This is a genomic window from Salinimicrobium xinjiangense DSM 19287, from assembly GCF_000423585.1.
Taxonomy (GTDB): domain Bacteria; phylum Bacteroidota; class Bacteroidia; order Flavobacteriales; family Flavobacteriaceae; genus Salinimicrobium; species Salinimicrobium xinjiangense.
In genome coordinates, this window is the sequence record NZ_AUIG01000002.1 from 57,672 (window position 1) to 115,342 (window position 57,671).

Genomic DNA, 57,671 nt, shown 5'->3' on the forward strand with positions numbered 1-57,671 from the left:
CGCTTCAATGGAGAAGGATATTTCTGGGGAATGGTTTCAGGAATTATTCCCGCTATGATCTTTCCTCTGATCACAGATACTCTGGATTTATATTACTTCCCCGTGATCCTCCTTATTTCCATAGCCGGAAGTATCATTGGAACCTACACTGCTCCTCCAACTGATGATCGTATTCTGAAGGATTTTTATCTGAAGACCCGCCCGTGGGGCTTCTGGAAGCCTATTCTGGAAAAAGTAAAGCGGGAAAATCCGGAAGTGAGCAGAAACAGGAATTTTTCAAGAGATATGTTCAATGTATTGATAGGTGTGATTGCACAAACCTTACTGGTGCTAATTCCGCTTTATCTCATTCTACATGAAAATGTCTCAATGATAGTTTCAATTCTCGTGCTTTTGATATGTCTCTTCATCCTGAAGAAAAACTGGTGGGATCATATCAAAAAAGAAGCAGGAGTAAACATAAAATAAGCCTACAAATAAAATTAAACTAACAACCACAAGTAATGAGCAAAATTCCTCAATACGAACGACTCATACAGGAGCATAAAGAATTCCTTCAAACTCCAAACACACCTGTTGCCAAATCAAACGGAATTGTACAGCGGTATCAAAACCCGGTGATCACAGCAGCTCATGCTCCCCTGCACTGGAGGTATGATTTCAACGCTGCTACCAATCCGCTGGGACTTGAAAGAATTGGCGTAAATGCCACTTTTAACCCTGGAGCTATCAAGTGGAACAGAAAGTACGTGCTCGCAGTGAGAGTTGAAGGAAATGACCGCAAGTCATTCTTTGCAATGGCCGAAAGTCCCAATGGACTTGATAATTTCAAATTCTGGGACAAACCTGTTGAACTGCCGCAAACTGAAGAACCGGACACCAACGTCTACGACATGAGACTTACGCAGCATGACGACGGCTGGATCTACGGAGTCTTCTGTACAGAACGCAAAGATAAGACCAATCCCGATACCAGCGCAGCAGTTGCGAATGCCGGAATCGTGAGAACAAAAGACCTCCTGAATTGGGAAAGGCTGCCCGATCTCATCTCCACTTCAGGACAGCAGCGAAATGTGGTGATGCATCCGGAATTTGTAAATGGAAAATACGCTCTTTACACCCGTCCCCAGGATGGATTCATTGAGGTAGGCAAAGGCGGCGGAATCGGTCTTGGGTACATCACAGACATCACAAATCCTGTTTTGGAAGATGAAAAGATCATCAACCACAAGATCTATCACACCGTTTATGAATTGAAAAATGGTCTCGGACCTGCGCCCATAAAAACTGAAGAAGGCTGGCTGCATCTCGCCCATGGCGTAAGAAATACCGCCGGAGGCCTTCGCTATACGCTATATCTTTTTATGACCGCTCTTGACGATATCTCAAAAGTGATCTACCAGCCGGCCGGATATTTTATGGCTCCCAATTACGAGGAGACTGTTGGAGATGTTCCCAATGTTTTATTCGGAAACGGATGGATAAAAGATGAAGACGGAAAAGTATTTATTTATTACGCATCTTCAGACACCCGTTGCCATGTTGCGGTTTCTACCGTGGAAAAATTATTGGACTATGTGAAGAACACTCCTGCAGATGGTTTGACCTCAAGGGCATCGGTAAATGCGATCTTAGATCTTGTAAACAGGAACAAGGAATTGAAGTAATGGCAGATCACACAGCACAATTTAAGTCCGAGCTTTCCGAAGAACTGGAAAACATCCTGAAATACTGGAAGGATTTCAGCGTGGATGAAAGAAACGGCGGATTTGTCGGGCAAAGGGATCATTATAATAAGGAAGTGCCGGGTGCTTCCAAAGGTATCATTCTCAATACCCGCATCCTCTGGACTTTTTCGGCAGTTGCTTATCATAAAAATGAAAGAGAGGGCGAGCTGCGATCTTTAGCCGATCGTGCATACGGGTATCTAAAAAGGGCCTTTAAGGATGACATTTTCGGAGGGGTATTTTGGGAAGTTGATGCCGAAGGGAATCCCGTAAACAGAAGAAAGCAGATCTATGCTCAGGCTTTTGCCATTTATGCACTTTCAGAATATTATCTTCTTTCTGAAGTTGGAGAGGCCCGAGATTTTGCACTGGAATTATTTAATCTCATAGAAAAACATGCCCGGGAAAGGGAATTTAACGGCTATCTGGAAGCTTTTCAGGACGATTGGTCTCCAATTGAAGACATGCGGCTCAGCGAAAAGGACAGGAATTCAGCTAAAACCATGAACACTCATTTGCATGTGCTGGAGGCCTACACTACACTCTACAAAATCACAAAAGCTGAAGCAGTCAAAGAAGCTCTTGATAACCTGATCGAACTTTTCCTTGAGAAATTTTACGATCCCGAACAGCAGCATTTTCAGCTGTTTTTTGATAATCAGTGGAACCCGGAAGGGAAAGTTGTATCCTTTGGACACGATATAGAAGCAATCTGGCTTATGATCGAGGCTGCAAAGGCTTCAGGAGAAGAATCGTTGATCAGAAAAACAGAAGATATTGCCGTGCCCATTGCAAAGACTTTTCTTCAGGAAGCATATGTTCCCGGCAAAGGCGTGATCAATGATAAAGATCTTGATTCCGGAGCAACAGATACAGACCGGCATTGGTGGCCGCAGGCAGAAGCCATGGTCGGACTCGAATATGCATATCAAATTTCCGGAGAGGAAAAATTCAGAGATGCGCTCTATGATATCTGGAAATTCACCAGGGAAAATATTATCGACCACGAGAATGGCGAATGGTTCTTTAGAATAGACGAAAATTACCGACCTTACAAGCAGGAAGATAAACTGGGCATGTGGAAATGTCCTTACCACAACTCCCGTGCATGTATGGTTTTAACTAATAAAGCATAAAGAAGTGTGCAAAAAGAAGAACCACTTCTACTTTATGAAATATCAAAAATGTTTAACCTTCCAATTAAAGCTTTAATAATATGAAGAGAATATTCTTTTTAGCACTGGCTTCAGCAATTTTTCTCGCGTCCTGTGGCAGTGTGAAAGACGTAGAAAACAGACCTGCTCCAATTACTATAAAAGACGGGATCTTTTACAAAGGCAGTGAACCTTATTACTTTGTAGGTGCAAATTATTGGTACGGGCCACTTATAGGCGCCCGAAACATAGGAGACAGGGAAAGGCTTATTAAGGAGCTTGACCTTATGAAGAGCCATGGGATTGATAACCTAAGGATCCTTGTGGGTGCCGAAGGCGGTACTCAGGATTTTCAGGTAAAGCCTGCTTTGCAGCCAAAACAGGGAGAGTATAACGATGACCTGCTTGATGGTCTTGATTTTCTTTTAGCCGAAATGGCGAAAAGAGATATGTATGCTGTGCTCTACCTCAACAACAATTGGATATGGTCTGGCGGAATGTCGGCTTATCTCGAGTGGAACGGCTATGGCGAAGTGGCAAATCCTTTCCTGGAGAAATATTCCTGGGAAGATTATTTCCAGTACACCCAGCAATTCCACACTTGTACTCCTTGTCGGGAAGCTTTTATGGACCACGTGAAATTTATCATTGGCAGGACCAATGAGTACACCGGACTAAAATATACCGATGACACCACCATTATGTCATGGCAGGTGGCTAATGAGCCCCGTATTTTTACCGAAGAAGACAGGGAGCCATTTAGAGACTGGCTTGCGGAAGTAGTTGATCTTCTCGATCAATTAGATCCAAATACTCTTGTCTCTACAGGAGCTGAAGGAAAAGCCAGTTATCTGCAGGATCTAAATGAGTTTGAAAGTTTGCATTCCAGTCCCAAAATAGACTATTTGACCGCTCACATGTGGCCCAAGAACTGGGGATGGTATGATATTGAAGATGAAAAAGGAAGTCTGCAGGTTTCTATAAACAATGCCTACGACTATATAAATGAGCACGTGGAAGTAGCACAAAAGCTCAATAAGCCTATCGTTCTTTCAGAATTTGGTTTTCCGAGGGAAAAGGAAAGTCTGGCTTTAAGTGCATCCGTAGAGAACAGGGATGAATTCTATCAAGCTCTTTTTCAGAAACTGAAGGAGAGTTACGAGAACAAAGGACAATTGGCAGGAGCAAATTTCTGGGGCTTTGGCGGATTTGCCAGAACCGATCAGAAACGCGGAAAATGGGAAATAGGAGACGACTTCAGCGGAGATCCACCACAAGAACCACAGGGCTTGAACACTGTTTTTGCACAGGATGAATCTACGCTTCAACTGATCAAGAAATACAACGAAATAATAAATCCTGAAGCTGTTCAGAAATAATTTAGAAAAGAAATATCCAAAACAATGAAAAAAACCAGTTTATATTTTCTGCTGTTAGGTTCCGTCGTGTTCCTAAGCGGATTTTCCGGAAAACAAGATCGAAATATGAATCCCACACAATCTTTAAACGACAGTATAGAAGCAAAAATCGATTCGCTGTTGAACATCATGACCCTGGAAGAAAAAGCCGGGCAAATGAACCAATACAATGGTTTCTGGGAAGTGACCGGTCCTGCACCAAAAGACGGGGATGCTGCTTTGAAGTATGAACATCTTAGAAATGGCCGCGTAGGTTCTATGCTCACCGTTCGCGGAGTCGATCAGGTAAGGGCGGTTCAGGAAATTGTAGTTAATGAGTCAAGATTGGGAATTCCGCTTATCATTGGTTTTGATGTGATCCACGGATACAAAACACTTAGCCCGATTCCCCTTGCTGAAGCTGCCAGTTGGGACATTGAGGCCATAAGAAGATCGGCTGAAGTTGGTGCCGCAGAAGCTGCTGCCTCGGGGATCAACTGGACCTTTGCGCCCATGGTCGATATTTCAAGGGATGCCCGTTGGGGCCGTGTGATGGAAGGCGGAGGAGAAGATCCATACCTGGGGAGCAAGATCGCCGCTGCCAGAGTTAAAGGTTTCCAGGGAGAAGATCTTTCAGATCCATTAACAGTGGCTGCGACTGCAAAGCATTTTGCGGGTTATGGTTTTGCTGAAGCCGGCCGTGAATACAATAAGGCAGACATGGGAAATTCCACTTTGTACAACATGGTTTTGCCACCGTTTAAAGCTGCCGAAGAAGCCGGAGTAAGAACCTTTATGACCGGTTTTAATACGCTGGATGAGATCCCTGTAACCGGTAATGAGTTTATCCTCAGAGATATTCTAAAAGGAAAGTGGGGCTTCGACGGATTTGTAATTTCAGATTATGCTTCAATTGAAGAAATGGTTGTTCATGGATTCGTGAAAAATGAGAAAATGGCTGCCAAAAAAGCGGTTGAAGCCGGGGTAGACATGGATATGGAAGCCTATTCTTATGTAAACGAGATCGTGGGTCTTGTGAATGAAGGCAAGCTTGAAGAAGCCCTTGTTGATGATGCCGTGAGAAGAATTCTCCGGGTGAAATATGAGCTGGGTCTAATGGATGATCCCTACAGGTATCTTGACGCGCAAAGAGAAAAAGAGGTGATTGGAAATCCTGCACATCAGGAAGCTGTACTGGACATGGCTAAAAAGTCGATCGTCCTTCTGAAAAATGAAAGAAATCTACTTCCGCTGAAGAAAAGCGGACAAAATATAGCCTTGATTGGAGATCTTGCAGATGATAAGAACAGTCCGCTTGGAAGCTGGAGAATAGCTTCAGACGACAATACAGCCGTATCTGTACTTGAAGGGATGCAAAAGTATTCAGGGAATAAACTTAATTTCGTAAAGGGGGCTCAGCTGGTTGTAGGAAATGAGTCTTTTTTAACTGAAGTTCGATTCAACACTACAGACAAAAGCGGATTCCCTGCAGCCGTTAAGGCAGCGAAAAGTGCAGATGTAGTTGTAATTGTACTTGGAGAGCACGGATTCCAGAGTGGGGAAGGAAGAAGTCGTACAAACCTTGACCTTCCCGGCGTACAGCAGGAACTATTGGAGGAAGTTTATAAAGCCAATAAGAATGTAGTGCTGGTTTTGAATAACGGAAGACCTCTTGCTATTGATTGGGCCGCAGAAAATATTCCCGCCATCGTTGAGGCATGGCAGCTGGGTACACAGACAGGTAACGCTGTTGCGCAGGTACTTTATGGAGACTACAACCCCAGCGGAAAACTACCAATGACCTTTCCACGGAACATAGGTCAGACGCCTATTTACTACAACCATCAAAATACCGGCCGTCCCGAAGATCCCCAACCGGGAGCAGAAATGGTATGGTGGTCACATTATATGGATGTGGAAAATACGCCCCTCTATCCCTTTGGCTACGGGTTGAGCTATACTACTTTCAAGTATGACAATCTAAAGCTGAACAAAGACCAGTTCGAAATAGGAGAGGATGTGCAGGTTACTGTAGATATTACCAACACAGGAAATTACGACGGAAAGGAAGTTGTGCAGCTGTACATTCGTGATCTCTACGGAAGCACTGTAAGACCTGTAAGAGAACTTAAAGGTTTTGAATTGGTAGAGCTGAAGAAGGGTGAAAAAAGAACAGTGAATTTCACGCTGACTGAAGATGAGCTTGGTTTCTATAATAATCAGGGAGAATACCTGGTGGAACCGGGAGAATTTGAAGTTTTCGTCGGTGGTAATTCGGTAGAAACTCTGAAGACTTCTTTTACTTTGGGAGAAGAATAATCAAGGCGAATTCCTTACTTCCGGGAAAAATTCAAAATTTAAATACTCTTCAAAAATGTCATTTTTGAAGAGTATTTTTTTTTATTACACTCAAATTGAAAAGCAGAACTATTTCTGAATTTTTTCAAGAAAACTTGAGGCCGGTAAACCTGCTTCGTTAAAAATATTGGAAGTACCGGCGTTTTTCCAGGAGTAGCGGACTTCTACTGGATTTTCTATATTTTTCACATCCAGCTCCACAACGTTTTTCTTTATTTTCATTTCCACAGATTTGAACTCTCCATCCTCTCCGGCCACTTCAAACTGGGATACCGGGTTCTGTTTATCGAGTCTTAATTCTTCAGAATCTTTGAAATAGATCCGGAGTCTATTTCTCTTTTTTTCAACCCTCTCAAAAAGGGGAAAATAGGCAGCTGTTTTCTTTCCGTAGATTTCGTTTAGGGCGAGATTGGCGAAGCGTAAACCGACATCTTTCTTGTTGCGGGGATGAATATCTTCCAAGTCACCAATATCGCTGGTCATAACCATGCCTGTTTTTGGCATTTTAAGTACCCTTCGCTGGGCATCCCTCACTTTTACCCCGGCAAAGTTATCCCCGTAATCATAAGGAGCTATCTGAGCATAGTAAAAAGGCAATTCAGAATTCCATTTTTGGCGCCAGGAGTCTATCAGCGTTGAAAAGATCTGCTCATAGTGATCCGCATTATCGGTATTCGACTCTCCTTGATACCATAATACTCCGGCTATTTTCAAATTGGTGAGAGGGGCGATCATGGCGTTGTAAAGGGCGCCGGGTTTTCTGGGTCCCCATTCCACATCGGGTAACATTGCGGCTGCTTTACTAAGCTCCTCATTTTCCTCAATAACTTCCGCCGGCATCCACACTTCAGCCGGAGTTCCTCCCCAGCTGGAGTCGATCAATCCTATCGGAACATCGAGTTCGATGTTGAGCTTATTTCCGAAGAAATAGGCAACGGCGCTAAAGTGCTTCATGGTTTCAGGAGTACTTGCTACCCACTCCCCGCCCAGATCCTGCTGCGGAGTAGGAGCTGTTCTGTCGTGTACTGTGAAAAAGCGGATGTTGGGATTTTCTGCGCCGGCTATTGCTTCTTCTGCATTGTCTATTCCGGCAGCGGCAGTCCATTCCATGTTCGATTGCCCGCTTACCAGCCAAACCTCTCCCAAAAGCACATTTTTGAGCACAATGGTATTATAGCCGGTAATGGTCACCTCCTGTGGTTCCCGAAGGTTGGGCGTAGGCAGGAAAATTTCCCAGCTTCCGTTGTTGCCCGCTTTGGTCTGAATTGTGTCGGTACTCCAGCTGGTGGATATTTTCACAACCTCTCCGGGTTTTGCCCAGCCCCAGATCCTGGCTTCAGTATTTCGCTGAAGGACCATATCATTAGAAAAGATTGCAGGAAGGCTGACGTTGGAGAAGGCTTCTACAGTAGACATCAGGATGAGCAGGATTAGGTAGGTGAAAGGTTTCATTTTATTCAGGTTTAATAGGCAGGCTATTCCCGGTAGCTTATTTCGTTTTCAATAGGCTCTTGTAGTAATTTTTTCAAGCAGGTTAGGGTAAAATGTTTGGCCATTATTTTATACTGACCATCACCATCTGGCGGAATTTCCAGCCGGTCTCATCTCCGGTATTTCCCTGGGTTTGTTTCAGTAAAATTCCAATTACATCTTCTTTGGGATCTGCAAAATACTGGGTGTTGAAATAGCCGCCCCAGTCGAAAGTGTCTTCACTTCCCAAACCTCCGGTACGCACTCCTTCTTCGGTAAGAACAGAAAATGCCAACCCGTGATCTTTACTAGGATCCCCAATAAGCTCTTTTGCATGGTTCTTTAGGATGAGATCAACCGTCGTCCTGCTTAATATCATTTTTCCATTCAGTTCACCTCCATTCAGGTACATTTGAAGGAATCGGGCGTAATCTTCCGCGGTACTCGTGAGTCCTGCACCGCCGGAAAAGAACTTCTTTGCTCCTTTTACAGGATAATCTGGATCATAAAAAGTTACCGGAAAATTCTGCCATTCTCCGTTTTCCTTGTGCTGCACGGCAACAAGACGATCCTGCTTTTCATCTGACAGATAAAATTGTGTGTCCTCCATCCCCAGCGGCTCAAAGATCCTTTCCTGTAAAAACCCGTCAAATGGCTGACCTGAAATTACCTCAACAAAATAACCCAGCACATCAAGTCCTTCACTGTAATGCCATTCTTCACCCGGCACTGCGTATAAGGGTAATCCTGCTAACTTTTTTACGTTTTCTTCAATACTCACATTTTCTGTCGTGAACAGATCTACAATTCCCGCTTTAATATATATTTTTCTTATCCTGTCATCCGAATCTATCCTGCCATAGCCCAACCCGGAAGTATGGGTAAGCAACTGCCGAATGGTGATTTCCTTTCCTACCGTTTTTTTGGTATAGGTAGAATCTTTCTCATTGAAGGTTGCGATGAGCTGAGGATCCTTGAACTCAGGAATATATTTGGAGATGGGATCGTCCAGCCGGAATCTTCCTTCTTCCCACAGCATCATCACAGCAGTAGAGGTAATTGCCTTTGTTTGAGAGGCAATTCTAAAGATATCGTCCTTCTTCAACTCCCTGCCTTGGGCATTGGCAGTACCAAAGCTTTTGTGGTAAACGATTTGCCCATCTTTTGCTATCAAAGCTACAGCCCCCGGAATTTCTTTTTGTGCAATAGCCTCTTTGAGCATCTCATCAATCTTCTCCAGGCGCGCCTCACTCATTCCCACTTCCTCTGCGGAAGTTGCGGGAACAAGACCTGAACTGCCAGGATTTTGGGCAGATAACAAACTGGTCACCAGCAGGAGCAATAGAAAGAATTTAGTCTGGAACTTTATTCGTCGTAGCATTTGGTTGTTTTTATAAAATTAAATTACTGAAAAAACCATCTCCTAAACTCAGGAGAATTGGCGTATCAACTAAATAGAAATCTTCACCACAAATGCCTTCTCATTTACTGCTGTCGAAGGTGTAGTCATGTGCAGGCCCTCATCGAGAAGTTTATATTTTATGTCTCCCTGATAACCTAAAACTGAAACCGATCTTACGTTGGGAACATTTCCCCCCAGTACTTCTTTTGAAAAAGAATGCATGGTTACTTCCTTATTATTTCCCGGCCATCCCAGGAAAATTGCATAGATAGCATCACCTTTCTTTGTGTAGCGCACATCTTCTGCTGTGTAGGTCAGCTTGTCGAGGAACATCCCCGATCGTTCCTGTTTAGTAGGACCTTCACCATAAACTTCCCAGGTGCGCGTACCGTAAATTGCTTCGCCGTTGGTCTCCAGCCATTGTCCAATTTCCAGCAGAATATCCTGCTGGTCCTGCGGAATGATACCATTGGCTTTTGGAGAAACGTTCAGCATCAAAGCTCCGTTCTTGCTCACAATATCTGCCAGCAGATCGATGATCTCATCGGAAGTTTTTAAGCCAAGATCATTCGTGTAGCTCCAGCTACCCACAGAAACGGTTTCATCGGTAAGCCAGAATTCTTCAGTCTTGTCTTTCATCCGTCCTTTTTCAAGGTCTTCAAGACTTACAGATTTTGGAAGTTCTCCTTCCTTGTGAGTGATGACTACCTGCTTATTTTTTGCTTCAGCATGATTAAAATAATAAGCCACAAATTGCTTTTTTAAAGAGTCTGGTAATTTGTCCAATTTGCTGTCAAAATAGATGAGATCGGGGCTGTAGTTATCGATGACCTCTTTTAACTCTCCAAGCCAGTTCCTGTAAAACTGTTCCTGCGGAATGTTCCCGTACATGATTGAAAGCAAAGGATCTTCGGAAGCTGTTGGCAGATCAGGATTGTATGGGAAATAGGAGGTGTCATCCAACCATTTTGTAGAATCCTGTTGCGCGATCTGGAGATTCCTCGCCTTATGAAAAGTGGCAACAAACTTCATGTCCCGCTCCTTCAATGCTTTTTCAAGAGCTCCTAAAATGTCCTTTTTGGGACCCATGTCTACAGAGTTCCAGTGATTGATCTCGCTGTCCCAGTTGGACCAGCCGTCGTGATGAATGGCTACAATTCCGCCGAACTTAGCACCGGCTTTTTTCCAAAGTTCAGCCCATGCATCGGCATCAAATTCGTCCGCTTTAAACATCGGCACATAATCGTGATAACCGAATTCGGAATGTGGCCCGTAAGTTTCCACATGATGCCTGTACTCATCTGTACCTTCAATGTGCATGTTCCGCGGATACCAGTCGTTGGCATAAGCCGGAACCGATAGTATTCCCCAATGCGCATAGATCCCGAACTTGGCATCTTTGAACCATTCCGCAGTCTCGTCATATTTTGCCAGCGAATCCCAGTCGGCCACGTATTTCTCCTGCTGCGGCTCCACATTGCTTTCCTGCTGATTATTCTGGCCGCAAGCCAGAACGAGTGACAGGGAGAGGATCATTATGAATCTTAAATATTGCATATGATGTTTTTTCCGAAAGAATTGGTTTAAATCTCCTGAAAGAAGGGGTCTCAAAAATGTCATTTTTTGGACCCCTTGTTGAAACTCTTTTATTTTACCTGTACCGTTACTTCCTGAAGAATATTTCTGGAGGAATTACCTAATTTGAGAGTGTAAGTCCCCGGTTCTACAGTCCAATTATTATTTTCCATATTGTAATAAGCCAGCTCTTTCACAGGAACATCAATGGTCACAGTCTTTGTGGCACCTTTAGCTACGGTTGCTTTTTTAAATCCTTTAAGCTCCTGCGCAGCACGCTCTACTTTGGAATCTAATTTCGAAACATAAAGCTGCACCACTTCTTTTCCGTCGAAGTCTCCTGTATTCTTTACATCTACTGAAACCTGAATCGTTTCATCTCCTGCATAAGCTTCTTTTTTATCAAGCCTTGCATTGGAAAATTCAAAATCTGTATAGGAAAGTCCGTAGCCAAAAGGATACAAAGGTTCTACGTTTTTGGTATCAAACCATCTGTAGCCTACCAATATACCTTCATCGTAGGTTGCTGTTTCTCCTCCCGGGAAGCTATTGGTGGCATGTGCAGGAGAATCCTCCAGCTTTTTAGGCATCGTCCATGGCAGTTTTCCGGAAGGATTTACTGTACCAAGAAGAACATCTGCGAGGGCATTACCGCCTTCAGAACCATTGAACCAGCTCCACACAAGCGTTGAAGATTTCTGGCTGATGTCTTCAATATCAAAAGGAGCACCGGCGATCAGCACCACAATAGTATTAGGATTTGCCTGCATTACTTTCTCGATCAATTCCTGCTGTCCAAACGGCAGATCCAGGCTTGCCCTGTCTGAAGCTTCAGTCTCATAATCGCGGTTAGAGCCGGCAAAAATGATGGCAACATCAGAATTTTTTGCAGCATTAACGGCCTCTTCCAGCAGCTTTGGATCCAACTCATCGATGGTTACAGGTCCATCCAGTGTAATGTCTCCGAATTTAGCTCTTTCTGTTTTAGAGTAGCGCTCCAGGTAACCCTGAGCATGATTGATCTTTACTGATTCCGGTAGCCTGTTTTGAAGTCCTTCTAATGGGGTGACCTCACGTTTGGTTTTTACACCGGCTCCAAATCCTCCCAGTGCATTTTTCTTAGTGGCGTTGTCACCAATTACAGCAATGCTTTTTACCCCTTCCAGATTTAAAGGCAGCACATTTTTGTCGTTTTTGAGCAGCACGACAGATTCTGAAGCAATATTATAGGCTTCCTGAAAATGCTCTTCCGTATTTCTGGCACCTTTAGCGCGACCGGTAGAATCAATACTTTTGATGTTGTACATCAATCTCAACACCCGTCTTACATGCTTGTCCACTTCTTCTTCAGCAAGCTCACCAGATTTTACAGCAGCAATAAGAGGATCGGCAAAGTAGAATTCATTAAAAGGTCCGGGAGTTCCCATCTCCACATCGGCTCCGGCTTTTAAAGCTTTCACGGTGCTGTGAATAGCAGCCCAGTCTGAGATCACGATACCTTTAAAACCCCATTCATCGCGCAGCACGTTCTGCAGCATATATTCATTTTCATTGAGATAATCTCCGCGGAACCTATTGTAGGCGCCCATAACACTGTAAGCATGCGCATCTGTGATTGCCGCTTCAAAGGCAGGTAAGTAGATCTCTCTAAGCGTGCGTTCATCCATTTGCACATCTACGGTACCACGGTTGGTTTCCTGGTTATTTACAGCATAATGCTTGATACATGCCGCCACATCATGTTCCTGAACCCCCACAATGTAAGGCACGGTGATCTGTGTGTTTAGAAATGGATCTTCAGAGAAATATTCATAGGTACGGCCTCCCAGCGGAGTCCTGATGATATTAAAAGCAGGAGCCAGCAACACGTCTTTATTTCGCTCACGGGCCTCGGCACCTATAACACTTCCAAAAGTATGCGCCAGCTCAGGATTCCAGGTAGCTGATAGTCCGGCACCGGCAGGTAAATAAGTCGCAAAGTCGTTATCCCAACCTGCAGGAGCCCAGGAGTCACGCGAAATTTCTTCACGAATTCCCAAGGGTCCATCGGCCATTGTCAACTCAGGAATTCCCAGCCGCGGAACGCCAGATGTCGCAAACATACTGGTGCCATGTAGCATTCCTGCTTTTTCTTCAAGGGTCATTTGAGAGATCAATTTGGTGATCTCCTCCTCGTATTCCATACTCATGGGTTTCCCCACAAAAATGTCCTTTTCCTGCGTTTCTGTTTTTGTACCGGTCGTCGCCGATCCATCCTGACAACCTGTTAAAGCCATAAAGCTAACACCTAATGACAGCGCTAATAATTTGTTTCTCATAATATTTATTATTTCTGAATGCTTATTGTTTTGGTAAGCACGATTTTATCTGAAGCCCCGCCTACCTGAATTTCAATTTGTCCGTTTTCTAATTCGAATTCCTGTTTTTGAATATTCCAGTATTTCAGATCTTCGGCTTTAAGCGGAAGATCAACTGTTACCGATTTCCCGGCTGGTATTGAAATTCGCCGGAATCCCTTTAATTCTTTAATGGGTCTTTCTACTGAAGAATTTAAATGCTTTACATAAAGCTGAACTACTTCCTCGCCATCTATTTTTCCGGTGTTTCTAATTTTTACTTTTACTGTGGCAGTTTCACCATCCTGAAGCCTGTTTTTATTTACATGAAGATTTTCATAGCTGAAGTTCGTAAAGCTCAATCCGTGGCCAAAGGCATATAATGGATCTCCTTCAAAATACATGTAAGTCCTTCCATTCCTGATGTTGTAGTCCATTAACGGCGGCAGATCTGTAATACTTTTCACCCAGGTCTGCGTCAGTCTCCCCGCCGGATTATAGTCTCCAAAAAGCACGTCTGCCAGGCCATTACCTAATTCCTGACTGTTCTGCGTCATGTGCACAATAGCAGGAACATTTTCCTGTGTCCAGTTAATCGCGTAGGGAAAAGTGCTGATGAGCACCGCTATAGTTTTCGGATTCGCCTGGTGCACCACTTTGATGAGATCTTCCTGTTCCAGTTCCATGCTTTGACGATCAACAGATTCCTTTCCTTCGCTGGGCACGGGGCAATTTGCCCAGCCTGCGTCACAAACAGGGTGATTCCCCACAAGAACAATGGCTACGTCTGCTTTTGCTGCTATTTCTGCCGCTTTTCCGTCAGCATTGTTTTTTGCTATTAATATTTCCACATTTTCTCCCACTTTATTTCGGATTCCTTCCAGCGGAGTCACCCTGTACGGCGGGGTACCACTGTACCAGTCCAGCAAAACTTCATCTGCTCTTTTTCCTATAATTGCAATAGATTTTATTTTGTTTTTATTGAGTGGCAAAAGCCCCTCTTCTGTATCATTTTTCAGCAGTACAATAGATTTGCGGGTGGCTTCGAGTGCCAGCGTTTTATGAGCTTCAGTGGTCCAGGGATCTATAGTGTCTTTTCCGGAGCCAATTTTTGTATACGGATTCTCTTCCGAAGGATCCAGCATGCCCAGCTTTAGCATAACACGGTAATTTCCGCGCAGCACTTCATCAATGTCGGCTTCGGTTAGATAGCCATTGGAGATTGCGCCGTAAACGGCTTCGGTGTATTCATCAAGAAACTGATTTATTCCCGCTTTGATCACTGCAGCAGCTCCCAGGTATTTGTCTTCGTAATACTTGTGATCTGAAAGCAACAGCTTGAAAGCTCCTCCGTCGGTGCAAATGATCCCATTCTGTCCCCATTCATTTACTGTGATTTCTTTGAGCATGGGATGTACGGTGGCGGGGATCCCGTTCACTTTATTGTAAGCGGCCATGTACGCCCGGGAACCACCTTCCAAAATGCCCTTTTTGAAGGGTAAGGCGTAATATTCTCTCCACAATCGCTCATCAAAATCTGATGAGGTGTAGGTACGACCGTCTTCGTTGGAATTCGCAAGGAAGTGCTTCATCAAAGAAGCCGTTTGCCAGTAATTAGGATCATCACCCTGCAGGCCTTTGACAAAAGCCACTGTTAACTCACCTGCCAAAAATGCGTCTTCTCCGTAACTTTCTTCGGTGCGGCCCCAGCGTGGATCCCGTGCAAGATCTGCATTTGGCGCCCTTACTACGAGTCCGCCGTGGTTGTATTTCTGAAATGCGTATCGTGTCTCCAGACCTTCAGCTGCGGCTACTTTTTGGATCAATTCTCTGTCCCAGGTTTCCCCGAGTCCGTAGGCCTGCGGAAATGTTGTAGTTACCTGTACCTCTCTGTTCCGGCCTTCCCATCCTGCAGGTCCGCCAAGGGCAAGTCCGTGCAGTCCTTCAACGTGTCCTGTTCCTTTGACACCCAGCCGGGGAACAGAAGGATTCGTACTTAAGGCACTTATCTTTTCATCGAGCGTCATTACAGACAGCAGGTTGTCGATACGTGCTTCAGTGTCCAGAGAAGGATCCTGAAAAGGATATTCAAAAGTTTGCTGTGCCCAAAGCGGCAGTGCCGAAAAGAATGTAACAATGTAAAACAGATATTTTTTCATGTTTTAATATTTTCAGAAGCAGCGATTACAGCTTTTTAAATCTTATCGCTGTGCCTCCACTTTCACCCAAGCTCAGCGTGAGCTTATCGGCCGCAGTTACTTCTTTTTTGCTTATTGCAACTTCCATTGGATTATTCTGATATCCGGTTCCTTTCGCATCGGCATAGATCTGGGCTTCATAAGTTGCCTCTTCATCTAAAAATGAGAGGTCGATCTCCAGATCCCGACTTTCTTCATTCGTAATGCTTCCCAAATACCAGTCATCGCTATCGAGATCTTTTCTCACAGTAGTGATATATTCTCCAATCTCTCCATTCAGGATTTTTGTGTCCTCCCAGTTCACAGGCACATCAAGCAGGAACTGAAAAGCCGGTTTATCAACATAATTTTCGGGCAGGTCGGCAAACATCTGGACAGGAGAAAAGACCGTTACCAAAAGCGCGAGTTGCTTGGCTGTGGTGGAATGTACATTCCTGCCGGGATACCCCTGACTGATCTCCACATCGAAAATTCCGGCGGTAAAATCCATCGGCCCTGCCAAAAAGCGGGTAAATGGAAGAATGGTCACATGGTCCGGAGGATTTCCTTCACTCCAGGCGTTGTATTCAATTCCGCGGGCGCCTTCACGGGCCATCATGTGCGGATATGTTCTGCGCTCACCGGTATCCTTTATAGGTTCATGGAAGAAAACGGTAAGTTTATGTTCGGCCGCTTTTTCGAGGATATACCTGAAGTACCTTACACCAAACTGCCCGTGATGCCACTCTTTCATATTGAGTTTCGAACCTACATGGCCAATTTTTACATCATTAACCCCCATTTCATTATAAAGAGCAAACGCGCTGTCTACCTGTTTCAGGTAGTTGTCTATATTGGAACCGGTTTCGTGGTACCCCACAATTCGCACCCCATTTTCGGCAGCATAGTCGGTTACTTCTTTGAGATCAAAATCATCTGTTGATTGTGTAAAATTAAACTGGTGCATTGCATTTTTGTACCAGTCCGGGGTCCAGCCTTTATTCCAGCCTTCAATCAGCAGATGGTCAACTCCCAGTTGTTTTGCATAATCGATGTGTTCTTTAGCATTTTCGGTAGATGCCCCGTGATTAGGGCCTTCCCAAAAAGTGTATTTTCCAATGTGCATTCCCCACCAGATTCCAATGTATTTATAGGGTTCTATCCAGCTGGTATCTTCAATTTTATTTGGTTCGTTAAGGTTGAGGATGAGGTAGGAAGTTATGAGATCCTTTGGCTCCTCTCCGATCTGCAGAGTTCTCCACGGCGTAGTAAAGGAATCTGTGGTGCGGACTTTCACTCCGTCGGCCCACGGCACAAGATCAATTTTAAGTTCAGTTCCTTCTTGCGGAAATAAGGTATAGCTGGCAAAATCGGTGAGATTTGCCTCATGGAAACTCAGTGCCAGTCCATTTTCACTTTGAATGGTGAGCGGCGTATGTATAGTATCCAGTTCGCTTACCGGAGAAGCTTCATACAAATTTTCATAACGTTGTTCATGATAGGCAGGGATCCACCAGGCTTTCCCATCTTGTTTAAGGTTGAAGGTGGTGAGCTCATCCATTATAAAAATGCTGTCCTTAATTCCCTGCTCCGGAAAAATGTATCTGAAGGCTACGCCATCATCAAAAGCGCGGAACTGCACCTGCAGTTTCCTTTGCTTTCCGGATTTCTCCTGAAGGTTCACCAGCAGCTCATTATAGTGGTTCCTGATCTCTGCCTTTTCTCCCCAAACCTGTTCCCAGGTTTCATCCTTTGAGCTTTCTTCTACTCCGGTTATCTCAAAATTATTTCCAAGGGTGTCGTTGTCTTTAAAAACGAATCCCATTACTGAAGGAGTGATAATTTCTGTCTCCCCCCGGCTAACAGAATATCTCGGACTGTTATTGGCAAGTTCGAATTTTATTTTGTTCTGCCCGTCGGGAGAACTTAGCTCGTGTACCTGCGCAGTTTCCTGGTCACAGGAAAAAATCGAAAGGAACAATGCGGGAAATAATATTAATCTGCTGATCATTTTATATTGCTTAAATTTTTTTAATTGACTGAATAGCTTCTCTTAACTTGTAATTGTTGGCTTAGCTGTCAGTTCTTTATTTTTTTTACATCAAATTTCTGTTTCTATTTTCTGCTATAGTTGTGGCTATTAGTCTTTGGATCGGGTTTATAAAGCTCAGTCATCTCCAATTAACTTATTAACCAATCACTAATAACCATTAACTTTTAACCATTAATTCTTTATTTCTTCCATTCGGTTTTAAAAGAAGTCTTGCCGTTCAGCGGGTTCTCCGAAACTTCAAAGGAATTTCCCTTTTTTGACACCTTTATAATTTCAGCTTTTTCTCCTTCGGGCAGATATACTTTTCCGGTTGCAGAATTGACGTTGTCACTAGCAAAAACCTTCAGCTGAATATTTTTCCAATCCATGTCCTGAGTTGACTGTGCGAGTCTGATATGCGGGATCACTGCTCCGTCTTTTACCAGAGCGACAATGGGTACGTCACCAGCCTTTATTGTATGCCAGCCGCTGTCGTAAACCTTTCCGGATTGATAGTCGATCCATCTTCCGGGAGGAAGATATACATCGCGCTCTGTGGTTGCTTCAAAAAGTGGCGCCACCAGCATGTCCGATCCAAATAAATATTGATCATCAATTAACCAGGAACCGGGATCATTGGGGAACTCAACAAAGAGCGCACGCATCATTGGCAGTCCCTGTTCTGAGCTCTCCTTTGCCTGAGCATAGATGTAAGGCATCAATTCATACCTCATGTTGTCTGCTTTTCTGAAAGCCTCTAAGAAGCTTTCATTGTAAAGCCATGGTTCTGTAGGTGGTTCCCCGTGGCTTCTCACATGAGAAGAAAGCATTCCGAAGGGAGTCCAGCGGCGATAAAGATCTTCGGGGGCGGCAGTTACGAAGCCGCCAACATCATGGCTCCAGAAGGTAAATCCGCTTAGACCTAAAGAAAGTCCGCCGCGCAAAGTTGCCGACATGGCGGTATTGGTCGTAGCAGCATCGCCACCCCAATGTAACGGGTAACGCTGACTACCAGCCCAGGTACTTCTTGCCCAGATTAGGGAGTAGCCTTTTTCTTTTTTAGTCAATTCGGCCACCGCCTTGTTATAACGCAACGGATACAGGTTGTGCTCGTAAAAGCCGGTGCGACCGGAATGATATAATCCGTTTGCGGGGGCTGCTTCTCCAAAATCCACTTTGAAAACCCCAACTCCCTGGTCAAATAAATGTTTCAGTTTTCCCTGATACCAGGTCACTGTTTCGGGATTCGAAAAGTCGAGAACAGCATCTTCAAAAGAAATGTTGCCTTTGCGATCTTTAACCGCAAGACCTTGTTCGACTATCTCGTTAAAAAGGGTGTTTTCCGGAGTAAAATATGGCAGCTGCCATAGCGAAACATGAAAGCCATCTTCTTTCATGTCTTTCATCATATCCACGGGATCTTCAAAACGATCGGCTGCAAATTCGTAGTTATTCCTCCAGTCCACATCAAACCAGCCGGTATCAAAATGTATCACGTCACTCGGGATCTTATACTTCCGCAGATTTGCTGCAATCTCACGACCTTCTTTTTCAGAAAAATAGGTGATACGACTCATCCAGAAACCGAAGGACCATAGTGGCGGCATTTCAGATTTTCCTGTGAGGTCGGTGTATTCATCAAGAATGTCTTTTGGTTCACCGAGGAAGAAGAATAGATCGGCAACATCATTCCCCAGCATCATGTTATTGGCAGCGTTGAAGTATTTTCCGAAGTCAACGGTAATTGGAGAAGAAGTGTGCATGAAAACACCATAACCGCGGCTACTCATATAGAACGGAATGGGCTTATACATAGTTTCATTCTGAACCCCGTTCGCATCATCTACCCAAAGCACCACTTTTTGGCCGCGCTTATTGAACTGGGTAAAAGATTCTCCGAGTCCGAAGATCTTTTCTCCCGGTTCAAGGCTCAAAACGGCAGCCATGCTTCGGGAGTAATCGCTGTTTCTTCGTACATAGGAGAAAGGCAGCACGGGAGTGTAAGTATTTGTGACATCGCTGCTGTGCAGCGTGCTGGTAAGTAATTTCCCTTTCCCGTCATAAAGCTTAACATGCCAGGGTTTAGAAAGAATTTCTACTCTTCCATATTGATTAGAATAGCTATGGCCACCGTCGATCTTTGAATATTTCCAAAGTTCGGGGCGATTTGGCGCAATTCCATCGATAAGCATTAGCGACTCTTCCTGCTTGTGGAACTGTGGGCCCGAAGCCATTTTTATCCGTACAGTCCTGTCAGAAACAAATTGTATCTCAAAAGGTAATTCGGGAGAAACTTCATACTCTGTGGTGGGAAATTCATTGGCTTCAACAGGAACAGGCCGCATAAGCATGTTGTTAAAAGCCTGCCGGGTCTGATAATCGTTCCGTAGATATTTTACAGTTCCTTTTCCGGTTTTGGGATCAAAATTTACCAGTTCATCGGCAAAATAAAAGGTGTTATTGTAATCGACAAAATCTTTACTGATGTCTACCGGAGTGTTAAGGATATCGACTTCCTGAAGCTGCGCATTGGCACCTGTACTTCCTAAAACTGCCAGGGCAAGAGCAAGTCCCAGCTTATGTAACCAGCCGTTTTTCATTTTTGTAGTATTATAATTAGGGGAATCATTTCTATTCTAAATTTATTGTTGTGGTTGCCTGTTGGAGACCATCTGCCGTGGCGGACAATTCCACGGGACCGGCTTCTTTTCCGGCGCGGATGACCACCAGAACTTTCCCATTTAAAGCTGAATGTGAGATTCCTTTAAAGGACTCATGGCTGGTAGGATCGCCGCTCCCAACTGCTTCTATTTTTCCGCCGCCTTTAACTTCAAAATGAACAACATTGTTAGCTCTGGGAGCAAGGGTGCCATTTTCATCTGTAATAGTCACAGTCACGAATGAAAGGTCCTGCCCATCTGCTTTAATTGTAGTCCTGTCTGGTTGCAGGGCCAGTTTTGCAGGTGCTCCGGCGGTTCTGACTTCTTTCTCAAGAACTACCTGTCCGTCCTTTCTGGAAACAGCCCTCAAAATACCCTTTTTGAAGGGGAAGCGCCACATGACGTGCAGGTCATCTCCTTCTTTGCTCTTCACACCCTGTGATTCTCCATTAAGGAAAAGCTCTACTTCATCTGCATTGTTGTAATACGCCCAGACATCCACAATTTGCCCTTCCTCCCAATTCCAGTGTGGCAGGATATGCAGCACATCTTCTGTGGTCCATTCACTTTTGTACATGTAGTAGGAATCCTTCGGAAATCCTGCGAGATCGACAATTCCGAAGTATGAACTTCTGGAGGGCCAGCCGTAGGGCGTGGGTTCTCCGAGGTAATCAAAGCCTGTCCAAATGTAAAATCCTGAAAGGAAATCGTGCTTTTTAATGACTTTCCAGGTCGCTTCATGAGTAGAGCCCCAGGGCGTTCTCACCTGATCAAAAGCTGAAATTGTATTATCCGGATTCCCGCCATCAAAAGGAATATCCCAGCGCACCGGCCAAATCTTGACAGTGTCTGAAGGAAATTCGTAGTAACCTCTCTTGGCCAGAGCCGAAGTAGTTTCAGTGGCTATAAAAGGTGTGTTTGGGAAATTCACCTGATGCTTAGGCCAGGTTTGATGTGCATAATTGTAGCCAATAAGATCCAAAGCTCCGGAACCTGCAAGCGCATTAGGTTGTTGCGGTTCATCAAATTGTAAGGTAACATCATCTTCGCTGGTATGGATCGGCGGATTCATTCCGGCGGTAACAGGGCGTGTGGGATCCACTTCTTTGGTGATTCGGGCCAGTTCCGTGCCAATTTCTGCACCGCGATCACTCCATTGCTCCGGTACCTCATTCCCGATGCTCCAGATAAATATACTGGGATGATTACGGTCGCGCAGGATCATATCCCTCATGTCCCGCTCATGCCATCCCTGCCAGTAATTGCTGTAATCATTTTCAGTTTTGGCTCTTTCCCACATGTCAAAGGACTCAGCCATCACGATGAAGCCCATTTTGTCTGTTAGTTCCAGAAGTTCGGGAGCCGGCGGGTTATGAGCGGTTCTAATTCCGTTGACACCCATTTCCTTCATGATCTCCAGCTGTCGTTCAATGGCTCTTTTGTTTACGGCGGCACCTAAAGGTCCAAGATCATGATGGTTGTTTACACCCTTGATCTTCACCTGTTCGCCATTCAGAAGAAACCCTCTTTCCAGATCAAACCTGAAATCCCTGATCCCAAATTGCGTAATGTATTCGTCGACTATTTCCCCGTCTACCTTTATTCTTGTTACTGCGGAATAGAGCTGCGGATCATCTACCGACCACAATTGAGGCTGATTAACCTGTATCTGCTGAGTAATTCCTGAAGTGTCCTGCGCCTGAATCTCAAATTCTGAAACAGTTGAATTAACCTCCTGATCATTATAAACCAAAGAGGTCTCTAAAATGCCATTTTTGGCACCGCTGTATTTGTTTGCCATTCTCACCTCAACCTGAACCAAAGCACTGTCTTTGCTCACGTTTGGCGTAGTAACAAAAGTTCCCCATAGAGGCACGTGCAATTTATCTGTTTGGGTAAGCCAAACATTTCTGTAAATTCCCGAACCTGAATACCAGCGGGAATTCGGCTGATCTGAATTATCAACCTTTACCAGGATTTCATTCGGTTCATCCCCGTAGTTGAGATAAGGAGTGAGATCATATTGAAAGCCGATGTAGCCGTTAGGCCTGCTGCCGAGGTAATTTCCGTTGATCCAGACTTCACTGTTCTGGTAAACTCCGTCAAAAGTTACGGCAGTTAGTTTTGTACTGTCGCTTTCTTCGACTTTGAAGGTTTTTTTGTACCAGCCTAAACCGCCGGGCAAAGCTCCACCACCAACTCCTGCAGGATGATTGGGACTAAATTCTCCTTCTATGCTCCAGTCATGAGGAAGATTGATGGTTCTCCAATCGGCTTCAGGAGAAGTCATTTTTAAAGAATCTTCCAGAACGAACTGCCAGTTTTCATTGAAGGAAGCTTTTCTTTCAGTTTTAAAACTTTCAGTCTCAATACCTTCAGGAGTAGTAGTTTTACAGGAATACAGAAAATTCAGAAGAAGAAATAAGGCTGGAAAAAGGAATCTCTTTTTATTCATGAGAATTCATATAAGCTAAGGCCTTTTGAAAAATTAGAGGCCAGAAATTTTAATACCCGAAGCGATTAAATCGGATCTTATTTTAGTCACTCAATTAGTACATGAGAATTTCCCTCAAAAGCAGTTACACCCGAAGCTAAACCAATAACATACCTGATAAAAATTAATCCACCCTAAACTGAACTTGAACAAAGAATAGTATCATCTCCATTAATTGATATAACATTACCAACTTTTAAACATCCCGATCGGCATCAGCAAAAAAACTACGCATCGCAGGATACTGTAGCATCTGTCACACTTTAGGAAAAAAATCATTCCACCCTGTAACTGAACTACAAGCTACTTCGGAGCAGATTCAAACCGGATCATTCCTCGTCGGCGCCATCATTGAACAAGTCCAGGAGAAGGTTGCCCAAAAGTTGATTAAATGTAAGGTTTACAATTAATATTAGGAAAAATTTAAGTCAAAAATTTCGTGTTGCTAAAACATTGAATTTTGCACCGCCTGGATTTTCTCGGCTCCTTAAGAAAAACACTAAGCTTTAAAAATTTATATAACTGAAATACAGAAATAGCTTTATTGATTCCAGGATAAAATTTTAAATTGAAGAAATCTGTTTCCCGGATTTTTTATTCCCCAACTTTCTGCCGTTGTTGAACATAAAAAACCCTGCCGATTCTTGATCAACAGGGTTTTCTTGTCTAACATTCAAAAAGTAGCCTCGCCAGGAATCGAACCTGGATCTAAAGTTTAGGAAACTTCTATTCTATCCATTGAACTACGAGGCCGAAGTTGATTTTTTAGAAGTATAATTCCCGTCCTTGTGAAAGGATGACAAAAATAAAAATGTTTAAAGAATTTTTACTCTTAATACTGCAAAACTTTCACTTCACTTTTAAGTGCAACTGTCTTTCTTATAAAATAAACTTAATCCTTGGGAATCATCTGTTCAGGCTTTTATATTTGTAAAAAAAGCAATGAGATTGAAACATTTTCTACCTCTACTATTTACCACATTTTTTATTACCACTACTACAGCACAAATAGATGAAGATCAAACCGGAGCCTGGTATATTTACAACTGGGGGACAGGTTTTGGCGAGAGCCGGTTTGGGGCCCAGGGTGATATTCAATTCCGAAACTGGGATCTTATAGGAGACCTTGAACAATTACTTATTCGCGGGGGAGTTACTTACAGCCCTTCTACCGCCAATGTGAAATTCGTGCTTGGATATGGCCATATCACCACCGGAGCATTTGGGGATAGTGATGCTACTTCTACAGAGAGCAGGATTTATCAGGAAGCCAACCTTCCGCAGAAGCTGGGAACAAGGGTTTATCTCAACCATAGATTCCGCTACGAACAGCGGTGGGTGGTGACACAAGATTTTCGTACCCGCTACAGGTACAATTTGTCACTTACACTTCCGCTTAACCAGACCGACCTCACTCAAAATGCTGTCTACCTGGCACTTTACAATGAACTCTTCATGAATGGTCAACGGGATATAGGAGATAACCGACAGGTGGAGCTTTTCGATAGAAACAGGCTTTATGGAGCATTGGGTTATTCTCTAAAAAACAATCTCCGGCTGCAGGTGGGATATATGGAACAAACTACAGATAATTGGAGCAAAGGACAATTACAGCTGAGTTTACACCATACTTTTTAAGAAGATGTCCTATATTTGAGTAAGAAAAATTTACAGATGAAAAAACTCCTTCTAGCATTCCTCACTGTTCTCCCGCTATCTGAGCTTACTGCGCAAAATCCTGAAATCATGAAAGATGCCTTTGCGCATACTTATTCTATTGTGGCGCGTGATTCCAAAACAGGGGAAATGGCAGTGGGAGTCCAAAGTCACTGGTTTTCTGTGGGTTCGATAGTTTCCTGGGGAAAGGCCGGGGTAGGTGTTGTTGCCACCCAGTCTTTTGTTAATCCCGCTTATGGCCCGAACGGATTAAAATTAATGGAAGAGGGAAAATCTCCTTCTGAAGCTCTTGAACAATTATTGGCTCAGGATGATGGGAAAGCTTACCGGCAGGTGGCTTTTTTAAACGCTAAGGGAGAAACTGCGGCCCATACCGGAGATAAATGTGTGGAAGCTGCAGGTCATTATGCTGCTGAAAATTTCTCTGTTCAGGCTAATATGATGCTGAATAATACGGTAGTTCCCGCTATGGCTAAGGCTTTTCAGGAAAATGAAGGTCTGCCTTTAGCCGAAAGAGTTCTCAAAGCCATGCAGGCTGCAGAAGCTGAAGGAGGTGACATCCGCGGAAAACAATCGGCAGCACTTATTGTAGTAGGCGCCGAAAAAGTTGAAAATCCATGGGAGGAAAAGAAAATTGACCTACGGGTTGATGATCATACTGAACCTCTCGTGGAATTAGAGCGACTGCTTAAAGTTTCCCGGGCCTATGAATTCATGAATCGCGGAGATCTTGCCATGGAAGAAGAGAATGTAGAAAAGGCTCTTGAAGAATATGGAAACGCCATGAAATTATTCCCTGATAATCTGGAAATGCAATACTGGACGGCAGTGGCATTGGCGAACAGTGGAAGAATAGACGAGGCAACACCCATGTTTGAAGCCATTTTTAAAGAAGATGAAAACTGGAAGGAAATGACCCGGAGGTTACCCGCTTCAGGACTGCTAAACATTTCGGAAGAAGAATTAAATAAACTTACTAAATAAATATAGCTATGATACTAAAGAAACTAAACATCATTATTTTGGCCCTCGGACTTGTTTTTATGGTTTCGTGTAAAGACGAAGAAAAACAACCGAAAGCTGCAACTCAACCGGCTACCGAAGCCAGTACCACTACAAATGATACTGCTGTAACTCTTAATCCGGCACATGGGCTTCCAGGTCACAGGTGTGACCTTCCTGTTGGAGCTCCGCTTGACGGATCGAATCCCGGAGAAACTGCAAATCCCACCCCTACCAGTCAGTTGCCTTCGACTTCGGTCTCTCCGGTGAGGGTAAATCAAACGCCGACAGTGAATCCGCCGCATGGAGAGCCGGGTCATGATTGTGCAGTTCCTGTGGGAGCACCGTTAAATAAGTAAGTTCCAAAAATGACATTTTTAAAGCTGCTTTCGGGCAGCTTTTTTTTTGCGCTTTTTTCTACTTCGGAAAAATCCTTATTTTAAAAAGAAAAACAATGGAAGAAGAAGCCCTGGAATTTGCCACCCGGGCTCATGGGGAACAGCAACGAAAATTCACTAGTGAGCCTTACATAGAACATCCAAAACGAGTCGCAGAGATGGTTAGAAGTGTGTCTCATACCACCGAAATGATCTGCGCCGCATATCTACATGATGTGGTGGAAGATACCGCTGTGAAAATTGAAGAAATTGAGCAAAAATTCGGAAAAAAAGTAGCTGATCTGGTGCAGGAACTCACAGATGAATTCATGAAGGAAAATTATCCTCAGCTCAACCGCCGGGCTCGAAAAGATAAGGAAGTGGAGCGGCAGGCGACTATCAGCAAAGAAGCGAAAACCATTAAACTGGCCGATGTAATTGATAACACACCCGATATCGTAAAGAACGATCCGGGTTTTGGCCGGAAATATATAAGGGAAATGGAAAAACTTTCTCGGGTTTTGGTAGGTGGAGATAAAGAACTCTTTGACAGGGCACGGCGTGAAGTTGCAGAAGGCAAAAGAGCTCTGGGTGTAAAGTAAAAGAGCTGCAGAAAATTACAATTTTTAACGACAATGAAACCGTTGAAACGGTTCAGGTCATCCTCAAATTTATAGCACGGGTTTAAACCCGGGGCTGTGGAGTAGAATTTACAGAAAAATGGTTTTTAACCATTTAGTACGACAACAAAAAAACTGCAGAATATACCATTTTTAACACCTTAGGTAAAATGATATTTCTGCAGCTTAATTTACTTATATAAGAGAGTCTGTAATCTTGGCTCTAAGCTCTTGACTCTCTTTTACTCCACACCGCCTTTACGATTAGGTGAACGCGGCTCGGGCCAGGTCATGGGTTCGCCTGTGCGTGGATTATTTGGCAACTTAATTTGTTCCCTTGAGGTTTTCTCATCATCTTCACTGGCCATGTAGGTAAGCACAGCTGTAAGGATCACGTTGTTTCTCACATCATCAAAGACTATTTTGTCATAAGTGTCTCTATTGGTGTGCCAGGTATAATTCCAGTAGGACCAGTTTAGGGCGCTCAGGTTAAAAGCAGGAACTCCCGCAGCAAGGAAAGAAGCATAATCTGAACCGCCACGTCCGGGTCTTCCGGGGAATTCGGTCTCTACATGGTCTGCTACTGTATCAGGAACTTTAGAAAGCCATTCTCCAAGATAGTCATAAGCGTGTAATAAACCGTTTCCGGAAATTCTTACCACTCTTCCTGTTCCATTATCCTGGTTAAAAAGAGCCTGAGTATTTTTGACGATTTCAGAATGATCTTCTACAAAAGCACGGGATCCATTAAGCCCCTGTTCTTCGCTTCCCCAAAGCCCAATTATTATTGTTCTTTTGGGATTTGGATAATGCTTTTTAAGAATCCTTGCAGCCTCCATCATTACAATAGTACCGGTACCATTATCTGTCGCACCGGTTCCTCCATCCCAGGAGTCAAAGTGTGCAGAAAGTATAACGTATTCTTCAGGCAGTTCTGTTCCTTTAATCGTGGCGATAGTATTAAAGGTTGGTACCATCCCCAGTTCTTTTGATTCCGCAGTCACTCTTATTTTTGGCTTACTGCCATTTTTAGCCAGCCTGTAGAGCAATCCATAATCTTCAAGTGCAAGATCGAGGGTAGGAACTTTTTTTGAGTAAGCTCCAAAAACTTTATTCACTCCAAACCCGTTTGACCAGTTGGAAGTGATCACTCCCGCAGCACCGGCTTTTTCAAGGACTGCAGGCAGCGTTCTTGAGTTATAACCCATGTTGCGAAATTTATCCCTCCATGCTTCTGTCTGCTCCCTACGTTCACGTTTCATTTTTTCAAAAGAAGCTTCAGTAGCAAATTCCTCCCAGTTATAATCAGGTCGTCCAGTAGGCTCAGGCATTGAGATCAGCACAAATTTACCTTTTACATTCGGAAGCCATCGCTGGAATGCCGTAGAATCTGAAACCGTTTCAGGCAAGGTAATGACCTCGGCAGTAACGGGCTTCTTTCCGGTAGAGGGACTCCATGCAAGCTGTCTTCCCTCCAGTGTCTGCACTCGTGGTTCAATCATATCAATATGGGTAATTCCACGTTCCCATCCGCGCCATTCACCCCACTGCTGCTTCTCTGCCGGAATACCCCAGTTCTCAAATTTCTTAACCGCCCAATTGTGAGCCGAATTCATTTGTGGTGTTCCCACCAATCTGGGACCAATGCTGTCAAGAAGCTGATGAGCCAGCTGCTCAAGCTTAGAATTTTCTTCAGCTTCTTTTACGATGTTCTGGATTACAGGATGCTCCTGTGCCACAGAGATATTTCCTGCCACAAGGAAACAAAAAAGTAGAATTCCTGAAATTTTTTTCATTTGAAGATAGTTTTAGATCAATTTTTCCAAATATATTAATTTAAGACCATGGTTTGCTACTGAAGGTTTACATGGAACTGACAAATTTTCGGGTTTTTGACTTATTGTCGGGAGAAGGTGAAAATAGATATAATTATATATACCTGAAATTTAGTAACTTAACACGTGTAAAATATTATTTTCTAATAAAAAAATAAAAGAAGGTGTGTAAAGTACAGTCTTTGCACAAACTGATTTAAAATATCATACAATGAAAGTTTTAGTTATCGGAGCAGGTAATATGGGTCTCACCTATGCAGAAGGCATGGCGTCATCAACATTCTTAAACAGGCGAAAGCTCATGGTTTACGATGTATCGCCAGACAAGATCGTCTTGCTGAAGGATATGGGAATTTTTGATGTTCATGAAAAACTTGAAGATGCCCTTCCGGAAGCCGATGTAATTTTTCTGGCTGTAAAACCTTTTCACAGCGAAGAGCTATTTGAAAGAATGAAGCCTATGATGAACGAGGAACAAATAGCTGTTTCTCTTATGGCCGGTGTAACTATTAACAGGATCCAGGAAGGTCTCGGTATTAAAAAGGTTGTAAGGGCAATGCCTAATCTTCCCGCACAGGTTGGAAAAGGAGTTACTTCCTATACAGAAAGCAAGGAAGTTTCAAGGGTTGAGTTGCTTATGGTAAGAAATCTTCTCGACACTACAGGGGAGTCAATTCACGTTAAGAATCAAAACTATATTGATGCCTCTACCGGCATTTCCGGGAGCGGACCTGCATATGTCTTCTACTTCATGAATTCAATGCTGGAAGCAGCCTTAAAAATGGGCTTTTCGGAGCACGATTCCCGGGTATTGGTGAGTCAGACTTTTGAAGGTGCCGTAGAACTGTTTAACCAGAACGACCTCTCTCCAACCTTATGGATGGACCGTGTAGCTTCAAAGGGAGGTACTACACGTGCAGCACTGGATTCCATGGATGACAACAATGTAAAGGAATTGATCAAAGAAGCAGCTTACGCAGCATTTGACAGGGCTGTGGAACTGGGAGAGGAAAGTTAATTCAATAAAAAATATAATTCAGGATTCAGACCTGAAATTACAGATAAGCCTAACAGTTCCTGAGTAGCTGTTAGGCTTTTTTATTCTGTTTTCTAAGGAGAACAGAAATTCAGAAAATATTTGTGGTTCTTCCGGTATCTTTTTATCTTATTTATATAATACTTTTGCACTTCTAAACCGAAACGGGCATGGCATTTCTTCGCCTGATTTTTCGGTAGCAACAGCTTTTATAAAATGAATGCACAGATAAAACATAAAGCAGATCCAAAACGGCTTTTTGACTTCCTTAGCTATCAGCTGGAAAACTTTCCACTTCCCGATATGCTGGCAGCAAAGGAAAATGGTGAATGGAGAAAATACAGCACCCGGGAAGTTGGTGAAAAAGTAGATCAAATAAGTGCTTCCCTTATAAAAATGGGATTTTCGGAAGGCGATGGCAGCATTGAAAGTCGGGACAAAATTGGAATAATTAGCCAGAACTGCCCTGAATGGATGTTGGCTGATATGGCCATTCAGCAGGTGGGAGCAGTCTCTGTGCCTGTATATCCTAATATCACTAACAATGAACTCAAATTCATACTTCAGGATGCCACCGTGAAAATGATCTTTGTTGGTGATACTTCCCTCTTCGGAAAGATCATGGAGATTGAATCTGAACTGCCCCGTTTACAACACATTTATTCCTTCAAAACTGTACCCGGAATACCACAACTGACAGAATTGATGCAGGAGATCACTCCCGAGCAAAAGCTTCAGGTTGAGGAAAGCAGGGAGAAGGTAAAGGAAACCGATCTCGCCACCATTCTGTATACATCGGGCACTACAGGTATTCCAAAAGGAGTTATGCTCTCACACAAGAATATTGTAAGTAATGCTCTTGGCGCTGCAGATGTGATCCAGGAGGTTGGCGTGCAGGGAAAACGTGTCATTAGTTTTCTGCCGCTCAACCATGCCTTTGAACGTATGGCGACTTACTGCCAGTTCTATAGTGGGGCTGCAGTATATTATGCCGAAAGCATGGATACCATAGCAGCAAATCTCAAAGAAGTAAAACCTACACTATTTACCACAGTACCCCGTCTACTCGAGAAGATATATGAAGGCATACTTGCAAAAGGCAACGAATTAACAGGAGTAAAAAGAAAAATATTTTTCTGGGCTCTTGATTTAGCTGAAAAGTTTGAGATCAATAAACCTCAGAGCCTTACCTACAGACTACAGTTGGCGGTGGCCAACAAATTAATCTTTAGCAAGTGGAGAGAAGCATTGGGTGGAGAAGTGAAATCAATTATTACCGGTGCAGCTGCCTGCCAGGTAAGATTACTGCGCATCTTCACCGCAGCAGAGATCGTTATACAGGAAGGCTATGGTCTAACGGAAGCTTCCCCAATCATTAGCGGAAATCGCTATAGTGAAGAAAACAGGATGTTTGGTACTGTGGGTCCACTGCTGAAAGGTGTGGAAGTAAAAATAGCCGAAGACGGAGAGATCCTTTGCAAAGGTCCTAATGTGATGATGGGATATTTTAAACGACCCGATCTGACGGAAGAGGTCATGGAAGGAGATTGGCTGCGAACAGGTGACATTGGAGAGTTCATAGACGGAAAATTCCTTAAGATCACAGACCGAAAAAAGGAGTTGATCAAGACCAGCGGCGGAAAATATGTTGCTCCGCAGCCCATCGAAAATAAAATGGTGGAAAGCCCCTGGATCGAGCAGATCATGGTGGTAGGGGAATTCCAAAAATTCGTAGGGGCTTTGATCGTTCCGGCTTTTCAAAGTTTAAAGACATGGTACCAGGAACAGGAAATCCCCTACCCCGGAAACGACAAGGTGCTGGACACGAAGGAAGTCCGGCAGTTAATTAGTGAATCAATAAAGAAATACAACCTTGATTTTAATCCGGTTGAGCAAATAAAGAAGTTCCGCTTGATCCCGAATGAATGGACGATTGAAGGTGGAGAGTTAACTCCCACCCTTAAGTTGAAAAGAAGAACGATCCTCGAGAAATATGAAGAGTTTATACATTCAATTTATTCTTAAATAATGGTTCCCCTTCTAACGGCTTTCAATTTTTCAAATTCGAATAGGTAGTATAGATCACACTGAGGCAGTACAAAAATTCGTGAAGTAATGTAGCCTATTTTTGCTCCTGTCCTTCATGATAAAAAAGTATAATTTCCACTTTACTTTTTTCAAACATTGTTTAGGGAAATAGAAATTTTAAATTATATTTGCAACCGCAAAAATGGTTGCGACAGTCCTCCTTAGCTCAGTTGGTTAGAGCATCTGACTGTTAATCAGAGGGTCCTTGGTTCGAGCCCAAGAGGAGGAGCTTAATTTTATGTTGAATTTTCTTTTGGGCGAGAAATTTATCCCGAGTACCGACGCTTCGAGATTGAGGGAAGCCTAAGAGGAGGAGCAAAAAGCATCAGTAAGCTTTATAAAAAACTGGACATATTGAAATTCCTCCTTAGCTCAGTTGGTTAGAGCATCTGACTGTTAATCAGAGGGTCCTTGGTTCGAGCCCAAGAGGAGGAGCAAATAAAGCCACCCATTCGGTGGCTTTTTGTTTTCTATGGAGTATTATGTTTATATTCTAAGATCAGCAAGACTGGACAGATTTTATATTGGATCTACTTCTGATTCAGAAACAAGAATAGAGTTTCATGAAACTTCTCCCGGTCATAAGTTTACCGGAAAGACAGCCGATTGGTAGCTATTCTTCAAATCTATTTGTAGAGACAAAAAGCAGCTCACAGTAACGGTTCATCTAAATTATTATCTCTCTTCTATTCATCGGATCAAATTCCGCGGTTGCAGCCATCCAGGTCAATTACCGATTGGTGCTGCATCAGGTAGTCTATGAGGTATTCTGCAGTGGTTTTTTCGAAAGTCGTAACTGGCTGAGTGAAATCCTGTGAATAAACATGGGACAGGTAATCACTCAGGGCAACGGTAACTGTAGTTGAGTTGGAGAGAAGATTACCATTTGCTGTAATGAGCTCAACCCTACCATTCCTACGTTCCATTTTGATTCCGGAGTAAGCTAAAGAAGGCGCATAAGAGACATTCAGAAAATCTTCCACCTCTCCCACTGTCATTGAAAAAGTGTCTAATCCATTTTGAAAAGGATCAATAGTGTAGATGTCAAAAGGGGTTATTTTTCCATAATCCAAAGTAGCACGAATTCCCCCATAGTTTTGAAAAACAATGTCGGCACCAGTGATAGTCTGGAGAGCAGTGGTATAAAAACAGGCAGTTTCTGCCCTGCTATGATCCTGAAGAGAAGTGCCAATCTCCACAAAAAATTCCGGTTGATTATTATAAGCTGCTATGAGTTTCTGTACTTCTGCATCTCTTTGGGGAGCAGCATCAAGATCAATCAACTGACGCGTATAAGAAGTGATCTCTCCTTTCTCTACAGTTAAAGACAATTTTGTAAGGTACTTTAGATCTGCCCCAGATTGCACCATAACGCGCCCAGCTACTTCCTCGCTGTAAACCGCGTGATTGTGTCCGCCTATTACCAGGTCCACAAAATCGTGTTGCTGTAAGATCGCCTGGTCTCCCTGCTTTCCATAATGCGTAAGTGCCACAACTAAATGAGCCTCCTTTACATCGGCGTCATCTTCAAAAATACCTATGGCATCCACTCCTTCAGAAAATTCCAGGCCCTCCAGCTTCTTTGGGTGAGAGAGCGGTTTGTTATCATAAGAGCCGGTCTCCACAACACTTAAAAAGGCGACTTTGAAGCCATCTTTTTCAATGACTACTTTTCCCTGCGGAATTACGAATCCGGAGGTGCTTCTCACCAGATTGGCGCAGAGGAAAGGAAAGCTAGCCTGCAGTATTCTATCCTGAAGAATTTGCTGTCCATAATCAAATTCATGGTTGCCAAGTGCGCTTACATCCATTCCTGCCTTTCCCATGAGATCAACAATAGGAGAACCCTTTTCGGGGTGATAATCCACAATAGGATTTCCGGAAAATATATCCCCGCCAGAGACAAAGAAAACCTGGGATTCGGTTTCCTTTTCTTTGTCGATGATCGCCTTGATCTTGTCAAAGTTATGGATCTTCCCGTGGGGATCATTGATTGAAAAGATCACAATATTCTCGGCCTTAGTCTCAACTTCAGGCGTCACGGGATCTTCGGTAGAGCAGGAAACTAGAAAAACAATACCTGCCAAAAATGTCATTTTCCAAAGGAATTCCGCAGCAGAAATGACTCTTGATATTTTCTTCATACGAGTGAAAAAATAAGGCTGAAAATGAGATTTTTCCAGCCTTAAGATTAGTCTTTAGAATCGACGATTATTCAAACAACCAACGATAAATGTCATTCCCGTTGGCAAACAACACAAGTGCAATCAAAATTACAAATCCTACCAGTTGTGCATATTCCATGAACTTCTCATTGGGTTTGCGCCCCGTCACCATCTCGTACAGCAGGAATACTACATGTCCCCCATCAAGCGCAGGGATTGGCAGAATATTCATAAAGGCCAGAATGATCGATATAAAAGCTGTTGTCATCCAGAAGGCCTGCCAGTTCCAGGCATCGGGGAAAAGACCACCAATGGCTCCAAAACCTCCCACTTGTGTGGCTCCTTTTTTTGTAAATACATATTTAAATTGAGCAACATAATCGTGTAGTGTCCAGTAGGCAAGGTCAAAGCCTTTTGTAATGCTTTCTGAAAACGAATAGTGCTCCCGGCTTACCTTTATGGAAGATTCCGCATCAACATAAACTCCCAGGTTCCCCTCCTCATTCGGAGTAATAGAAACAGATTTTAAATTATTATCAAGTACGGCAGCTTTATCCTGATCCATCTCAACGCTCTCAAATTCACCTTCACGGCTATAAACCAGTCTCAATTCTTTTCCCTTGCTTTCGGCCACTTTCCTGTTTAACTGGTGCCAGTATCCTACTTCGAAATCATTGATAGAAATGATCCTGTCTCCTTTTCTAAGACCTGCACGATCTGCAGGGCTACCCGCAATAACCGAATCAAGAATTGGAATGGTCATAGGCACAAATGGCTGCATCACTCCCTGTTCAAACATTTGAGAACCAATATCTTCAGGAACCTCAAGGGTTTCCCTTTGCCCGTCCTGGTGCTCTACCGTAATACTCTTCACATCTCTCAAAAAGAGATATTTATTGATGTCAATACTGTTTTTAAGTTGCTCTCCATTAACAGCCATCACTTTATCCCCGTCCCGGAATCCATATTCCTTAAAAGTATCGTCAACAGCAAAACCATTTGGCATATCTTCGGGTGCAATATAAGGGCTACCCCAGGTGAAGACTACCATCATATAAATAAAGAATCCTACAATTATATTCACAGTAACTCCTCCAACCATTACAATGAGGCGCTGCCATGCCGGTTTTGTTCTAAATTCCCATGGTTTTGGTGGTTGTGCCATTTGTTCCTTATCCATGCTCTCATCGATCATCCCGGCGATCTTGACATAACCACCTAACGGAAGCCAGCCAATACCATATACCGTATCACCGATCTTCTTCTTGAAAAGGGCAAATTTTACATCAAAAAACAAAAAGAACTTTTCCACCTTTATTCCGAACATCTTCGCAGGAATAAAATGTCCAAGCTCATGAAGTACAATAAGAATAGATAAACTGAGTATTAATTGAAGTGCTTTTATAAAAAAGGGATCCATAGCAATCTTGGGTAAATTAAAATCGCACAAAAGTAAACTTTTAAAGGTTCTCAAAAAAGTCTAAAAGTTCAGCAGGTTAAGAATCAGAGAATTTTAAGTATCAAATGATTTAAAAATGAATTTCGGAATCGTAATTTTGCATCAAATAAAATCCCTATGCTCCGGTTTTTTGCCAAATATAAATTCTTTGGAATTTTTCTTTTTGTGCTTTCTGTGATCATCATCACCATCATATACAATATCCTGACGCCCGAGAAGAGACTTCCTGTATACCAACCAGATATGGTCAATGCCGAACTGGTGGATAGTACTGTGCAGGAGGTAAGAAAATATCACACGATTAAAGACTTTAAGCTCTACAACCAAAATGGAGATACTATTACGCCGGACTTCTACAGAGACCGCATATATGTAGCCGATTTTTTCTTTACCACCTGTCAGACTATCTGCCCTATAATGACAGATCATATGCTGGAGATACAGGAGAAAGTGAAGGATGATGAAGAGGTGTTCTTGCTTTCCCATACCGTCATTCCCAATTATGACAGTGTCCCGGTTTTACGTAAATATGCCGATGAGAAGGGTGTGAAAGATGAGAAGTGGAATCTGGTAACCGGCGACAAAAAAGAAATTTATGATCTCGCAAGGAAATCCTACCTGGCAGCAAAAAGCGATGGGGATGGCGGAGCTTTTGACATGATACATACCGAAAACTTCGTGCTCGTTGACAAGAAAAGAAGAATAAGAGGATTTTATGACGGTACCGACCCCGATGCCATAGCTCAATTAATGGAAGATATTCAGATTCTCAAGAAAGAATATCGTTAAAACTGATCTTTATCAACTATACATCATAAAAGAGGTCTTTTGTGAATTAAGGTTTTCCTAATCGTTGATTTTACCTTATTTTTGCCTTGTTTAAAATCAATCTAAATAACATTGAGCAAGACAATTGCCGATCTTAAAAGGGGCCAGCGCGGTATCATCAAAAGCTTTTCAGCTGAGACTATTCCGCTAAAGCTTCTTGAAATGGGTTGTTTGCCGGGCAATGAAGTGGAGCTCGTACAATCTGCACCATTTCGCGATCCATTGTACGTGAACATTAATGGCAGTCATCTTGCCATTAGAAATGAGACGGCCCGGCAAATAGAAATTGAAATTCTTACCTAATCATGTCTAAACAGTTAAATGTTGCACTAATAGGCAATCCAAATACCGGAAAGACTTCTGTTTTTAACCAGCTAACAGGTTTAAATCAGCAGGTAGGAAATTATCCCGGTATCACTGTTGAGAAAAAGGAAGGAATTTGCAAACTCCCCAAAAATATAAAGGCACATATCCTGGATCTGCCCGGGACCTACAGCTTGAATGCCTCCTCTCTTGATGAGAATGTGGTAATAGAACTGCTGCTGAATAAAAATGATAAGGATTATCCCGATGTCGCGGTAGTTGTGAGCGATGTTGAAAATCTCAAAAGGAATCTACTCCTCTTTACGCAGATAAAAGATCTCGAAATTCCTACTATCCTGGTGGTGAATATGGCCGACCGTATGGAGCGAAAAGGAATTTCCATTGACGTTCCGGCGCTGGAAAAGGAACTGAAAACGAAGGTCGTACTTGTAAGTGCCCGAAAGCGAATAGGAATCGAGGAACTAAAGGAACATATAGTCAATTACAGACATCTTTCCACAGAGCCTTGTCTCAACGCATCCTCTATGGACCCTGAATATTTCAACAGGCTGCGTAATGCTTTCCCCAATCAATCACTCTACAAGCTTTGGCTGGTGATCACCCAGGATGTAAACTTTGGAAATGTAAACCGAAATTCTATAGGCATAAAGGAAGATTTTATCACCAAAGACGACTCTACCCTTAAAAGATTGCAGCAAAAGGAGACCATCCTAAGATATCAGTTTATCAATGGAGCCCTTAAGAAAACAATGAGCGTAGATGTAAATGCAGCTAAAGGGCTCAGGGCAGGATTGGATCGGATACTTACACATAGGATTTGGGGCTATGTGATCTTCTTTTCCATTCTATTACTTATTTTTCAGGCAATTTATGACTGGTCCAGTTATCCTATGGATTTCATAGATGAGTCCTTTGCCAGATTAAGCGAATTAACACGGTCTGTTTTACCGGCGGGACCTTTTACCAATTTGATATCTGAAGGGGTAATCCCCGGACTGGGAGGGGTTGTTATTTTCATACCCCAAATTGCTTTCTTATTTCTCTTTATTTCTATTCTGGAGGAAAGTGGTTATATGAGCAGGGCAGTTTTCCTTATGGACAGAACCATGCGTCGGTTTGGCCTTAGCGGTAAAAGTGTTGTGCCATTGGTATCTGGGACTGCCTGTGCAATTCCGGCTGTGATGGCGGCACGAAATATTGAAGACTGGAAGGAGCGATTAATTACTATTCTGGTGGTTCCTTTTACCACATGTTCTGCGAGGCTTCCGGTTTATCTTATTATCATCGCTCTGGTGATCCCCGAGGAATCTTTCATGGGATTTAATTTGCAAGGTCTTACGCTGATGTTGCTTTATATGCTCGGCTTTGGAATGGCAATATTTTCGGCCTGGGTACTTCACAAGATTTTGAAGATTAAAAGCCGCTCCTACTTTGTGATCGAAATGCCCAATTACAAGCTACCTATGTTCAAAAATGTGGGTATAAATGTGGTGGAGAAAACAAAGGCCTTTGTTCTGGGTGCAGGAAAGATCATTCTTGCGATATCCATTATTCTCTGGGTGCTGGCCAGCTATGGCCCCGGAGAGAATTTTAATAACGCCAGAGAAATTGTGGAAGCCAACTACAGTGAAACCTTTCTTCCGGAAGAAGAGCTGGATGAGTTGGTCGCATCCTATAAACTACAGCATTCTTATATAGGAAATATTGGGAAGGCCATAGAACCCGCCGTTGCACCTTTGGGTTATGACTGGAAAATCGGGATAGCACTTATAAGTTCCTTTGCAGCGAGGGAAGTCTTCGTGGGCACTCTTGCCACCATTTACAGCGTTGGAAGTGACGAAGAAGAAACGATCAAATCCAGGATGGCATCAGAGACTAATCATATTTTAGGAGGACCTCTTTTTACCTTGGCGAGTGGTGTAAGTTTGCTGTTATTTTATGCCTTCGCCATGCAGTGTATGAGTACCCTGGCCATTGTTAAAAAAGAAACCAATACCTGGAAATGGCCGGTGTTACAGTTAATTATTATGACAGCAATTGCGTATTTGGCGGCACTCTTAGCTTTTCAATTTTTAAGATAACTATGGAATTATTTCAGGAAATACTCGTTTTTATCACCTTTGCCTTAGCGGTAGGTTATATGTTTACAAAATTTGTTTATAAACCAAAATTTATCTTCGGAAGTAAGAAGAAAAACGGAAAAGCCTGTAAGACTAGCTGCGGAAGCTGTCATTAAAACATTGAGCCCCCGAATAGTTTACTTTTTCCTGAACTGATATTAATAACTCTATTCGGAAAATCCTCTGCAGAAGATTGTGATATTTTCTTCACACTTATATCATTTCCTTCTCACTACAATCTTTCTTGAGCATGTTCGCCTACTCCTTTCAGGAGAAACCGGAGAGAGGGACATCTTTTAATACACGGTAATTCAGACTAAGATAGTCCAACATCCAGAGTCATCATGACCATAAAACCGCCAATGAAGCCCATGGTGGCAATATCTGTGAACCGGTCCTGCTGAGCTTCGGGAATAACTTCTTCCACAACAACAAAGATCATCGCGCCGGCGGCAAAACAAAGCGCGTAGGGAAGAATGGGTTGAAATGTCAAAACAGCCCAGGCTCCTAAAACTGCAGCAATAGGTTCTACTATTGCAGAAAGTTGCCCGAAATTCCAGCTTTTCCACCTGCTCATCCCCTGACCCCTCAACGGCATAGCTACGGCAAAACCTTCAGGGAAATTCTGTAAACCAATTCCCATGGCAAGGGCAACAGCACCACCGATACTTGCACCTTCCAGCCCCATTGCAGCTCCTCCAAACAGCACTCCAATAGCCAGACCCTCTGGAATATTGTGAAGGGTAATTGCCAGCGTAAGTAAAACAGATTTTTGCCATGGAGTTTTTACCCCTTCCTTGTCAGCCATTTTGAAGTTAACATGCAGGTGTGGAAGGATCTTATCCAGCCCGAATATGAATAGCGCCCCCAAACCAAAACCTACTACGGCCGGAATTACTTTAACGAATCCCTCACCTTCGCTCATTTCTATGCCGGGAGCGAGCAGACTCCAAAAACTGGCCGCCACCATTACCCCTCCGGTAAAGCCGAGCATTCCGTCGAATAAAGCCCTGTTCATCTTCTTAAAAAAGAAGACCAGAGAAGCCCCGAGAGCGGTGAGCCCCCATGTGAAAAGAGTGGCCAGAAAAGCAGCCATCACAGGATCTATTGATTCGAAATAGGCTATAATTTGATTCATTTCTCAAAAATTTTTATAAACAAATTGCTGGAAATGCTTTGAGAGATACTTAATTCCCTTCCTCCTACTTTTATGAACATGGAGTTGTCAAAATTTTCCTTGGTTAATACTTTGATCTCTTTTCCCAAGGCAATTTCATTCTTATCAAGGTATCGCAGAAATTCAGAAGAAGAATCTCTTACCCCTACACAAATACCGGCATCTCCTTTTTCAAGTTCAGAAAGCAGGACCCGGTTAGAGGTCCTGAGATTACCTTCAGAATCGGGAATAGGATCTCCATGAGGATCATGTTTTGGATAACCCAGCAGTCTGTCGAGCTCATCAATGAGCTTTTCTGAACGAATATGCTCCAGCTGTTCGGCTACTTCGTGGACCTCATCCCAGGAAAAATTCAGTTTTTCAACAAGAAAGGCTTCCCAAAGACGATGTTTCCTTATCACCTCTACAGCTGTTTTTCTCCCCGACTGACTAAGCCTTACCCCCTGATATTTCTTATAGTTGACCAGGCCTTTTTCCGAAAGTTTTCGAACCATATCAGTAATTGATGAAGCCTTCGTATCCATTTCTTCGGCCAACGCATTTGTACTAACCCCGCCGGAATATCTTTTTTCCAGATGAAATATTGCCTTAAGATAATTCTCTTCCGAAAAACTGAACATATCTGATTTTGTTATGCGTCAAATTTAAAATTTAAATTTATCAAATCCAATTTTTAGACTTATCTAAATTTTATTTATAGATTTGTAAAAAATTTAGCGTGAGAACTGTCTTATTTTATTTATTAATGCTATTCGGCTTTAATCTCATTGCCCAAACAGCGAGTTTGAAAGGCAAAATAACAGCCGGAGGTAAGGGAGTGCCAGGCGCAAGTATTTATTGTCAGGCTTATGGGATTGGAACCAGTACAGATGATAAAGGCAATTATATTCTGAACAAACTCCCTGCCGGCAAAATTGATCTTACCATTAGCGCTCTGGGATATCAAACCATCACAAAGAAAATTGCTGTTTTTGCCGGTGAGAACAACAGTCTTAATCTCAAATTACAGGAGATTACGAATGAATTGGAGGAAGTCATACTTGTAGATCATCACACCGGTATTACCCGCCAATCCCCGTATAATATTTCCAGTATCAGTTTAAAGGGCATAGAGAAGAAAGGAAGTCCTTTGGGTGTTATGGGTACCCTTAAAGAAGTGCCCGGTGTATATGGGGCAGAGTTTGGCCATGGCATTGTCAAACCTTTTATAAGAGGACTGGGTTTTTCCCGCATTGTCACTATTTATCAGGGTAACAAACTGGAAAACCACCAATGGGGTGCAGACCACGGCCTGGGGATCAATGATCTCGGAATAAAAAGGGCGTAGGTGATCAAAGGACCCGCTTCAGTTTTATATGGATCGGGAGCTTTAGGAGGAGTACTGGTACTAAAGGACGATGACTATTATGTGGATTCAAATCACCTCACAGGAAAATTCGGATCAAGCTATAATCACGTCTCCCGTGGCATACGCACTTTTGCTTCCGCAGGAAAGCAGTTGGAAAATAAGCTATTCCTGGCTGCAGACGCCGCCTACGAAAATCACGCCGATTATGCCGACGGAAATGATCGTGTCATTGGGAATAGCCGGTTCAACACCTCAACCTTGCGCCTTCATACGGGCTTCACTAAAGAGAACTTTCAGAACAAGCTCTCCTTTACCTTTAATACCCAAAACCTAGGAATAATAATCGACGAGGAAATGAAAGATGAACAAAGCCTTGCAACTAAGAGAAATGACCGGGATATGCAGTTGCCATACCAGAAAGTTTCAGATTATCTCCTCTCCTATGACCAGAACAGCTTCCATGGAAAGACGGAAATCTTTCTGCATATTTCCCATCACCTAAATCTAAGAAAGGAAATAGAGGAGCAATACAGACAGACAGACCTTGGGTTAAATCAGAACCATACCTTTTACAATACAGGAATCCGAACCCACTTGGGTACGATAAAGCACAATTTAGGCCTTCAGGGAAGTTTTATAAAAAGCCGAAATATGGAAAATGCGCAGGAATTCCTGATTCCTGATGCTAAGGTTAACGAGCATGCATTATATTATCTGGCAAGCCTCAAAAAGGGGCCTCTGTTTTTTCAGGGGGCACTAAGGTATGATTACAGGAGAGTCACTGCCAATGCAGGTTCAAAGAACCTGCTTGATGCAAATTTCATTTTACCGGGCGATCCCGAAAACAGGAAGTTGTCGCGGGAATTCACCGGTTTTACCGGATCTCTTGGAGTGACCGGAAAAATAAACTCTGAGAGCACTCTAAAAGTGAATATTTCCACCGGGTTCCGGGCTCCTGATATTGCGGAGTTGTTTTCGAACGGCCCTCATCCCGGAACCAGCAGGTTTGAAATGGGAAATGATAATTTTGACCGGGAGCAAAGTTTACAGGCAGATATAAGCTATTCGTATAGAAAAGACCGCTTTACAGGGACGGCTTCTGCTTTTGCCAGCCGGCTTAGAAACTTCATATTCTTTGCTCCCACTGGTGAAAACAGACCAGAAGACAATCTTGAAATATGAAAATTTGACCAGACCAATGCGGGATTTTATGGGGCGGAGTTTGAATTTAGTCATACCTGGTTTGAACCTAACCGGTTAGAAACAAAAATATCCGGAGCAGTAGTCAGAGGAATTGACCTGGAGACAGAGAATCCCCTGAACTTCATTCCACCAGACAATTATTCCGCAGAACTGGGTTATTATGCACTAAAAAATCGGAGTCTCTACCTATATACAGGGACACGTGTGGTCGATTCACAGCAAAGAACCGGCGAAAATGAAGAGCCTACCCCGGGTTATATGCTCTTAAATGCCGGTCTTAGTAAAAAAATTTATTTTACAGATCATACCTTGAGTGCAGGATTGAAAATACAAAACGTCCTTGACAGAACCTATGTAGATCATATGTCCATACTAAGACCTTTTGAAGTTGGTAGTCCGGGAAGAAATGTTAATATAAACCTGCAGTATGATTTTTAAGAGGAATCAGATTCCTCTCTCCTTTTGTATTTGTTCGTAGGCTTCCTGAACCCGGCGAAATTTTTCTTCGGCCCCTTTTCGGTAAGCTTCATCCATGTGGCCTAATTTATCGGGATGATATTTCTTGGCCATTTCGCGGTAGGCTTTTTTAACCTCAGCATCGGTTGCATTTTTGTCAATCTCCAGGATCTTATAGGAATTATCGGTTGTTTTAAAGAACATGGCATGAAGACTCTCGTAATCCTTCACACCAATCCTTAGATGTCCTGCAATGGATCTTATCTTTCTCGCTTCAGCTTCACTTACACGTCCATCTGCATTTGCGATGCTAAACAGGAAGTGCACAATTTGAAGACGGGCAGCGTATTGGGTACGGGCTGCAAGGAATTGTGCGATCCTGGCTTCATCGAGTTCCCTGTCCTTAACTACCTCGTTAAATGTCCGAAAAACAGCATTTGCGCGCTCCTTGCCGTAAGCCTGCACAAAATAATTGCGGACATAGTCCATTTCCTGCTGACTCACTTTACCATCAGCTTTAATAACTATAGCCGAAAGTGTTAACAGGTGAAGCTCAAAATCTCCGGGAGTGACCCGCTCTTCCTCAGAAAAGACCCGAAATCCGCCTCTGCGGGATGAGGTAAGAAAATCTATAAGACTACCTATAATAAATCCGAGGATGGCTCCACGAATTCCATAAAACATAAAACCGACAAAAGCGGCAAACCATTTGATCATTCCGGTACTTTTGGGCTGCAAAGATAGTATTTTACAATGGCTTTTTTTGTAAGAGAGCAACGCGGGGGTTTAACTCTTCAGAATTTATCCTCTTACTTTTATTTGGTATCTTTGCGCTTTTAGTTCTAATAATAAAATTTATAAATATGTATCCACCGGAATTAGTAAAGCCAATGCGCGAAGATCTTACCAGTATTGGGTTTGAAGAATTACATACAGTAGAGCAGGTTGATGAGGCGATTGCCAGAAAAGGAACTACCCTGGTGGTGGTGAATTCGGTATGTGGTTGTGCCGCAGCGAATGCAAGACCGGCCGCAAGAATGAGTCTGCAAAACAGCAAACGTCCAGACCATCTGGTAACAGTTTTTGCAGGTGTTGATAAAGAAGCAACAGAGAAAGCCCGTGATTATATGGTTCCTTTCCCTCCTTCTTCTCCATCTATGGCATTGTTTAGAGATGGCGAACTTGTGCATATGCTGGAAAGACATCACATTGAAGGCCGTCCCGCAGAAATTATAGCCGACAATCTTACAGAAGCTTATAACGAGTTCTGTTAAGAAAGCGAAGCCAGAAAAACCTAAGCTGTCAAAAATGTTATTTTTGACAGCTTTTTTATGAAGTAAAAATTTACGAGCTCTTCAAAAAAATCCGGCTTTTGATTATGTTTTGCACAGCAGGATTAAATTATGGAAATTGCAGCCTTTTACAAGCAAGTAAAAATGAAGACCTTCAAAAAGATCCTTTCCTATCCGCTTTCGGTATTATTTTACATTTTCTTTTTTATAACCCTGCTTATCTTTCATCCAATTCAATGGATATGCCTTAAACTGGGTGGCTATCAGGCCCATAAAAAAAGTGTTGACATATTTAATTTTTTTCTCTTACGCTGTCTAAACATTTTAGGTACCCGCTACTCTTTTGAAAATCCTCACAAGCTCCCGTTGGACAGACCATGTATTTTTGTAGCCAATCACCAGGGGATGTATGACATCCCGCCTATTATTTGGCATATGAGGAAGCACCATCCTAAATTTGTAAGTAAGAAGGAACTGGGAAAAGGTATTCCCAGTATATCATTTAATTTGAGACATGGTGGAAACTTGCTAATCGACCGTAAGAATGGCCGGGAAGCACTTGTTAAAATGAGCAAATTTTCAGAGTACCTTAATAAAAATAGTCGGTCGGCTGTTATTTTTCCAGAAGGCACCCGCAGCCGCACGGGAGCGCCTAAGAAATTTGCTGTCCAGGGTTTGCAGCTGCTTATTAAAAAAATGCCCGGTGCTGTGGTGGTTCCCATAAGCATCAACAACAGCTGGAAGCTTTTTCGCTACGGAAGTTTCCCCATGGGAATTGGAGTTCACCTCAGGTTTAAAGTTCATGAGCCTATCTCTGCAAATGCAGAAGATCCTGAAGCCATGGTTGCAATGATAGAAAGAACCATAATTGCAGATATCTATAACTAACGATCTTTTTGTATGAACAAGAACCACGTCATAGAACAAACCATTTCATTTGTGCAAGGCCGCCTGAAAAATGCTGAAGGAGGCCATGACTGGTTCCATATTGAGCGGGTTCTTAAGAATGCTCGGGAGATTGCTGCCGGAGAGGATGTAGATCTTCTCGTAGTAGAGCTGGGAGCCATGCTGCACGACATCGCAGACTACAAGTTTCATAATGGAGATGAGTCAATTGGCCCGCAACTGGCGAAGAATTTTCTGAAGGAGCAGGAAGTTCCCGATGATATTATTGACCACGTGGTGAATATCATTAACTGGATTTCCTTTAAAGGCGGAAACGAAACTCAGGAATTTAATTCTCCGGAACTGCAGGTTGTTCAGGATGCAGACAGACTTGACGCTCTGGGCGCGATTGGAATTGCCCGTACCTTCAACTACGGAGGCTTTAAAGGCAGACCGATATTTGACCCCGCTATTAAGCCAAACCTCAACATGAGCAAGGAAGAATATAAAAATTCTACAGCTCCAACTATTAATCACTTCTATGAGAAACTTTTCCTTCTGAAAGATCGTATGAATACAGAAACAGGAAAAAAACTGGCAGAAGAGCGGCATGTTTTTATGGAAGAATTCCTGAAGCAATTTTACCGAGAGTGGGGACTACCCTTTCAAAAATGGGATTTTTAGAAGAGTTTCATTTGCCCGTCCTTATACTGCTCGTGAAGATCACAATTAAGCGAAGGCCTTTCTTTATCCTTAAGATATAGCTTTCGAGCGATGGCGAATTGTTGTGCTACCTGATCGGCAATATTTCCCTCTCCTTTCATTCTGGCACCAAAGCGGCTGTCATTCAGACTTCCGTTGTGGCATTCTGCAATCTGATTAAGGACTTTCTCAGCCTTTCCGGGCATTGCCTTTCTTATCCATTGTGAAAAAACTTCTCCAATAGCGCCATTCAGTCTTACTACAGTATAACCTACACCAATGGAACCTCTCTCAGAAATTTCTTTTACCAGGGGAAGGATCTCGTGGCTGTTGATAGAAGGAATAATGGGTGCCATCATTACACTTACCGGAATATTTTTAGAGGATAATAATTCCACTGTTTCAAGACGTTTTTTAATACTTGCAGTTCTTGGTTCCAGGAGCTGTCGCGTGCGTTCATCAAGTGAAGTAATGGAAAGATTTACCCTTACAAGATTGTCTTTAGCCAACTCCTGAAGAATATCAACATCCCGCTGTATAAGAGCATTTTTAGTGATGATGCCCACAGGATGTTTGTATTTAAGGAATACCTGCAGCAATTTCCTGGTGATCTCCAGCTTGCGCTCTACAGGCTGATAACAATCTGTGTTTCCCGAAAGAACTATGGGAACAGCTTTCCAGCTCTTACTCCGCAGCTTTTGCTCCAGCAATTCCACCGCATTACGTTTGACCAGTATCTTTTGCTCAAAATCCAAACCCGCGCCATATCCCCAATACTCATGCGAATTCCGGGCATAGCAGTAAACACATCCATGTTCACAACCCTGATAGGGGTTAAGAGAAAATTCCAGCCCCACGTCGGGGCTGGTTACATTATTCACAATGGTCTTTGGAAAAGTGTCAATAAAGGAAGTCTTTGAAGAGGTAGCTTCCTCTCCTTCTGCCGCACAATAGTTGAGAAAATCATCTCTTAATTCATAGCCCAGGGAATCAAACCTGTTCTTTACCTGATGCTGGGCTCCCCTTCCTCTGATGTAATCGCTCCTCTCCATAAGGAACAAAAATAGGAAAAAATCCTATATATTGGAAAATATCCTATTTATTCTCCAGGAAAGTCTGCTTTACGTTTATTCAAAAAGGCTGAAGTTCCTTCTTTAAAATCGGCGGTGCCAAATGATCTGCCGAATCCTTCAATCTCCACCTTATAACCATTAACTCCGTCTTCATAGTTAGCATTAACTGCTTTTATGGCTGCCGCAATCGCTACAGAGGAATTGTTCATGATCTTACCCGCAATCTTTTCGGCTAAAGGAATAAGTTCTTCGGTGGTGGTAACATGATTTACCAGATGATATTCCAGGGCTTGACGTGCATCTATCATCCCTGCAGTCATGATCATTTCCATAGCCCTGCCTTTCCCTACAAGCTGCGGCAATCTCTGCGTTCCCCCGTAGCCGGGAATAACGCCTAAAGAAACCTCAGGAAGACCCATTCTCGCATTATCACTTGCGATTCTAAAATGAGCAGCCATAGCCAGTTCGAGTCCCCCTCCAAGAGCGAAGCCATTAACTGCGGCAATAACCGGTTTTGACAAATTCGCCACGAGATCAAAAAGTTTCTCCTGACCTTCGGCTGCCAAACGCCTGCCTTCTTCGGCAGAAAAATCTGCGAATTCGCTGATATCAGCACCTGCCACAAAAGCCTTTTCCCCGCTTCCGGTGAGAATAATGACTTTTATATCCCTATCCTCTTCGGCAGAAGCGAAAGCTTCATGCAATTCCTGAATAGTTGCTCTGTTCAAGGCATTCAGTTTTGCTGGCCGGTTAATGGTGATATAAGCGATTTGGTCGTTCTCTTCAAATAAAATATTTTCGAAATTCATATAATGTTATTTTGGAAAATGTACCTTAAAGATAGTGCCTTTATTTAATTTGGAAGTAAAGGTGATGCTACCACCACAACTCTCCACTAAATTTTTCACCATTGCAAGACCAAGACCCATACCACTTGATTTTGTAGTAAACTTGGGCTCAAAAATGAGAGGCTTGTTTTCTTCAGAAATTCCCACTCCGTTGTCGGAAACTGTTAGACAAGCCCGGCCTTGCTCTTCGGTCACAGTGACCAATACCGCCGGATTCTTCTCCAAAGCTACTGCCTGCACCGCATTTTTCACGAGATTGGTAACCACTCTAATTAACTGGGTACGATCAAATTTTGCAATTATCTCCTCTTTTTCAGAAGAAAACAGAATGTAATCTTCATTGAAAATATCGAGTGCCAGTTTTACTATTTTAGGTACATTAAGAGTTTCATTCTGTTGTGCGGGCATCTTTGCAAAGTTCGAAAAAGCCGAGGCAATAGAACTCATGGTATCGATCTGAGTAATTAAAGTATCACTAAATTCATCTACCTTTTGCTGCATTTGAGGATCGTTTGGATCAAATTTCCTCTGAAAGCTCTGAACACTTAACCTCATTGGAGTTAGAGGATTCTTGATCTCATGAGCCACCTGCTTTGCCATTTCACGCCAGGCCTGCTCCCGTTCACTGGTGGCAAGCTTTACAGCACTCTCTTCCAGATCATCGATCATGGAGTTGTAGGCATTTACCAGAGTAAAAATTTCTTCACTTACATTACCGATCTCTATCTTTTGATTTTTCTTGTCTAAACGGGTTTGATGAATCTTTTCGGAAATAGTTTTAAGGCTTCGGGTGATATATTTAGATAAAAAGTAAGCCAGTAAAATTGCCAGTACCAGCATGAACAGGTACACCTCGGTAAGGCGAACAAGAAAATTACGCAGGTCTCTTGTGATGAAAAAATCATCTTCCAGATAAGGAAGATTTAAAATTGCAAGGGGCCGGAATTTGTTATCGGTAATATAAGTATAGGATGACTGAAAACGTTTGTCATTTTTCACTGTTTGTCTCAAAACCCTTTTTTGAGAGGATGAGGCAAGTTGCTCCACTACACTTCGATCCAGCCGAAGATCTGTAGTATCAGGAAAGAAGGATTGATTCGATTTAAGCACCAGGTCTCCCTGCAGGCTGTAAACGTTAATGGGCATATTATGCACCTGTGAGATCTCATGGATCTTGTCCCTTTCTTTAAGGATGAGGTAAACATTATCTTCGTTCACCTCGTATGTAGTGCTTTCCACCACAAATTTGATATGCTCCCTTATTGCTTCCTCCTTTCGCTCAAGCCGCTCCCGGTGATACTCCTGAGCCTCCCGCTTGTACTGTAGGACAGTTATACCCCCAATTAGGACGGAGGCTAACAACACCAGCAGGATCATTGACAGAAAAATTCGTGTTCTTAAGGAGAATTTCAAAGCTTTAATTTAAGTGGCAAATTAGTTACAATTATTAAACCATTCTAAAGTTCGGGATTTTTAGATCTAAGCCTTTTATAAACCCTTATCCCGAGCATGAGCATTCCGGCAAGCAAAAAGATTCCCAGAACCCCATAGATCCAGTTTAAGGCGTCCCGCAGGATCACCAGAAATATAACAGCAAATAAAATAAGAGTTGAACCTTCATTCCACAACCTCATTTGATTTGAGCTCCAGGTTATTTTGTCTCTTTGAAGCTGTCTAAAAATCTGGTGACTCTTGAAATGGTATGCAAAAAGCAGAACGACGAATGCAAGTTTTACGTGCATCCAAGGCATTTGCAGCCATACCGGCGCCAGTAATAATAACCATACCGCAAATAAGGTTGCCAGAATGGCCGAAGGCCACGTAATGATAAACCACAACCTCCTGGTCATGATCTTTAATTGGTCGATTAAAATGCTTTTATCGGGCTCCGGTTTCTCGGCAGCTTCTATGTGGTAAATGAAAAGCCTCGGAATGTAGAACAAACCGGCAAACCATGTGATTACAAAAATGAGGTGAAGGGCTTTTATGTAATTGTAGTATTCCACTAAAGATTTATGGTTTTTTATATGGATTTAGGCTGGAATGGAAGACCGAATGAACTATAATATCATCTCCTGAAAGTGTAAACAGTATGATAAAAGGAAATTTACTGAGTACTGCTTTTCTGAATTTGGTATGAGTTCCGTCGGTTTCTTTAAAAATCAACGGGTTATTAACGATTCGGTTCAATTCATTTTCCAACTCAATTAAAAAATATTCACCTAATCCTTTTTCCCGCCTTTCGTACCAATCAATTGCATCAGAGATCTCATTCTGGGCGCGGGGAAGGAGAACAGGTTTAAAAGCCATGAGTATTCTTAATCTCTTGGCGAAATGTTTTCCACGAAATTCCTTCTATTTCTCCACTTTTATATTTCCTGAATTCCTCCTCTATTTTATGATAGTGACTGGCAGGAACATTTAACTCTTTAATATAATTTTCACCTCTCTCCCTTACTTCAGAAAATTCAGCAAAAATCTCATCCAGCGCTTTAAGAACGGCGGCATCATCACAGTCTCTTATCTTCTGGATAAGCTTCTTTTTTAGGCCTTCATTTTCCATATCCTAACAAAAATAATGAAAAGTACTTTCTGCTAAAGTGCCAAAAAGGGTATTATACGGCAACATTCTGGTGAGCCCATTCATCGATCCAGCGGGCCAGTACCTTCACCCAATCGTCCCGATCATTTAGACAGGGAACTACCGTGAACTTCTCACCTCCTACTTCTTCAAAGATCTCCCTGCCTTCCATGGCGATCTCTTCCAGGGTTTCAAGACAGTCAGATACGAATGCAGGGGTAACTATAGCCAGGTTCTTTACTCCTTCAAGGCCTTTTCTCTCTATGGTCCTGTCAGTATAAGGCTGCAACCATGGATCAAATCCAAGCCTTGACTGGAAAGAGACGGAATATTTTCCTTTTTCGAGCCCCAGGTATTCGGCTACCAGTTTGGTAGTCTCATAACACTGATGCCTGTAACAGAACTGATGTGCCGGAGAGGGGGTCTGGCAACAGCTGCCATCAATCTTACAATGAGATTTAGTGATGTCGCTTTTCCTGATATGCCTTTTAGGAACTCCGTGATAAGAGAAAAGAAGATGGTCAAATTCCACTCCTTTTAAAGATTCTGATATACTCGTTCCAAGCACCCTGATGTAATCTTCGTGATTGTAAAATGCAGGAACTGAAGTGAACTGCATTTTCGGAAAATGCTTTTTCCGAAGCTCTTCAGCCAATACCAGAATAGTTTCCGTAGTTGCCATAGCAAATTGTGGATACATTGGAAAGATCAACACCTCATCCACCCCCTTGTCATGTAATTCCTGTAGCCCGCTTTTGATAGAAGGCTTTCCGTAGCGCATTGCCAGAGTAATAGGCACAGAAGTCAAAGCATCTACTTTTTCCTGAAGCCTTTCTGAAAGGACTATTAAAGGAGATCCTTCTTCCCACCAGATCTTTTCGTAAGCCTCTGCCGATTTCTTTGGACGGGTATTGAGGATGATCCCTCGCACCAGTAAAGTACGGGCCCAGTAAGGGACATCGATCACCCGTTCATCCATTAGAAACTCATCAAGATATTTCTTTACATCTGCAGGATCTGTACTATCCGGCGATCCCAAATTAACGAGTAATACTCCTTTGCTCATCTTAATAATTTGGTTCAAAAATACTATTAAAATAACCGGAAGAAAAATCTCTTACCCGGCTTTAGAAGAATAGCATCATTGAAGGAATTTATGATTGTGCTTCCGAGGACAGCGACATAAGGTATTTCTTGGGTGTGGTCCCAAATTTCTTTTTAAATGCCGCGATAAAGTGACTGGAAGTACTGTACCCCACCTTTAGCCCTGCTTCATTTACATTGTAATCTCCGGAATCCAGTAGCTTTCTGGCATATTCCATCTTGTAATCGAATAAAAAGCTGAAAACAGAATCTCCATAGATCTGCTTAAAACCCTCTTTTAATTTTTTGAGACTCAGACCTATTTCTCTGGACAGCTCCTGTAAAGACGGAGGCTCGGCCATATTGGCTATTACAATATCTTTAGCTTTCCTTATTTTAAGAACATTCTCTTCATCACTTAAAAATGGACATTGTTCGATATCGGGTTCTTCAGACCTGTTAAAATAGAGACTCAGCAGCTCATAAGCCTTTGCTTTGTAATATAGAATCCTGATCGTAGGAACGATGTTATAATTGAAGATCTGGTTAAGAACAATCATCATTCCCGGGGAAAGAGGTGTATCTTTATAATATTGCTTATCCCTGTTTTCCAGATTCAGGAAACTAATGTACCCGGCTTCGTCGGAAAACAGGGCGTGAAACTTCTTGATGGATATAATGATTGACACAACCCAGCTCCCCGGTTGTAATTCAAGGTCTATCGGGAGGTCTCTTTTAGGATTATACAGAAGCAGTACGTTCTCTTCAGGCAATGGTATTTTATAACTGCCATTATTAAAGAAAAATCTGTTCTCTCCCTTACCGGAAAAATGAAATTGTATGAAATCACTATTGATATTCCGCTGAATTTTCACGGGCTGCTGCCGTGTATTCTGAAATTTCAGAAGATAAAATCCTTCTTCGAGTCGGGTCTTTTCAAAGGAACCTTGAGCGATATTTTCTTCCATGGTTTTTCATTAATTATTGACACCTTTATTTAGATTTATTCTAAACTAGAAATCAGGTTTTCCAGATTTGACAGGTAAAATTAGCCCAAATATATGATATTGATCAGTTTTTGAAAGAAAATCACGTGTAGCGACAAAAAATGTACTTTTAGCGTTGTTTTTTAAATTAACCTTATCTTAATTTTGTCCGTTGGAATCCTAATCAGGTACATGGAAGATTATAATATTTCAAGAGGAAAACATTTTTATACAATCGGGCTAAGTTATAAAAAGGCCGACGCAGAGATAAGAGGACATTTTAGTTTAGACGAGACCGGAAAGAAAAATTTGCTTGAGCAGGCAAAAACTGAAGGTATCGACGGAATTATTGTAACCTCCACCTGCAACCGAACTGAGATCTATGGTTTTGCCCAGCATCCTTTTCAGTTGATCAAACTTTTGTGCGAACATACACCCGGAACGGTTGAGGAGTTTGAAAAAGTGGCTTATGTCTATAAGAACAAAGACGCCATTTCTCATATGTTTAGAGTGGGGACCGGTCTTGATAGCCAAATCCTTGGAGACTTTGAAATAATTAGCCAGATAAAATCGGCATTTATTCAGTCAAAGGATATAGGAGTCTCAAATCCCTTTTTGGAGAGGCTGGTAAATTCCGTGATTCAGGCCAGTAAGCGCATCAAAAATGATACAGACATTTCTTCGGGGGCAACTTCAGTAAGTTTTGCCTCGGTACAATATATTTTAAAGAATTACGACAAACCTGCAGATCAGGACATTTTGTTGTTTGGAACAGGAAAAATAGGTCGTAACACCTGTGAGAACCTGGTGAAACACACTAAGAATCATCATATAACTCTTATCAACAGGACTAAAGATAAAGCTGAAAAAATAGCAGGTAAATTTGATCTCACAGTTAAAGATTACGCCGATCTACAGGCAGAGATAAGACAGGCTGATATTTTAATAGTGGCTACAGGCGCTCAAACTCCTACCATTACAAAAGAACTTATCTACAATAAGAAGGATTTGTTGATCCTGGATTTATCGATTCCGAAGAATGTTTCAGACGAGGTAAGGGATCTTCCCGGTGTTACTGTAATTCATCTGGATCATCTTTCTCAAATGACAGATGAAACTTTGGAACGAAGAAAAGCAGCAATTCCCCTGGCACAACAAATAATAGCTGAAGCCGAAGCTGAATTCAACTCCTGGTTGGAAACAAGAAAATTTGCACCAACTATAAAGGCTCTTAAAAAGAAATTGAGAGACATGAAGGATGCCGAAGTGGATTTTCAGCGTAGGAAAATTGAGAATTTTAATGACCGCCAGGCCGAAATTTTAGGAGATCGTATTATTCAGAAGATCATGAACCAATTCGCCAATCACCTTAAGGGAGATTCAAATACTACAGATGAAAGCCTGGAACTTATTCAAAAGGTATTTCAACTGGAAGAGACGGCGAAGCGATGAATAAAATAATCCGCATCGGAACACGAGACAGTGAACTGGCGCTTTGGCAGGCAAACGCTGTTAAGAACGCTCTTGAAAAGCTGGGGCATCAAACTGAATTAATTCCGGTAAAATCTCAGGGAGACCTGGTTCTTGACAAGCCTCTGTATGAATTCGGAATAACGGGAATCTTTACCAAGACTCTTGACGTAGCAATGTTGACCGATGCTATTGATATTGCGGTTCATTCCATGAAAGACGTTCCCACCGCTTTGCCCAAGGGTATAGTAGAGGGAGCGGTATTAAAAAGAGCACATACGCAGGATATTTTGATCCATAAGGGTACAGACTTTTTAAATGAAGAAGGTATAGTGGCCACAGGAAGTCTTCGAAGACAGGCGCAATGGCTACATAAATATCCAAACCACGAAATTGTGGATTTGCGGGGCAATGTGAACACCCGACTTCAGAAACTGGAGGATAGTGACTGGAACGGGGCCATATTCGCGGCTGCCGGGCTGGAGCGCATTAATATAAAACCAGAATCCTATATAGATCTTAAGTGGATGATCCCGGCACCCGCACAGGGAGCAATGCTAGTCGTTGCCAAAGAGGAAGACGATTTTTGCCTTAAAGCTTTAGCGGCTTTGAATCATGAACCTTCCGAAATCTGCGTTCATATGGAAAGAGAATTTTTAAGAGTTCTTGAAGGCGGATGTACCGCTCCCATTGGCGCTTTGGCCACTATTGAAGGCGACAATATTCATTTTAAAGGTGCTTTGTTCAGTCTGGATGGGCAGCAGAGAATAGGAGTAGAAAAGACAATCCCTGTTTCGGAACATAAAGGCTTCGGAAGAACCTGTGCAGAAGAGATCCTGCAGGCCGGTGGCGCCGAACTTATGAAGCAAATAAAGCAGCAGGTCAATAACACCAAAGGATAATCCTCTCTTGCTGAAGCAAAACAATTTTGAAAAATTCAGAAATTGTCAGAAAAAACAGAACCAAACTCTCCTTTTCCACACTCCACAGAGAGCCGGGTCACTGTGCTTTCCACTAAGAAACTGAAGACCAATCAAAGAGAATTGCTGCTCAACCGTGGTATCGGATTAGTGGAGAAAGAATTTATTTCTATAGTCCCTCTTCCATTTAAAATAAATGAAATTCCTGAAAATATTATTTTCACCAGTAAAAATGCTGTAAAAGCTATTTTGGACCACCCTTCAAAAAGGTATTTTCAGCAGAGGAATATTTTTTGCGTTGGCTATAAAACTGCAGAGTTCTTAACTCAAAATGGCTTTCACATTTGTAAAACAGCAAATTATGGAGAAGATCTGGCTTCATTAATAGTTAAAGAACATTCGGGCGAAAGTTTTCTTTTTATCTGCGGAAAAAGTCGACATGACGCTCTTCCGAAAGGTCTAAAGAAAGCAGGAATTCCCCTAAAAGAGGTAGAGGTATACGACACTGAACTGAGTCCAAAAAAAATTGATCGTATCTTTGACGGAGTGCTGTTTTTCAGCCCGAGTGCAGTCAAAAGCTACTGTAGCGAAAATGATCTTAATGAAAGTGTGGTCTTCTGTATAGGTACCACAACTGCCGAAGAAGCCGGGAAATACACAGATAAAATAGTCCTGACTTCGACACCTTCTGTAGAAAATGTGATCGTGCAGGTGGTGAAATATTTTAGTGGGTAAATTGACCTGCAAGGTTTTCAAAACCTTGTAGGTCTTAAACAAATCCGAACAAGACCTACAAGGTCCAAAAAAGACCTTGCAGGTCTGATGAAGTAGAAAAATGAAACTTGAAACGTTAGAGAAGGATTCGGTTTATCACCTTTATAATAGGGGGATAAATAGGTCGAACATTTTTTCTAATGAAGAAAATAAATTTTACTTCCTTAAACAATATAACAAGTACTTATCCGGAAAGGTTTCCACCTTTGCATACTGTCTTCTCCAAAACCATTTTCATCTCGTTGTGAGAATTGAAGGTGAAACTAAAGAAGTCACCCAATGCTTTTCAAATTTCTTTAATTCCTATGCAAAGGCATATAATAAATTGGAAAACAGGAGCGGCAGTTTATTTGAAAAACACTTTAAGAGAATTAAAGTAAATAAGGAATCTTACTTGAAACAACTTATAATCTATGTAAATTTGAATCCCCAAATCCATTTTGGGGAAGATTTTAAAGACTATTCTTTTTCTTCCTATAAAGAAATATTAAAAGAGTCTTCAAAAATTATAAAATCAGACGAAATTTTTGAGCTTTTTGGAGGGAAAAAGAACTTCGAAGAAGTACACGACATTCGCAAAATCTCTTTGTCTGACCAATTAACATTAGAATAGAATTATACTATGATAAAAAACGACCTCTTTCTTAGAGCATTAAAAGGTGAAACCGTAGAACGTCCGCCGGTTTGGATGATGAGGCAGGCAGGAAGATACCTTCCCGATTTTATGAAGCTGAAGGAAAAATATGACTTCTTCACACGTTGCCGCACTCCCGAACTGGCTACAGAAATTACCGTTATGCCAATCCACCAGGTAGGAACAGATGCGGCTATACTTTTTAGTGATATTCTCGTAGTCCCACAAGCCATGAACATCGAAGTGGAAATGAAACCCGGACTGGGACCATGGCTCCCAAATCCCGTTAGAACCTCAGCAGATGTAGAAAAGGTAATTGTCCCCGATGTGCATGAAAGTCTGGGCTATGTAATGGAAGCTGTAAAAATGACCAAAAAGGAACTTAATAATGAAGTGCCTCTTATAGGTTTTGCCGGTTCTCCGTGGACAATACTATGTTATGCTGTACAGGGACAGGGATCCAAGAACTTTGATATTGCAAAGAAATTCTGCTTTACGAATCCGCAGGCAGCTCATACGCTGCTTCAAAAGATCACCGATACGACTATTGCTTATTTAAAGGCAAAAGTTGAAGCGGGAGTCGATGCCGTGCAGGTTTTTGACTCCTGGGGTGGAATGTTGTCACCGCAGGATTACCAGGAATTTTCATGGAAATATATTCAGCAGATCATTGATGCCTTAAAAGGTGAAACTCCGGTAATCGCCTTTGGAAAAGGCTGCTGGTTTGCTCTTGATAAAATGGCAGTTTCTGGTGCTTCGGCACTTGGTGTGGATTGGACCTGCTCTCCTGAAATGGCGAGAAAACTGACAGGAGGAGAAATTACTCTACAGGGTAATTTTGATCCCAGCCGACTTTATTCCCCCCCGGCAAAGATCAAAGAGATGGTGCACAACATGATCAATGAATTTGGTAAGGACAGATACGTGGTAAACCTGGGTCACGGAATTCTTCCCGATATCCCGGTTGAGAACGCTATCGCATTTGTAGAAGCAGTAAAAGAGTATAAAGTAAAATAAAGGTGGCGATAGAGAGAAGAATAGCGTCCCTCAATTTTCGGGAACTCGTTGTTCTTTGTTTAGTCTTTTTAAGACGCCCCCAATACCTTATTCCGACCTATAAAGCTACCAACAGAGCGGTTGAAATTTCTGATCGGCTTTACGGCGATCTACATCATGAAGACAACAGAACAAATGCTTTTCGACATGCGCTTTGGAATTATTTGATCTGTCAGTACTGTTTACCAGTTGCAGGATGTCCGGAAAGAGTCATGAGTTGGAGCAAAAAGATCACTGATCTTCATGAACGGCTCGCCCCAAATGAAGATCTGGCGAAGATGATGGATCTGCATAACAACAAGATAGGGAGAGAATTGTTTCTGAATTTCTCCGGAAAAGAAATGGATATCTTAACTGTGCTGCAACAAATGACCGCGGAAGCAGTCCAGGTGAAAAGTCCAGCAGAAATTGAAGAAGAGCAAAGCATATTAGTCTTTATTGAAAAAATAAAAAGATGAAAGAAAAATTCTACGCTTACATCCAAAACCTGCAGGACAGGATTACGGCCAATCTTGAAGCTATGGATGGAGAAGCTGTTTTCAAAGAAGATCTGTGGCACCGCGAGGAAGGCGGCGGAGGCCGTACCAGGGTGATCGAAAACGGAGCCGTTTTTGAAAAGGGAGGTGTGAATATTTCGAAAGTCTTTGGCCCTCTTGCACCGGCCATGCAGTTACATTTTGGAGTGGGAGATGTAGATTTCTTCGCCTGCGGAATCAGTCTTGTCCTCCATCCTAAGAATCCCATGGTTCCCACAGTACACGCCAACTGGAGGTATTTCGAAATGTACGACAAAGCAGGAAACACTGTGGACAGCTGGTTTGGCGGCGGACAAGATCTTACCCCCTACTACCTTTTTGAAGAGGATGCAGC

48 protein-coding genes, 3 tRNA genes and 1 pseudogene (2 of these 52 cut by a window edge) are annotated in these 57,671 nt (G+C 42.6%); 29 read left to right on the top strand and 23 right to left on the bottom strand.

The window, feature by feature from the left end; genetic code table 11:
- The 5 genes from G564_RS0102430 to bglX all read left to right on the top strand — a co-directional run.
- A protein-coding gene (locus G564_RS0102430) for a sodium:solute symporter family protein (protein ID WP_029036256.1) crosses the window boundary here: on the top strand, nucleotides 1–468 show its end. The gene continues 1,368 nt to the left of window position 1, outside the view; the window shows 468 of its 1,836 coding nt (coding positions 1,369–1,836); the start codon falls outside the window, past its left edge; the stop codon is at nucleotides 466–468.
- Nucleotides 469–503: 35 nt separating this feature from the next.
- Nucleotides 504–1,667 (top strand): glycoside hydrolase family 130 protein, encoded by a 1,164-nt coding sequence (locus tag G564_RS0102435; protein ID WP_029036257.1) that lies wholly within the window; start codon nucleotides 504–506, stop codon nucleotides 1,665–1,667.
- Nucleotides 1,667–2,863 carry an AGE family epimerase/isomerase gene (locus tag G564_RS0102440; protein ID WP_029036258.1) on the top strand — a complete coding sequence of 399 codons (1,197 nt, stop codon included), beginning with the start codon at nucleotides 1,667–1,669 and terminating at the stop codon, nucleotides 2,861–2,863. The genes G564_RS0102435 and G564_RS0102440 overlap by 1 nt, the downstream gene beginning before the upstream one ends.
- An 80-nt stretch (nucleotides 2,864–2,943) precedes the next feature.
- Nucleotides 2,944–4,260, top strand: coding sequence for a glycoside hydrolase 5 family protein (locus G564_RS0102445; RefSeq protein WP_029036259.1), 1,317 nt, complete (start codon nucleotides 2,944–2,946; stop codon nucleotides 4,258–4,260).
- Between the two features lie 24 nt (nucleotides 4,261–4,284).
- The gene (gene bglX / locus G564_RS0102450; RefSeq protein WP_029036260.1) at nucleotides 4,285–6,597 is read left to right on the top strand and encodes a beta-glucosidase BglX; all 2,313 of its coding nucleotides are present in this window, start codon (nucleotides 4,285–4,287) and stop codon (nucleotides 6,595–6,597) included.
- Nucleotides 6,598–6,705: 108 nt separating this feature from the next.
- On the opposite strand, the gene G564_RS0102455 is transcribed toward bglX, so the two are convergent.
- From G564_RS0102455 to G564_RS0102500, 9 genes are all read right to left on the bottom strand, one after another.
- Nucleotides 6,706–8,088 carry a sialate O-acetylesterase gene (locus tag G564_RS0102455; protein WP_029036261.1) on the bottom strand — a complete coding sequence of 461 codons (1,383 nt, stop codon included), beginning with the start codon at nucleotides 8,086–8,088 and terminating at the stop codon, nucleotides 6,706–6,708.
- A 103-nt stretch (nucleotides 8,089–8,191) separates the two neighbouring features.
- Complete coding sequence (locus G564_RS0102460) at nucleotides 8,192–9,487, bottom strand: serine hydrolase domain-containing protein (RefSeq protein ID WP_051205264.1); 1,296 nt, start codon at nucleotides 9,485–9,487, stop codon at nucleotides 8,192–8,194.
- Nucleotides 9,488–9,556: 69 nt separating this feature from the next.
- Nucleotides 9,557–11,065, bottom strand: a complete 1,509-nt coding sequence (locus G564_RS0102465) for an alpha-L-fucosidase (RefSeq protein ID WP_029036263.1) — start codon at nucleotides 11,063–11,065, stop codon at nucleotides 9,557–9,559.
- An 89-nt stretch (nucleotides 11,066–11,154) separates the two neighbouring features.
- Nucleotides 11,155–13,401 carry a glycoside hydrolase family 3 C-terminal domain-containing protein gene (locus tag G564_RS0102470; RefSeq protein WP_029036264.1) on the bottom strand — a complete coding sequence of 749 codons (2,247 nt, stop codon included), beginning with the start codon at nucleotides 13,399–13,401 and terminating at the stop codon, nucleotides 11,155–11,157.
- Nucleotides 13,402–13,409: 8 nt separating this feature from the next.
- A complete protein-coding gene (locus G564_RS0102475; protein ID WP_029036265.1) occupies nucleotides 13,410–15,578 on the bottom strand; it encodes a glycoside hydrolase family 3 C-terminal domain-containing protein in 2,169 nt (722 codons plus the stop codon).
- Between the two features lie 25 nt (nucleotides 15,579–15,603).
- A complete protein-coding gene (locus G564_RS0102480) occupies nucleotides 15,604–17,607 on the bottom strand; it encodes a glycoside hydrolase family 97 protein (protein ID WP_029036266.1) in 2,004 nt (667 codons plus the stop codon).
- A 221-nt stretch (nucleotides 17,608–17,828) separates the two neighbouring features.
- Nucleotides 17,829–20,228, bottom strand: coding sequence for a glycoside hydrolase family 31 protein (locus G564_RS0102485; protein WP_029036267.1), 2,400 nt, complete (start codon nucleotides 20,226–20,228; stop codon nucleotides 17,829–17,831).
- Nucleotides 20,229–20,259: 31 nt separating this feature from the next.
- Nucleotides 20,260–22,743 carry a beta-galactosidase GalB gene (galB, locus tag G564_RS0102490; RefSeq protein WP_029036268.1) on the bottom strand — a complete coding sequence of 828 codons (2,484 nt, stop codon included), beginning with the start codon at nucleotides 22,741–22,743 and terminating at the stop codon, nucleotides 20,260–20,262.
- A 720-nt stretch (nucleotides 22,744–23,463) separates the two neighbouring features.
- Nucleotides 23,464–23,535 (bottom strand) — tRNA-Arg (locus G564_RS0102500).
- 189 nt (nucleotides 23,536–23,724) lie between these two features.
- Here G564_RS0102500 and G564_RS0102505 point away from each other — a divergent pair.
- The 4 genes from G564_RS0102505 to G564_RS18385 all read left to right on the top strand — a co-directional run bounded on the left by G564_RS0102505 (nucleotide 23,725) and on the right by G564_RS18385 (nucleotide 26,440).
- Complete coding sequence (locus G564_RS0102505) at nucleotides 23,725–24,420, top strand: DUF2490 domain-containing protein (protein ID WP_029036269.1); 696 nt, start codon at nucleotides 23,725–23,727, stop codon at nucleotides 24,418–24,420.
- Nucleotides 24,421–24,456: 36 nt separating this feature from the next.
- Nucleotides 24,457–25,443 (top strand): DUF1028 domain-containing protein, encoded by a 987-nt coding sequence (locus G564_RS0102510; protein WP_029036270.1) that lies wholly within the window; start codon nucleotides 24,457–24,459, stop codon nucleotides 25,441–25,443.
- Nucleotides 25,444–25,451: 8 nt separating this feature from the next.
- Nucleotides 25,452–25,820 (top strand): hypothetical protein, encoded by a 369-nt coding sequence (locus G564_RS0102515; RefSeq protein ID WP_029036271.1) that lies wholly within the window; start codon nucleotides 25,452–25,454, stop codon nucleotides 25,818–25,820.
- A 95-nt stretch (nucleotides 25,821–25,915) separates the two neighbouring features.
- On the top strand, nucleotides 25,916–26,440 hold the full coding sequence (locus G564_RS18385; RefSeq protein WP_037373361.1) for an HD domain-containing protein: 525 nt from the start codon (nucleotides 25,916–25,918) through the stop codon (nucleotides 26,438–26,440).
- Nucleotides 26,441–26,700: 260 nt separating this feature from the next.
- On the opposite strand, the gene G564_RS0102525 is transcribed toward G564_RS18385, so the two are convergent.
- A complete protein-coding gene (locus G564_RS0102525) occupies nucleotides 26,701–28,254 on the bottom strand; it encodes a M20/M25/M40 family metallo-hydrolase (protein WP_029036272.1) in 1,554 nt (517 codons plus the stop codon).
- 250 nt (nucleotides 28,255–28,504) lie between these two features.
- Here G564_RS0102525 and proC point away from each other — a divergent pair, with 250 nt between their 5' ends.
- The 5 genes from proC to G564_RS20865 all read left to right on the top strand — a co-directional run bounded on the left by proC (nucleotide 28,505) and on the right by G564_RS20865 (nucleotide 32,030).
- Nucleotides 28,505–29,311, top strand: coding sequence for a pyrroline-5-carboxylate reductase (gene proC / locus G564_RS0102530; protein ID WP_029036273.1), 807 nt, complete (start codon nucleotides 28,505–28,507; stop codon nucleotides 29,309–29,311).
- Between the two features lie 234 nt (nucleotides 29,312–29,545).
- A complete protein-coding gene (locus G564_RS0102535; protein WP_037373362.1) occupies nucleotides 29,546–31,354 on the top strand; it encodes an AMP-dependent synthetase/ligase in 1,809 nt (602 codons plus the stop codon).
- Between the two features lie 218 nt (nucleotides 31,355–31,572).
- A tRNA-Asn gene (locus tag G564_RS0102540) sits at nucleotides 31,573–31,646 on the top strand.
- 132 nt (nucleotides 31,647–31,778) lie between these two features.
- A tRNA-Asn gene (locus G564_RS0102545) sits at nucleotides 31,779–31,852 on the top strand.
- 37 nt (nucleotides 31,853–31,889) lie between these two features.
- A complete protein-coding gene (locus G564_RS20865; RefSeq protein ID WP_084625568.1) occupies nucleotides 31,890–32,030 on the top strand; it encodes a GIY-YIG nuclease family protein in 141 nt (46 codons plus the stop codon).
- 85 nt (nucleotides 32,031–32,115) lie between these two features.
- Here G564_RS20865 and G564_RS0102555 read toward each other — a convergent pair whose 3' ends face one another.
- Both G564_RS0102555 and rseP read right to left on the bottom strand, forming a co-directional pair.
- Nucleotides 32,116–33,561 (bottom strand): bifunctional metallophosphatase/5'-nucleotidase, encoded by a 1,446-nt coding sequence (locus tag G564_RS0102555; RefSeq protein ID WP_029036275.1) that lies wholly within the window; start codon nucleotides 33,559–33,561, stop codon nucleotides 32,116–32,118.
- A gap of 67 nt (nucleotides 33,562–33,628) precedes the next feature.
- The gene (gene rseP / locus G564_RS0102560; RefSeq protein WP_029036276.1) at nucleotides 33,629–35,002 is read right to left on the bottom strand and encodes an RIP metalloprotease RseP; all 1,374 of its coding nucleotides are present in this window, start codon (nucleotides 35,000–35,002) and stop codon (nucleotides 33,629–33,631) included.
- Between the two features lie 156 nt (nucleotides 35,003–35,158).
- Here rseP and G564_RS0102565 point away from each other — a divergent pair, with 156 nt between their 5' ends.
- From G564_RS0102565 to feoB, 3 genes are all read left to right on the top strand, one after another.
- On the top strand, nucleotides 35,159–35,830 hold the full coding sequence (locus tag G564_RS0102565; protein WP_029036277.1) for an SCO family protein: 672 nt from the start codon (nucleotides 35,159–35,161) through the stop codon (nucleotides 35,828–35,830).
- 111 nt (nucleotides 35,831–35,941) lie between these two features.
- Entirely contained in the window at nucleotides 35,942–36,172 is a 231-nt protein-coding gene (locus G564_RS0102570) for a FeoA family protein (protein WP_029036278.1), read from the top strand.
- 2 nt (nucleotides 36,173–36,174) lie between these two features.
- A complete protein-coding gene (gene feoB, locus G564_RS0102575) occupies nucleotides 36,175–38,274 on the top strand; it encodes a ferrous iron transport protein B (RefSeq protein WP_029036279.1) in 2,100 nt (699 codons plus the stop codon).
- Between the two features lie 355 nt (nucleotides 38,275–38,629).
- Here feoB and G564_RS0102585 read toward each other — a convergent pair whose 3' ends face one another.
- Entirely contained in the window at nucleotides 38,630–39,451 is an 822-nt protein-coding gene (locus tag G564_RS0102585) for a ZIP family metal transporter (RefSeq protein WP_029036280.1), read from the bottom strand.
- The gene (locus G564_RS0102590; RefSeq protein ID WP_029036281.1) at nucleotides 39,448–40,110 is read right to left on the bottom strand and encodes a metal-dependent transcriptional regulator; all 663 of its coding nucleotides are present in this window, start codon (nucleotides 40,108–40,110) and stop codon (nucleotides 39,448–39,450) included. Before G564_RS0102590 ends, G564_RS0102585 begins: the two co-directional genes overlap by 4 nt.
- A gap of 98 nt (nucleotides 40,111–40,208) precedes the next feature.
- Here G564_RS0102590 and G564_RS20250 point away from each other — a divergent pair, with 98 nt between their 5' ends.
- Both G564_RS20250 and G564_RS20255 read left to right on the top strand, forming a co-directional pair.
- Nucleotides 40,209–40,817 carry a carboxypeptidase-like regulatory domain-containing protein gene (locus tag G564_RS20250; RefSeq protein WP_156879162.1) on the top strand — a complete coding sequence of 203 codons (609 nt, stop codon included), beginning with the start codon at nucleotides 40,209–40,211 and terminating at the stop codon, nucleotides 40,815–40,817.
- Between the two features lie 81 nt (nucleotides 40,818–40,898).
- Nucleotides 40,899–42,479: pseudogene (locus G564_RS20255) on the top strand (TonB-dependent receptor domain-containing protein).
- Between the two features lie 6 nt (nucleotides 42,480–42,485).
- Here G564_RS20255 and G564_RS0102600 read toward each other — a convergent pair.
- On the bottom strand, nucleotides 42,486–43,214 hold the full coding sequence (locus G564_RS0102600; RefSeq protein WP_029036282.1) for a TerB family tellurite resistance protein: 729 nt from the start codon (nucleotides 43,212–43,214) through the stop codon (nucleotides 42,486–42,488).
- Nucleotides 43,215–43,360: 146 nt separating this feature from the next.
- Here G564_RS0102600 and G564_RS0102605 point away from each other — a divergent pair, with 146 nt between their 5' ends.
- From G564_RS0102605 to G564_RS0102615, 3 genes are all read left to right on the top strand, one after another.
- Nucleotides 43,361–43,771 (top strand): BrxA/BrxB family bacilliredoxin, encoded by a 411-nt coding sequence (locus G564_RS0102605; protein WP_029036283.1) that lies wholly within the window; start codon nucleotides 43,361–43,363, stop codon nucleotides 43,769–43,771.
- Nucleotides 43,772–43,900: 129 nt separating this feature from the next.
- Entirely contained in the window at nucleotides 43,901–44,677 is a 777-nt protein-coding gene (locus G564_RS0102610; protein ID WP_245583650.1) for a lysophospholipid acyltransferase family protein, read from the top strand.
- Between the two features lie 12 nt (nucleotides 44,678–44,689).
- Nucleotides 44,690–45,358 (top strand): HD domain-containing protein, encoded by a 669-nt coding sequence (locus tag G564_RS0102615; protein WP_029036285.1) that lies wholly within the window; start codon nucleotides 44,690–44,692, stop codon nucleotides 45,356–45,358.
- On the opposite strand, the gene G564_RS0102620 is transcribed toward G564_RS0102615, so the two are convergent.
- The 8 genes from G564_RS0102620 to G564_RS0102655 form a co-directional block, all read right to left on the bottom strand.
- Entirely contained in the window at nucleotides 45,355–46,428 is a 1,074-nt protein-coding gene (locus G564_RS0102620) for a PA0069 family radical SAM protein (protein ID WP_029036286.1), read from the bottom strand. The genes G564_RS0102615 and G564_RS0102620 overlap by 4 nt on opposite strands.
- Before the next feature lie 47 nt (nucleotides 46,429–46,475).
- The gene (locus G564_RS0102625; protein WP_029036287.1) at nucleotides 46,476–47,258 is read right to left on the bottom strand and encodes an enoyl-CoA hydratase/isomerase family protein; all 783 of its coding nucleotides are present in this window, start codon (nucleotides 47,256–47,258) and stop codon (nucleotides 46,476–46,478) included.
- A gap of 6 nt (nucleotides 47,259–47,264) precedes the next feature.
- Nucleotides 47,265–48,719 carry a sensor histidine kinase gene (locus G564_RS0102630; RefSeq protein WP_029036288.1) on the bottom strand — a complete coding sequence of 485 codons (1,455 nt, stop codon included), beginning with the start codon at nucleotides 48,717–48,719 and terminating at the stop codon, nucleotides 47,265–47,267.
- Nucleotides 48,720–48,754: 35 nt separating this feature from the next.
- Nucleotides 48,755–49,303 (bottom strand): CopD family protein, encoded by a 549-nt coding sequence (locus G564_RS0102635; RefSeq protein ID WP_029036289.1) that lies wholly within the window; start codon nucleotides 49,301–49,303, stop codon nucleotides 48,755–48,757.
- A gap of 7 nt (nucleotides 49,304–49,310) precedes the next feature.
- Entirely contained in the window at nucleotides 49,311–49,607 is a 297-nt protein-coding gene (locus G564_RS20870; RefSeq protein WP_029036290.1) for a type II toxin-antitoxin system RelE/ParE family toxin, read from the bottom strand.
- Nucleotides 49,597–49,860: a hypothetical protein gene (locus tag G564_RS0102645; RefSeq protein WP_029036291.1), complete on the bottom strand. Its 264-nt coding sequence runs from the start codon at nucleotides 49,858–49,860 to the stop codon at nucleotides 49,597–49,599. Before G564_RS0102645 ends, G564_RS20870 begins: the two co-directional genes overlap by 11 nt.
- A 52-nt stretch (nucleotides 49,861–49,912) precedes the next feature.
- Entirely contained in the window at nucleotides 49,913–50,944 is a 1,032-nt protein-coding gene (gene hemH / locus G564_RS0102650) for a ferrochelatase (protein ID WP_029036292.1), read from the bottom strand.
- Nucleotides 50,945–51,032: 88 nt separating this feature from the next.
- Nucleotides 51,033–51,929 carry a helix-turn-helix domain-containing protein gene (locus G564_RS0102655; RefSeq protein WP_029036293.1) on the bottom strand — a complete coding sequence of 299 codons (897 nt, stop codon included), beginning with the start codon at nucleotides 51,927–51,929 and terminating at the stop codon, nucleotides 51,033–51,035.
- Between the two features lie 210 nt (nucleotides 51,930–52,139).
- Here G564_RS0102655 and hemA point away from each other — a divergent pair, with 210 nt between their 5' ends.
- The 7 genes from hemA to hemF form a co-directional block, all read left to right on the top strand.
- Nucleotides 52,140–53,399 (top strand): glutamyl-tRNA reductase, encoded by a 1,260-nt coding sequence (gene hemA, locus G564_RS0102660; protein WP_029036294.1) that lies wholly within the window; start codon nucleotides 52,140–52,142, stop codon nucleotides 53,397–53,399.
- On the top strand, nucleotides 53,396–54,319 hold the full coding sequence (gene hemC, locus G564_RS0102665; protein ID WP_029036295.1) for a hydroxymethylbilane synthase: 924 nt from the start codon (nucleotides 53,396–53,398) through the stop codon (nucleotides 54,317–54,319). The genes hemA and hemC overlap by 4 nt, the downstream gene beginning before the upstream one ends.
- A 42-nt stretch (nucleotides 54,320–54,361) precedes the next feature.
- Nucleotides 54,362–55,072: a uroporphyrinogen-III synthase gene (locus G564_RS0102670; RefSeq protein WP_084625569.1), complete on the top strand. Its 711-nt coding sequence runs from the start codon at nucleotides 54,362–54,364 to the stop codon at nucleotides 55,070–55,072.
- Between the two features lie 100 nt (nucleotides 55,073–55,172).
- Nucleotides 55,173–55,724: a transposase gene (locus tag G564_RS0102675; RefSeq protein WP_029036297.1), complete on the top strand. Its 552-nt coding sequence runs from the start codon at nucleotides 55,173–55,175 to the stop codon at nucleotides 55,722–55,724.
- 9 nt (nucleotides 55,725–55,733) lie between these two features.
- Nucleotides 55,734–56,762 carry a uroporphyrinogen decarboxylase gene (gene hemE / locus G564_RS0102680; RefSeq protein ID WP_029036298.1) on the top strand — a complete coding sequence of 343 codons (1,029 nt, stop codon included), beginning with the start codon at nucleotides 55,734–55,736 and terminating at the stop codon, nucleotides 56,760–56,762.
- Nucleotides 56,763–56,764: 2 nt separating this feature from the next.
- A complete protein-coding gene (locus G564_RS0102685) occupies nucleotides 56,765–57,259 on the top strand; it encodes a DUF6973 domain-containing protein (RefSeq protein ID WP_029036299.1) in 495 nt (164 codons plus the stop codon).
- Nucleotides 57,256–57,671, top strand: partial view of an oxygen-dependent coproporphyrinogen oxidase gene (gene hemF / locus G564_RS0102690; protein ID WP_029036300.1) — the beginning only. It continues 487 nt past the right edge of the window; only the first 416 of its 903 coding nucleotides appear in the window; its start codon is at nucleotides 57,256–57,258; its stop codon lies off the right edge, out of view. The genes G564_RS0102685 and hemF overlap by 4 nt, the downstream gene beginning before the upstream one ends.

What these genes read in the sequence shown, in the direction of transcription:
- G564_RS0102435 (WP_029036257.1), top strand. Translation starts at nt 504, where the DNA reads ATGAGCAAAATTCCTCAATACGAACGACTCATACAGGAGCATAAAGAA.
- G564_RS0102440 (WP_029036258.1), top strand. Translation starts at nt 1,667, where the DNA reads ATGGCAGATCACACAGCACAATTTAAGTCCGAGCTTTCCGAAGAACTG.
- G564_RS0102445 (WP_029036259.1), top strand. Translation starts at nt 2,944, where the DNA reads ATGAAGAGAATATTCTTTTTAGCACTGGCTTCAGCAATTTTTCTCGCG.
- bglX (WP_029036260.1), top strand. Translation starts at nt 4,285, where the DNA reads ATGAAAAAAACCAGTTTATATTTTCTGCTGTTAGGTTCCGTCGTGTTC.
- G564_RS0102455 (WP_029036261.1), bottom strand. Translation starts at nt 8,088, where the DNA reads ATGAAACCTTTCACCTACCTAATCCTGCTCATCCTGATGTCTACTGTA.
- G564_RS0102460 (WP_051205264.1), bottom strand. Translation starts at nt 9,487, where the DNA reads ATGCTACGACGAATAAAGTTCCAGACTAAATTCTTTCTATTGCTCCTG.
- G564_RS0102465 (WP_029036263.1), bottom strand. Translation starts at nt 11,065, where the DNA reads ATGCAATATTTAAGATTCATAATGATCCTCTCCCTGTCACTCGTTCTG.
- G564_RS0102470 (WP_029036264.1), bottom strand. Translation starts at nt 13,401, where the DNA reads ATGAGAAACAAATTATTAGCGCTGTCATTAGGTGTTAGCTTTATGGCT.
- G564_RS0102475 (WP_029036265.1), bottom strand. Translation starts at nt 15,578, where the DNA reads ATGAAAAAATATCTGTTTTACATTGTTACATTCTTTTCGGCACTGCCG.
- G564_RS0102480 (WP_029036266.1), bottom strand. Translation starts at nt 17,607, where the DNA reads ATGATCAGCAGATTAATATTATTTCCCGCATTGTTCCTTTCGATTTTT.
- G564_RS0102485 (WP_029036267.1), bottom strand. Translation starts at nt 20,228, where the DNA reads ATGAAAAACGGCTGGTTACATAAGCTGGGACTTGCTCTTGCCCTGGCA.
- galB (WP_029036268.1), bottom strand. Translation starts at nt 22,743, where the DNA reads ATGAATAAAAAGAGATTCCTTTTTCCAGCCTTATTTCTTCTTCTGAAT.
- G564_RS0102505 (WP_029036269.1), top strand. Translation starts at nt 23,725, where the DNA reads ATGAGATTGAAACATTTTCTACCTCTACTATTTACCACATTTTTTATT.
- G564_RS0102510 (WP_029036270.1), top strand. Translation starts at nt 24,457, where the DNA reads ATGAAAAAACTCCTTCTAGCATTCCTCACTGTTCTCCCGCTATCTGAG.
- G564_RS0102515 (WP_029036271.1), top strand. Translation starts at nt 25,452, where the DNA reads ATGATACTAAAGAAACTAAACATCATTATTTTGGCCCTCGGACTTGTT.
- G564_RS18385 (WP_037373361.1), top strand. Translation starts at nt 25,916, where the DNA reads ATGGAAGAAGAAGCCCTGGAATTTGCCACCCGGGCTCATGGGGAACAG.
- G564_RS0102525 (WP_029036272.1), bottom strand. Translation starts at nt 28,254, where the DNA reads ATGAAAAAAATTTCAGGAATTCTACTTTTTTGTTTCCTTGTGGCAGGA.
- proC (WP_029036273.1), top strand. Translation starts at nt 28,505, where the DNA reads ATGAAAGTTTTAGTTATCGGAGCAGGTAATATGGGTCTCACCTATGCA.
- G564_RS0102535 (WP_037373362.1), top strand. Translation starts at nt 29,546, where the DNA reads ATGAATGCACAGATAAAACATAAAGCAGATCCAAAACGGCTTTTTGAC.
- G564_RS20865 (WP_084625568.1), top strand. Translation starts at nt 31,890, where the DNA reads ATGGAGTATTATGTTTATATTCTAAGATCAGCAAGACTGGACAGATTT.
- G564_RS0102555 (WP_029036275.1), bottom strand. Translation starts at nt 33,561, where the DNA reads ATGAAGAAAATATCAAGAGTCATTTCTGCTGCGGAATTCCTTTGGAAA.
- rseP (WP_029036276.1), bottom strand. Translation starts at nt 35,002, where the DNA reads ATGGATCCCTTTTTTATAAAAGCACTTCAATTAATACTCAGTTTATCT.
- G564_RS0102565 (WP_029036277.1), top strand. Translation starts at nt 35,159, where the DNA reads ATGCTCCGGTTTTTTGCCAAATATAAATTCTTTGGAATTTTTCTTTTT.
- feoB (WP_029036279.1), top strand. Translation starts at nt 36,175, where the DNA reads ATGTCTAAACAGTTAAATGTTGCACTAATAGGCAATCCAAATACCGGA.
- G564_RS0102585 (WP_029036280.1), bottom strand. Translation starts at nt 39,451, where the DNA reads ATGAATCAAATTATAGCCTATTTCGAATCAATAGATCCTGTGATGGCT.
- G564_RS0102590 (WP_029036281.1), bottom strand. Translation starts at nt 40,110, where the DNA reads ATGTTCAGTTTTTCGGAAGAGAATTATCTTAAGGCAATATTTCATCTG.
- G564_RS0102600 (WP_029036282.1), bottom strand. Translation starts at nt 43,214, where the DNA reads ATGATCAAATGGTTTGCCGCTTTTGTCGGTTTTATGTTTTATGGAATT.
- G564_RS0102605 (WP_029036283.1), top strand. Translation starts at nt 43,361, where the DNA reads ATGTATCCACCGGAATTAGTAAAGCCAATGCGCGAAGATCTTACCAGT.
- G564_RS0102610 (WP_245583650.1), top strand. Translation starts at nt 43,901, where the DNA reads ATGGAAATTGCAGCCTTTTACAAGCAAGTAAAAATGAAGACCTTCAAA.
- G564_RS0102615 (WP_029036285.1), top strand. Translation starts at nt 44,690, where the DNA reads ATGAACAAGAACCACGTCATAGAACAAACCATTTCATTTGTGCAAGGC.
- G564_RS0102620 (WP_029036286.1), bottom strand. Translation starts at nt 46,428, where the DNA reads ATGGAGAGGAGCGATTACATCAGAGGAAGGGGAGCCCAGCATCAGGTA.
- G564_RS0102625 (WP_029036287.1), bottom strand. Translation starts at nt 47,258, where the DNA reads ATGAATTTCGAAAATATTTTATTTGAAGAGAACGACCAAATCGCTTAT.
- G564_RS20870 (WP_029036290.1), bottom strand. Translation starts at nt 49,607, where the DNA reads ATGGCTTTTAAACCTGTTCTCCTTCCCCGCGCCCAGAATGAGATCTCT.
- G564_RS0102645 (WP_029036291.1), bottom strand. Translation starts at nt 49,860, where the DNA reads ATGGAAAATGAAGGCCTAAAAAAGAAGCTTATCCAGAAGATAAGAGAC.
- hemH (WP_029036292.1), bottom strand. Translation starts at nt 50,944, where the DNA reads ATGAGCAAAGGAGTATTACTCGTTAATTTGGGATCGCCGGATAGTACA.
- G564_RS0102655 (WP_029036293.1), bottom strand. Translation starts at nt 51,929, where the DNA reads ATGGAAGAAAATATCGCTCAAGGTTCCTTTGAAAAGACCCGACTCGAA.
- hemA (WP_029036294.1), top strand. Translation starts at nt 52,140, where the DNA reads ATGGAAGATTATAATATTTCAAGAGGAAAACATTTTTATACAATCGGG.
- hemC (WP_029036295.1), top strand. Translation starts at nt 53,396, where the DNA reads ATGAATAAAATAATCCGCATCGGAACACGAGACAGTGAACTGGCGCTT.
- G564_RS0102675 (WP_029036297.1), top strand. Translation starts at nt 55,173, where the DNA reads ATGAAACTTGAAACGTTAGAGAAGGATTCGGTTTATCACCTTTATAAT.
- hemE (WP_029036298.1), top strand. Translation starts at nt 55,734, where the DNA reads ATGATAAAAAACGACCTCTTTCTTAGAGCATTAAAAGGTGAAACCGTA.